This window comes from Histophilus somni, assembly GCF_014202395.1.
In the GTDB taxonomy this organism is placed as follows: Bacteria; Pseudomonadota; Gammaproteobacteria; order Enterobacterales; family Pasteurellaceae; genus Histophilus; species Histophilus somni.
This window is the reverse complement of the sequence record NZ_JACHGQ010000014.1, coordinates 1-57,444: the sequence shown is the minus strand read 5'-3', so window position 1 is coordinate 57,444 and position 57,444 is coordinate 1. Positions and strand designations below refer to the sequence as shown.

42 protein-coding genes and 2 pseudogenes are annotated in these 57,444 nt (G+C 37.9%); 27 read left to right on the top strand and 17 right to left on the bottom strand.

Annotated features, from left to right (window positions below; all coding sequences use genetic code 11):
* Positions 1-357 precede the first annotated feature (357 nt).
* Positions 358-1,146: an RsiV family protein gene (locus HNR69_RS08730; RefSeq protein ID WP_075294008.1), complete on the bottom strand. Its 789-nt coding sequence runs from the start codon at positions 1,144-1,146 to the stop codon at positions 358-360.
* Positions 1,147-1,303: 157 nt separating this feature from the next.
* Between HNR69_RS08730 and HNR69_RS08725 the strand changes: the two genes are divergently transcribed.
* Positions 1,304-2,020: a CPBP family intramembrane glutamic endopeptidase gene (locus tag HNR69_RS08725; RefSeq protein WP_075294009.1), complete on the top strand. Its 717-nt coding sequence runs from the start codon at positions 1,304-1,306 to the stop codon at positions 2,018-2,020.
* A gap of 42 nt (positions 2,021-2,062) precedes the next feature.
* Here HNR69_RS08725 and HNR69_RS08720 read toward each other — a convergent pair whose 3' ends face one another.
* Entirely contained in the window at positions 2,063-3,463 is a 1,401-nt protein-coding gene (locus tag HNR69_RS08720; protein WP_183405669.1) for a porin, read from the bottom strand.
* Positions 3,464-3,770: 307 nt separating this feature from the next.
* Between HNR69_RS08720 and modA the strand changes: the two genes are divergently transcribed.
* The 4 genes from modA to HNR69_RS08700 all read left to right on the top strand — a co-directional run bounded on the left by modA (position 3,771) and on the right by HNR69_RS08700 (position 9,170).
* Positions 3,771-4,535, top strand: coding sequence for a molybdate ABC transporter substrate-binding protein (modA, locus tag HNR69_RS08715; protein ID WP_075294011.1), 765 nt, complete (start codon positions 3,771-3,773; stop codon positions 4,533-4,535).
* Positions 4,536-4,540: 5 nt separating this feature from the next.
* Complete coding sequence (modB, locus tag HNR69_RS08710) at positions 4,541-5,251, top strand: molybdate ABC transporter permease subunit (protein ID WP_075294012.1); 711 nt, start codon at positions 4,541-4,543, stop codon at positions 5,249-5,251.
* Positions 5,252-5,351: 100 nt separating this feature from the next.
* Entirely contained in the window at positions 5,352-8,312 is a 2,961-nt protein-coding gene (gene glnE / locus HNR69_RS08705; protein WP_075294013.1) for a bifunctional [glutamate--ammonia ligase]-adenylyl-L-tyrosine phosphorylase/[glutamate--ammonia-ligase] adenylyltransferase, read from the top strand.
* Positions 8,313-8,426: 114 nt separating this feature from the next.
* Positions 8,427-9,170: a hypothetical protein gene (locus tag HNR69_RS08700; protein ID WP_075294014.1), complete on the top strand. Its 744-nt coding sequence runs from the start codon at positions 8,427-8,429 to the stop codon at positions 9,168-9,170.
* Positions 9,171-9,506: 336 nt separating this feature from the next.
* Here the strand turns inward: HNR69_RS08700 and HNR69_RS09700 are convergent, their stop codons facing one another.
* Positions 9,507-14,234: a YadA-like family protein gene (locus tag HNR69_RS09700; protein WP_087449179.1), complete on the bottom strand. Its 4,728-nt coding sequence runs from the start codon at positions 14,232-14,234 to the stop codon at positions 9,507-9,509.
* 619 nt (positions 14,235-14,853) lie between these two features.
* On the opposite strand from HNR69_RS09700, the gene xseA reads away from it, so the two are divergent.
* On the top strand, positions 14,854-16,188 hold the full coding sequence (xseA, locus tag HNR69_RS08690) for an exodeoxyribonuclease VII large subunit (RefSeq protein ID WP_075294153.1): 1,335 nt from the start codon (positions 14,854-14,856) through the stop codon (positions 16,186-16,188).
* A 52-nt stretch (positions 16,189-16,240) separates the two neighbouring features.
* Here the strand turns inward: xseA and HNR69_RS08685 are convergent, their stop codons facing one another.
* Positions 16,241-16,933, bottom strand: a complete 693-nt coding sequence (locus HNR69_RS08685; protein ID WP_075294155.1) for a YggS family pyridoxal phosphate-dependent enzyme — start codon at positions 16,931-16,933, stop codon at positions 16,241-16,243.
* 331 nt (positions 16,934-17,264) lie between these two features.
* On the opposite strand from HNR69_RS08685, the gene thrA reads away from it, so the two are divergent.
* Genes thrA through thrC form a run of 3 tightly spaced genes read left to right on the top strand, consistent with a single transcriptional unit; the run spans position 17,265 to position 21,962 of the window.
* A complete protein-coding gene (thrA, locus tag HNR69_RS08680; RefSeq protein WP_075294152.1) occupies positions 17,265-19,715 on the top strand; it encodes a bifunctional aspartate kinase/homoserine dehydrogenase I in 2,451 nt (816 codons plus the stop codon).
* A 12-nt stretch (positions 19,716-19,727) separates the two neighbouring features.
* Entirely contained in the window at positions 19,728-20,672 is a 945-nt protein-coding gene (gene thrB, locus HNR69_RS08675) for a homoserine kinase (RefSeq protein WP_075294151.1), read from the top strand.
* 12 nt (positions 20,673-20,684) lie between these two features.
* Positions 20,685-21,962 (top strand): threonine synthase, encoded by a 1,278-nt coding sequence (gene thrC, locus HNR69_RS08670; protein ID WP_075294150.1) that lies wholly within the window; start codon positions 20,685-20,687, stop codon positions 21,960-21,962.
* 171 nt (positions 21,963-22,133) lie between these two features.
* Here the strand turns inward: thrC and fur are convergent, their stop codons facing one another.
* The 4 genes and pseudogenes from fur to HNR69_RS08655 all read right to left on the bottom strand — a co-directional run bounded on the left by fur (position 22,134) and on the right by HNR69_RS08655 (position 24,323).
* A complete protein-coding gene (gene fur, locus HNR69_RS08665) occupies positions 22,134-22,580 on the bottom strand; it encodes a ferric iron uptake transcriptional regulator (RefSeq protein ID WP_011609366.1) in 447 nt (148 codons plus the stop codon).
* A gap of 16 nt (positions 22,581-22,596) precedes the next feature.
* Complete coding sequence (gene fldA / locus HNR69_RS08660; RefSeq protein WP_011609365.1) at positions 22,597-23,121, bottom strand: flavodoxin FldA; 525 nt, start codon at positions 23,119-23,121, stop codon at positions 22,597-22,599.
* A 56-nt stretch (positions 23,122-23,177) separates the two neighbouring features.
* Positions 23,178-23,412, bottom strand: a pseudogene (ybfE, locus tag HNR69_RS09630) (LexA regulated protein).
* Between the two features lie 131 nt (positions 23,413-23,543).
* The gene (locus HNR69_RS08655; RefSeq protein WP_075294149.1) at positions 23,544-24,323 is read right to left on the bottom strand and encodes an alpha/beta fold hydrolase; all 780 of its coding nucleotides are present in this window, start codon (positions 24,321-24,323) and stop codon (positions 23,544-23,546) included.
* 105 nt (positions 24,324-24,428) lie between these two features.
* Between HNR69_RS08655 and HNR69_RS09790 the strand changes: the two are divergent.
* From HNR69_RS09790 to pilW, 12 genes and pseudogenes are all read left to right on the top strand, one after another.
* Positions 24,429-24,485, top strand: a pseudogene (locus tag HNR69_RS09790) (hypothetical protein); the annotation flags it as partial.
* Between the two features lie 3 nt (positions 24,486-24,488).
* On the top strand, positions 24,489-25,043 hold the full coding sequence (gene seqA, locus HNR69_RS08650) for a replication initiation negative regulator SeqA (RefSeq protein WP_370505890.1): 555 nt from the start codon (positions 24,489-24,491) through the stop codon (positions 25,041-25,043).
* 2 nt (positions 25,044-25,045) lie between these two features.
* Positions 25,046-26,452, top strand: coding sequence for an o-succinylbenzoate--CoA ligase (gene menE, locus HNR69_RS08645; protein ID WP_075294148.1), 1,407 nt, complete (start codon positions 25,046-25,048; stop codon positions 26,450-26,452).
* A 2-nt stretch (positions 26,453-26,454) separates the two neighbouring features.
* Complete coding sequence (mscK, locus tag HNR69_RS08640; protein ID WP_075294147.1) at positions 26,455-29,751, top strand: mechanosensitive channel MscK; 3,297 nt, start codon at positions 26,455-26,457, stop codon at positions 29,749-29,751.
* Between the two features lie 15 nt (positions 29,752-29,766).
* Positions 29,767-30,849: a chorismate synthase gene (gene aroC, locus HNR69_RS08635; protein WP_011609360.1), complete on the top strand. Its 1,083-nt coding sequence runs from the start codon at positions 29,767-29,769 to the stop codon at positions 30,847-30,849.
* Positions 30,850-30,860: 11 nt separating this feature from the next.
* Positions 30,861-31,721, top strand: a complete 861-nt coding sequence (mepA, locus tag HNR69_RS08630; RefSeq protein ID WP_178384274.1) for a penicillin-insensitive murein endopeptidase — start codon at positions 30,861-30,863, stop codon at positions 31,719-31,721.
* 8 nt (positions 31,722-31,729) lie between these two features.
* Positions 31,730-32,503, top strand: a complete 774-nt coding sequence (locus tag HNR69_RS08625; protein WP_075294145.1) for a TSUP family transporter — start codon at positions 31,730-31,732, stop codon at positions 32,501-32,503.
* Positions 32,504-32,526: 23 nt separating this feature from the next.
* Entirely contained in the window at positions 32,527-33,480 is a 954-nt protein-coding gene (lpxM, locus tag HNR69_RS08620; RefSeq protein WP_075294144.1) for a lauroyl-Kdo(2)-lipid IV(A) myristoyltransferase, read from the top strand.
* Positions 33,481-33,550: 70 nt separating this feature from the next.
* Positions 33,551-34,090: an adenine phosphoribosyltransferase gene (gene apt / locus HNR69_RS08615; protein ID WP_012341218.1), complete on the top strand. Its 540-nt coding sequence runs from the start codon at positions 33,551-33,553 to the stop codon at positions 34,088-34,090.
* A gap of 30 nt (positions 34,091-34,120) precedes the next feature.
* Positions 34,121-36,124: a DNA polymerase III subunit gamma/tau gene (dnaX, locus tag HNR69_RS08610; protein ID WP_075294143.1), complete on the top strand. Its 2,004-nt coding sequence runs from the start codon at positions 34,121-34,123 to the stop codon at positions 36,122-36,124.
* A 252-nt stretch (positions 36,125-36,376) separates the two neighbouring features.
* Positions 36,377-37,495, top strand: coding sequence for a dual-specificity RNA methyltransferase RlmN (rlmN, locus tag HNR69_RS08605; protein ID WP_012341220.1), 1,119 nt, complete (start codon positions 36,377-36,379; stop codon positions 37,493-37,495).
* 30 nt (positions 37,496-37,525) lie between these two features.
* On the top strand, positions 37,526-38,065 hold the full coding sequence (pilW, locus tag HNR69_RS08600; RefSeq protein WP_075294142.1) for a type IV pilus biogenesis/stability protein PilW: 540 nt from the start codon (positions 37,526-37,528) through the stop codon (positions 38,063-38,065).
* Positions 38,066-38,147: 82 nt separating this feature from the next.
* Here the strand turns inward: pilW and nrdA are convergent, their stop codons facing one another.
* Positions 38,148-40,418 carry a class 1a ribonucleoside-diphosphate reductase subunit alpha gene (nrdA, locus tag HNR69_RS08595; RefSeq protein WP_075294141.1) on the bottom strand — a complete coding sequence of 757 codons (2,271 nt, stop codon included), beginning with the start codon at positions 40,416-40,418 and terminating at the stop codon, positions 38,148-38,150.
* Between the two features lie 488 nt (positions 40,419-40,906).
* Positions 40,907-41,164: a helix-turn-helix domain-containing protein gene (locus tag HNR69_RS08590; RefSeq protein ID WP_075294154.1), complete on the bottom strand. Its 258-nt coding sequence runs from the start codon at positions 41,162-41,164 to the stop codon at positions 40,907-40,909.
* A gap of 108 nt (positions 41,165-41,272) precedes the next feature.
* On the opposite strand from HNR69_RS08590, the gene HNR69_RS08585 reads away from it, so the two are divergent.
* Both HNR69_RS08585 and HNR69_RS08580 read left to right on the top strand, forming a co-directional pair.
* On the top strand, positions 41,273-41,488 hold the full coding sequence (locus tag HNR69_RS08585) for a transposase (protein WP_075294140.1): 216 nt from the start codon (positions 41,273-41,275) through the stop codon (positions 41,486-41,488).
* Entirely contained in the window at positions 41,488-41,634 is a 147-nt protein-coding gene (locus HNR69_RS08580) for a hypothetical protein (protein WP_157665520.1), read from the top strand. Before HNR69_RS08585 ends, HNR69_RS08580 begins: the two co-directional genes overlap by 1 nt.
* Positions 41,635-41,984: 350 nt before the next feature.
* Here the strand turns inward: HNR69_RS08580 and dnaJ are convergent, their stop codons facing one another.
* The 6 genes from dnaJ to HNR69_RS08550 form a co-directional block, all read right to left on the bottom strand.
* Entirely contained in the window at positions 41,985-43,106 is a 1,122-nt protein-coding gene (gene dnaJ / locus HNR69_RS08575) for a molecular chaperone DnaJ (RefSeq protein WP_075294139.1), read from the bottom strand.
* A gap of 97 nt (positions 43,107-43,203) precedes the next feature.
* Positions 43,204-45,111 (bottom strand): molecular chaperone DnaK, encoded by a 1,908-nt coding sequence (dnaK, locus tag HNR69_RS08570; protein WP_075294138.1) that lies wholly within the window; start codon positions 45,109-45,111, stop codon positions 43,204-43,206.
* Positions 45,112-45,289: 178 nt separating this feature from the next.
* Positions 45,290-46,540: a multifunctional CCA addition/repair protein gene (locus HNR69_RS08565; protein ID WP_178384275.1), complete on the bottom strand. Its 1,251-nt coding sequence runs from the start codon at positions 46,538-46,540 to the stop codon at positions 45,290-45,292.
* Positions 46,541-46,547: 7 nt separating this feature from the next.
* Positions 46,548-47,159 (bottom strand): TIGR04211 family SH3 domain-containing protein, encoded by a 612-nt coding sequence (locus HNR69_RS08560; RefSeq protein WP_012341227.1) that lies wholly within the window; start codon positions 47,157-47,159, stop codon positions 46,548-46,550.
* A gap of 104 nt (positions 47,160-47,263) precedes the next feature.
* Positions 47,264-48,526: an inorganic phosphate transporter gene (locus HNR69_RS08555; protein WP_011609346.1), complete on the bottom strand. Its 1,263-nt coding sequence runs from the start codon at positions 48,524-48,526 to the stop codon at positions 47,264-47,266.
* 26 nt (positions 48,527-48,552) lie between these two features.
* Entirely contained in the window at positions 48,553-49,233 is a 681-nt protein-coding gene (locus tag HNR69_RS08550; RefSeq protein ID WP_011609345.1) for a TIGR00153 family protein, read from the bottom strand.
* A gap of 142 nt (positions 49,234-49,375) precedes the next feature.
* Here HNR69_RS08550 and HNR69_RS08545 point away from each other — a divergent pair, with 142 nt between their 5' ends.
* The 4 genes from HNR69_RS08545 to HNR69_RS08530 all read left to right on the top strand — a co-directional run bounded on the left by HNR69_RS08545 (position 49,376) and on the right by HNR69_RS08530 (position 55,093).
* Positions 49,376-50,419 carry a CYTH domain-containing protein gene (locus HNR69_RS08545; protein ID WP_075294136.1) on the top strand — a complete coding sequence of 348 codons (1,044 nt, stop codon included), beginning with the start codon at positions 49,376-49,378 and terminating at the stop codon, positions 50,417-50,419.
* Positions 50,420-50,428: 9 nt separating this feature from the next.
* Positions 50,429-51,805, top strand: coding sequence for a DNA repair protein RadA (gene radA / locus HNR69_RS08540; protein ID WP_012341229.1), 1,377 nt, complete (start codon positions 50,429-50,431; stop codon positions 51,803-51,805).
* A 101-nt stretch (positions 51,806-51,906) separates the two neighbouring features.
* On the top strand, positions 51,907-52,383 hold the full coding sequence (lrp, locus tag HNR69_RS08535; protein ID WP_011609342.1) for a leucine-responsive transcriptional regulator Lrp: 477 nt from the start codon (positions 51,907-51,909) through the stop codon (positions 52,381-52,383).
* 1 nt (position 52,384) lies between these two features.
* A complete protein-coding gene (locus HNR69_RS08530) occupies positions 52,385-55,093 on the top strand; it encodes an FtsK/SpoIIIE family DNA translocase (RefSeq protein WP_075294135.1) in 2,709 nt (902 codons plus the stop codon).
* Between the two features lie 87 nt (positions 55,094-55,180).
* On the opposite strand, the gene HNR69_RS08525 is transcribed toward HNR69_RS08530, so the two are convergent.
* Positions 55,181-57,444, bottom strand: a 2,264-nt coding sequence (locus HNR69_RS08525; RefSeq protein ID WP_183405668.1) for a YadA C-terminal domain-containing protein, incomplete at its 5' end; no start/stop codon positions are given.

The following is a 57,444-nucleotide window of genomic DNA, read 5'->3' as shown; positions in this document are numbered from 1 at the left end:
CTGTAGGCTGTAGGCTGTAGGCTGTAGGCTGTAGGCTGTAGGCTGTAGGCTGTAGGCTGTAGGCTGTAGGCTGTAGGCTGTAGGCTGTCATTTTTCTATTCTATTTTTGTTTGTCAAGTAAAAATCCGGATTATTCTATCTCAAAATTTTTATGGAAAAAACAATTTTCTTACGTTTTTATTCTAATTCAGAGGGTGATTTTTAATTACGTTGTTTGATGTCAAAGCGAAATTTAATGAAAATGACCGCACTTTTTATGGTACAACAAAAATCCCTATTGGGTGAGACTTCAATAGGGATTGGCTGTTTTTAGAGAGTGGCTTCTGCAATTGTTGTATAAGCCAATTGGCAGGAATACTATTTTTTCCAATTATATTCAGGATTGATAATATCTTCTATTTCATGCCAATAAGCAGTTAATACGACATTGCCATAAGCATAAGCCCGAAGTGCATAGGGCGGATAAACAAAGTTTATTCCTTCATTATTGAAGTAAAATTGTTCTGAAATGTTGAAATCTTCTTTTGTGATCATACCAATATAGTCATCATTCGCTTCTTGCATTAGATTGGTATAAAAGCTCCAAAGTACTTCTTTCAGCTTGGTTTGTTGGTCTTGCTGAATGATGTCGTTTACTTCAAGTATTTTCTTTTTATGACTATCAATATTCTGATATAGGGTTACATTTATGCCGTGAGCACCACCGGTATAAGTATCAATATCGTTGCTGAACGTAATGATATTATTGCGTTGCCCTAGATAATTTGACGTTAGATGGAATGATGCACCTAATACACGGTCTTCTTTTGCACTTTGAACGAATTCATCATGAATTTGTTGAAATTTTTGTACAAGATCTTGTTTTGTCGGCGTATCTTTTTTCATGCTATCTTCACCGCCCACTAAGGTATAAGCATGTTTGAGCAATAACTGATCAAGCCATTTTATACCGGTTTCGGATAACTCACCACGAACTTCAATTTGTGCATTGTCAGTAGTATATTCATCGGAATGCGGGTAATTTACGGTTTTTACTTGATCAAAGATAACATTTTTCTTGACTTGTAAAGTTGGAACGTCTTGTTCCTGACAAGCTGCCAATAGAACAGTTGTCATAAGAGAGAAGAATAAAAAGATTTTTTTCATATGATTGCCAAAGTTTAGTGGAGTAAGAAAGTCTTTATTATAAGTTGGCAGAGTATGAATGTAAATTTTTCTTTTGGAGTAAGAATAAATCGATATATTAAGTCGCTATTCTTCCGTATAATATGGGTTTTATTTAGATAGAACGCAAGGATATTTTATGAAGCAAACTACTCAATCGATGAATATAGTCGATATGTTGATCGTTACAGTGATCTTTTTTGGCATGCCGATTTATACTTCTCTGTCGCAATTTTTCTTATTGCAAGAAGGTGCGGTCGCAATTACAGACACGTTGACATTTACGGATCAGGATAATATTTGGGCAATTTTGATAGAACTTATCTCATTAGCGATTGCTGCGGTGTATTTAAAGCTAAGACGCTTTGATTTTACGCAGCTTACCTTTTCTTTTAACGCTAAAGCGATTGTGCTGACCGCAGGGATAATTTTGATTGCCGGTAGTCTCAGCGAACTTTATTTCTATTTGGCAGCTCCCTTTCAAGATGCCGGTGCATATCTCACTTCGGCTGAGGTTGCACCTACAGATACAACATCGACCTTATCTTTTTACCTCGTCCTCTTTTCATTGCTCAACGGTTTTTTTGAAGAAGTCTTTTTTCTCGGCTTGATATTTGCAGTAAATAAAAAAGCCTTGCCTTATGCGATTGTGTTCAGCTTAGTCATCCGTTTTTTGTTTCATACCTATCAAGGTATGTTTTATGCAGTAAACGTATTGTTATTCGGTATCGTGTTGCTAATACTTCGCTCTAAAATCAAAAATTTATTACCGTTTACGTTAGCACATGCGTTCTTTGATGTGTTTGGATTGGGGTTGTTGCCCATTATTGATATTGTCGAAAAAATTATCAAATAAAAAGGCGTATTAAATACGCCTAAATAAACAATCGGATAACCGTTAGAAACGGTAGTTAAGATTTAAACCGTATAAATTGGCACGTGCCGTTGATTGATAATCCGCACTTATATTAACGAGTTTAATCTCTTTTCCAATATTTTGTGTTTCTCTAAATTGCTGTTTTTTACCTCGTAAATGAGCAAAACCTACGTCAACAGAAAGATTTGGCGTGAAGTTATAGGTTGCCCCCAAGCTATACCAAGTGCGGTCGGTATCGGGGATTGAAGCACTTGGGTGGTCGGCTGACTCATCATAAGCAATACCTGCACGCAGGGTTAATTTATCATTTACATCGTAAGTTGCCCCTAAGGCTATACGTGAACTGTCATGAAATTTTTCATCTTTATGGAAAGCGACCTTGCCGTTATCATAAGTGGCATGTAAACTTTGTAAACGGCTCCATTTAGTATATTTATAGCTGTAGTGCATGGCGAATTTTTCCGTTAATTGGTGGAAACCGGAAATTTCGAAATAATCCGGCAAATGTAGCGTTAACCCACCTTTCTCTTTAACAGGACTAATTTTTCCTGCTTCAAATTGATAACTCAACGCATCATCATCTTTAAAATTAATATCTACTTTAGAATGATAGGCAATACCGATACGGTTACCTTGATTAAATTCATAGACTGCCCCGATATTCCAACCAAATCCCCATGCATTATTATCTTGTAATTGTGTTAAGGTGGTGTCCGCATTGACTCCATTTTTTAAGCTGGAAAAAATGGGGACTAACAATTTTAATGAAGGAATGCTGATACCCCCAAACATTCCATTAGAATCAGCAATAGTATCAATTGCCTTATCTAAAACACCTGCTTGTCGTTCAATTTTCGCTTTGGCATAAACCGCATTCAACCCAGCACCGATGCTTAATCCTTTGCTGATACGGTATGAACCGCTTAAATTTAAGTTAATGGAATTCAGTGCGGTGGTTCCACCCAAAACACCGGCATCATAATCCTTTTTATATTTACTTTGTAACCCAAAGTTCACATTCATGCCCGCACCGACAGCAAATTTATCATTAATAGGTGCGACGAAGTACATATTGGGAATAACTGCACTTGGCACAATGTTTTTCTGATCCCCTTTTCCAGTTGCAATTCCGTGAAATAACCCCGCATTAACATTAACCTCACCATTTATATTAATTCTAGATTGAACGTATACCCCCCCCATTGAGAATTGTTTCGTTTTAAACAAACTCATTAACGCAGGGTTGGTTGCCACAACAGCGGCATTATCAGCAATCGCTGCCTCACCCGCATAAGCTCGCCCTAAACCGGAACTGGACACCTCAGCAATTTGGAACGCCGCTGCATTAACGTAACTTGCCGATAATGCCAATGCTGAAGCAATGAAAGATTTAGTAAAAAGTGATTGTTTATTGCTATTCATTTTTTATTTAATACCTCTATATGGTGAAGTTAAATTTTCCGAATTCTAATGTAAGAGTAGTATTGGGACAAATGAATTTACTGATTTGTTCAGTGGTCATACCAGGCGGAAATCTTTCATTTACTAAAGTTTATAAGAAGAATTTAGCTGTGGCAGACAATAAATCAGTGAGTTCTAGTTCCTCATTTTGTAGAATGTTAAAAACTTTTTATTGTGTTTTTTGGGGGAAGTTATAAAGGTTGAGTAAAAAATTGTATAATTCGTTATAAATAACGCAATATAATGATTTAATGTTAAGGAAATAGGAATGACATTGTACAAAATATTGGTGAATAGCATCGCTATGATTTGTTTTAGCGTTTCCCTTGTAGCACAAGCAAAAATAACGGTTTTTGCCGCTGCTTCTATGGCAAATGTGTTAGAAGAAATTAAATCTGAATACATCAAAGTAAATCCTCAGCAGGAAATTGATTTTTCCTTTGCTTCTTCTTCTGTCTTAGCACGGCAAATTAGTCAGGGAGCACCTGCACAGTTGTTTATTTCTGCGGATCAAAAATGGATGGATTTTTTAGCGGAAAAGGGGGCAATTGTGACAGAAAGTCGTCGTGATTTGGTTGGTAACAGATTGGTGATGATTGCACCTCAAAATAGTTTGATTACCTCTGTTGATTTGCCTAACGCTCAATGGCATTCTCATTTGAATAATACTTATCTTGCAGTAGGTGATCCTGATCATGTACCGGCGGGAAAATATGCAAAAGCGGCATTTATCTTTTTGGGGCAATGGAATGATTTAGAAACTAAATTAGCTCGTGCAAATAATGTGCGTGCAGCTTTAGCATTAGTTGAAAGAGGGGAAAGTCCGTTGGGTGTTGTTTATGCAACAGATGCGGCAGCAAGTAAAAAGGTTAAAACAGTGGCGATTTTTCCTGAAAATACGCACCCTGCGATTGAATATCCTATCGCTATTGTGAACGGGCAAGATAATGAAGAAAGCCGCAAGTTTTTGGCTTATTTGCGGTCAGAAAGTGCGGTCAAAATTTTTCAACAATTCGGTTTTTCAGTGAAATAATTTTTATGTTAGATGTGATAATCGATTATCTACGTTTATCTCAATCTGAAATCAATGCAATCTCTTTGAGTGTTAGAGTGGCATTGGTTTCAATTTCGGTGAGCTTACCTTTTGCTATTGCTGTCGCATGGTTGCTTGCACGCAAAGATTTTTGGGGTAAGTCGATTATTAACGGTCTTATTCATTTACCGCTTGTTTTACCTCCCGTTGTAATTGGGTATTTATTATTAATTGCTATGGGGCGTAACGGTATTATCGGTCGCTATTTACTACAGTGGTTTGATTTTAGTTTTGGCTTTAGTTGGTACGGTGCGGCGTTAGCTTCTGGAATCGTTGCATTTCCGTTGCAGGTTCGTGCTATTCGTTTGGCAATTGAAAATATTGATTTTCGGCTGGAACAGGCGGCACAAACGTTAGGTGCTTCTTCATTGCGGATATTTTTTACTATTACGTTACCGCTTTCATTACCGGGGATTTTATCAGGAATGATTTTGGGTTTTGCACGATCTTTAGGTGAATTCGGTGCAACCATTACTTTTGTCTCTAATATTCCTCAAGTGACCCAAACTATTCCGCTGGCGATGTTTTCTTTTATTGAAACACCGGGTGCGGAATATTCGGCATTTAGACTTTGTGTTATCGCCATTATTATTGCATTGATCTCTTTATCAATTTCTGAATGGCTGGCGAAACGAATGCAACAAAAATTGGGGTAAAGATACTTGTAATTACAAGCCTGTGCCGAGTGATGCTTTAGCGGTAATTTTTGATTATTTATTTTACAATCGTTCATTATTTCCTATATGAGGCTTTATCGTGTCGTTATTTCTATGTGCTGAAGAAAGATTAGTGCAATGTGCAACTTCTTTAATTGAACAGTTTCCTGAGCAATACAACACTACACTTTTTCAACAAATTCAAAAAGATAAACATAATCAAAAAACGCAACTCGGGCAATTAGGTTATGGATTATATTTATCAGATTTTGTGTTTGAAACTTTGCAAAAACAACCGCACTTTCTCAAACAATGTTGGCATCAACTCCCTACTTTAGCTGATTGCGATCGATATTTCGTTCGCTTACAGGAAATACTGATAAATACCGAAACGGAAGAACAACTGTACCGCAAGTTACGTCTATTTCGTCATCGTGAGATGGCAAAACTTAGCCTTTGTCAAAGTTTAAATTTAGCTACAGTAGACGAAATTTTTATTCGGCTTTCTCAATTAGCTGAAAGTTTGATCATTGCCGCAAGAGATTGGCTGTATGAAAAAATTTGCACAGAATTGGGGACGCCAACGGATACACAAGGCAATCCTCAACAATTATATATTTTGGGTATGGGTAAATTGGGTGGATGTGAGTTGAATTTTTCTTCAGATGTTGATTTGATTTTCACTTATCCGACAAATCAGGGGGAAACACGGGGAGGACGGCGTAGTATTGAAAATGGTGTATTTTTCACAAGATTGGGACAACGCTTAATTCGTGCTTTAGATGAATATACTGTTGACGGTTTTGTATATCGAACAGATATGCGTTTACGTCCTTTCGGTGAAAGCGGTGCATTGGCATTAAGTTTTAATGCGATGGAGCAATATTATCAAGATCAAGGTCGAGATTGGGAACGCTATGCTATGATAAAAGCTCGGATTTTGGGAGCAAATATGCAAGATCCGAATGTAAAAATATTACAGCAATTATTACGCTCTTTTGTTTATCGCCGCTATATTGATTTTAGTGTGATTCAATCTTTACGTGATATGAAAAATAAAATTGCCGGTGAGGTTCGCCGTCGAGGATTGTTGGACAATATAAAATTGGGTGCCGGCGGTATTCGAGAAATTGAATTTATTGTGCAGGTTTTTCAGCTTATTCGTGGCGGACGTGAAATTATTTTACAACAACCATCGCTGCTTCATCTTTTACCTGCACTGGAAAAATTGGGTTTAATTGATACCGAGCAAAGCACAAATTTATATCATGCCTATTTATTTTTACGCAGAGTGGAAAATATTTTACAAGCTATTGATGATAAACAAACGCAAACGTTGCCAAGTGCGGATATCGATCGTGAACGTTTACTTCTTGCTACAAAAAATTTTACCTATTTTCCGATATCGACGGAAAATGCGGGAAAAGAAACCGCACTTGCTCAATATCCTATTGCAAATTGGCAGCAATTTTTACAGGTATTACATGAACATCAGCAAAAAGTGCGGTCTGTTTTTCAAAATTTAATTGGCGAAGATGACGATGAGGAAGAAAAACAGAGTTATGATGATATATGGCACGATTTTCTCGATGCTGAGATCAATGAGCAAGAAATTAAAGTCATATTGCAGGAAAATCAAATAGATGAGCAATATTTTGATGAAATTATTGAAAAATTGACACAGTTTAAACTGGATTTATCTCGTCGATCAGTGGGAGAACGTGGTCGCAGAGTATTAACGCAATTAATGCCAATGTTGTTCTGTCAAGTATTTCGATACAAACATTCTCAGCAACTTTTACCTAGAGTCTTGAAAATTCTGGATAAAATTATCACGCGTACTACTTATCTTGAATTATTGGTAGAAAATCCACAAGCCTTAACTCAACTTCTTAAATTATGTGCACAATCAAAAATGATTGCTGAACAAGTTGCAAAATATCCCATTTTACTTGATGAATTATTAGATCCTAATGCACTGTTAAATCCCACGGATTTTCATCAATATTCATCTGAATTACGCCGCTATTTACTTCGTTTACCGGCAGACGATGAAGAACAAATTATTAATGGGTTACGCCAATTTAAACAAACCGCCTTATTACGTGTTGCGGCAGCGGATATTTTAGGGGCATTACCTGTTATGAACGTTAGTGATCACCTTACCTATTTAGCCGAAGCAATTATTGAAAATGTTGTCAACCTCGCTTGGCAACAAGTCAGTCTAAGATTTGGTACACCTGAATATTTGAAGGAAAATCAAAAAGGGTTTTTGGTTATTGGTTACGGTAAATTGGGCGGCATTGAGCTTGGTTATAAATCAGACTTGGATCTTGTTTTTCTCTATGACGGAAGTCAAACAGGACAAACTATCGGCGGTAAAAAATCCATTGATAGCAATCAGTTTTATCTGAAATTGGTACAAAAAATAATTAGTATTTTTAGTATGAATACCAGTGCAGGAATACTTTACGACATAGATATTCGTTTACGTCCTGCCGGTGATGCAGGGTTATTGGGGTGTTCCTTAAATGCCTTTGAAAATTACCAACTGAATGAAGCGTGGACTTGGGAAAAACAGGCTTTAGTTCGTTGTAGGGCGGTATACGGCGATATTGATTTATGTGAACGCTTTGAAAAAATTCGTTGTAATGTACTTTCAGCTCCAAGAAATGTGGAACAGCTGAAGCAAGATATACGAGAGATGCGTCAAAAAATGTATCATCATCTCTCTAAACATAAAACGGACGAATTTAATATTAAGACTGATTTGGGCGGTATCACAGATATTGAGTTTATTGCACAATACTTAGTTTTAGCTTATGCTCCCCAACATTCAGCATTAACACGTTGGTCTGATAATGTCAGGATATTTGACTGTATGGCTGAAAGTGCGGTGATTTCACAAGAAGTTTCCACAAAGCTAAAAAAATGCTATGTAAATTTACGAAACCAAATTCATCATTTAAATTTATTAGGTCAAGAACCGATTATTAATGCACAACTATTTAGCAAGGAAAGAACGTTTATTCTCAATACATGGAAAAGTTTATTGGAATGAATGAATTTATAATTGCCCTAAAATCAGCATATGATAAGAAATTATTTATCATTTGTATTTTCTTTGTTATGCTATGCAGACCTTTAACTTACATTAACAAATGAGAAATAAACGATGAAATTAAATAAATCACTTTTGGTCGGCACATTAGTCGCCTCAACTGTATTATTAGCAGCTTGTAATGAAAAAAATAAAGCGGAAACAACGCCAACTGAACCGGTTACAGTTGCAGAAACTCAAGCTCAACCTGACGTTCAAGGAAAAACTGAAACAACTTCATCTGAATCAACCGCAATTGAAAATACACAATCTGATGCTCAAGAAAAAACTGAGACAACTTCAGTTGAAACAACCTCGACTGAACTAACCGCAGCTGGAAACACACAACCTGAATCTCAAGAAAAAGTTGTTTCAGAAAAAAGTGAGACAGTTGAACAAGAAATTCTTAATCAGTTTAACAATACAGTTACGATCCAATTGGTGGGGTATCAGAGTGAAAAAATAGAGGGTGAAGATACTTTATCTTTCGTTTATAACGTTAAGAATAAAGGTGATAAAGCAATCAAAGAACTTCAGTGGTATAACCTTGTTTTCTTTAATTCGACTCTGGTAGAGCCTCTTTCAATAGCCTATTCTTTTGAGGATACGCTTGCTCCGGAAGGCGAGGGCGAAATAAAATTAACAAAATTAGCTAAAACTTATGCTGAAGAGATTCGTGCAGATATACTAAAACCGGAAGCTAATCTTCAATTTAGCCCAATAATTGCAGGTCGAATTATTTTTGAAGACGGTACGCAATTAGTTGTAACTACAGATGAAGAGCTTACTCAATCTTTACAGCAAATTTTAACGCAATAATTTTTAAAAATAATTATTCAATGTGCTAGTTATCTATCCGCTCTTACAAATCTATAATATTTATAAATAACTACAAAAAGTTATCAATAAGATTTTATAGATTGGTAAGATCGGTTATGTTTCCGCATCGAAATCTACTGCCCATTATTGGCGAAACCGAAAGAAATTCGTCGTAAAAAGCGTGCAGAGCAACAAGAAAAAGAAGTGTGAAGAAAAAAAGCTGAGAATTTGCTAAAAATCAGCTCAACAAACCGCACTTTAATAATAAAAATTTCTGCGAGAAATCATGTAAAAAAAAATAACACCCTCTTAACAAGAAGAGGGTGAATAATCAATTTACCATTGGTACCCTATAGAAACTGAACCTGCCATTTTGCCTTGAGAATTTCTATTTCCTTGAAATTTAAGCATAATCTTACCGTTATCACTCATACGAGAATAACCAATCGCCATTGCGTTTTCTCCGCCATAACCTGCTGCAGAAATGGCTAACATAGATTTACCCGGCATAGAGACTGATGTCAACCCTGCCGCCGCATTTGCCCCCGCAATTCCTGCACGTAAATTTCGGTCAGTATTATTCAATTGTGTACGCAATTCATTATTTTTACCATCCACATAGTTTTTATTTACCACCGCACTTCCAGTGGTTGTTGGTTTAATATCCGGCACGGTAATAATACCTTTTTCACCATCGATCTTAATTTCACCACCTACACCTTTAACAGTTAAGCCTTTTGCACCATAGGTAGCAGTAGCAGTACCAGTACCAGTCTTATCTGTTACAGTTAAGCTATCGCTATTTAACGTCGATTTCTTACCGCTCTCCTCTTTGGTTTTAAAGGCTTTCATATTTTTCAAGGTATCCGATAGTTTTATTTCTAAGCCACTTTTGTCTGAATTTGTTTCTACCTTAATGTTACCAGCGGCACTACTAAATGAACTTGTAGATTGACCGTTTTGAGTTTCCTCTTCCCCTTTAATAATTAAGGTATCGCTCAGTTTTCTATGAACAGTCTTATTCTTACCTCTCTCATTCCCTGCAAAACTTAACCCTGCTTGTGCAACCGCTTTTAAATCAGCGAGATTGGCGGCTTTGTGTAGTTCATCTTTTGTCATTTGTTGCCCTTGCTGACCGCTCATACCCCCAGCAACTAATTTTTTCACTAGCTCAAGCGTTAGCTCAAGCGTTTTATCTTGTCCCATTGGTTGACCTTGAGTGTTATTATCAAGCCCTAAACCGGATTTTAGATTGTTGATGGCAACAGGTGGGTGAGAAGTACTACCATTTGTGTCTTTTCCGCCTAAAGTGATAGTATTTTTCGCTTCACTATCATATTTCACTGCCACTTTATCCGCTTCTGCCTGTTTATCGGCGATGGTTTGGATTTTGTTTTTCACAAATTTTTTCACCGCACCGGCAGTCGTGAGTTTTTTGTCTTCAGCACTAGAATTTCCGTCAGAACCGTCCGCACTTCCATTTTCCTTAATTTCTTCAGTTGCCTCTATTTTGAAGGAAATTGTTCCGGTGTTGGCATCAATACTCGGTTTGATATAGTCATCACCTTTTAACTTAATTGTCGCACCAAGCTGACGTGTCATTTTGTTTGCTGTGGTACTGCCAGCCTGATCTGTAGACGTTGTAGTACTACCATCGTCCACTTCAAAGATTAAACCTTTATTGATGGTTTTAATACTTTCCTCAATCGCATCTTTAAAGGTTTCTTGGGCTTTTACTGTACTATCTTGACCTGTTTCATCTTTTAATTTGGTAAACGTGGTTTTTTTAAACGTTTTTGTCTGCTTATTAACCTCAGCCCCTAAAATATCCGTCCCTAAATTACCGAATACACGGATAACTTCTGCAAGCTGTCCGCCATTAATCGCATCAGTTGAACCGGGCATCACGCTACCTGCTGCAACGTGAGTAATAATGCGTTCTGCACCTGTATCGCCCATACTGACGACCGAATTAAATTTACCATTTTTAGATATGCCACTGTTCCAAGTAAATATTAAACTATTTTTACCTACATTAATGTCAGTAGTTTTAAATACATTTCTTGCCGTTTCCCATTTAGAATTTTTCCCCAAGGCGAAAGAATCATCATTATTCTCTGTGCTAAGTTGAATAATTCCCAATTTATCTGTTACTTTTTTTGCCAATTTAAGCGTAACGTTTTGTTTGCCCTGTTCAACTTTCGTTTCAATCTCATCTTTTGTGCCTAATACTTGCAAGGCTTGCGATCTGAGTTTAACCTCAGCTTGTGCTTTTCCGCTTGTAGATGGCGTACCTGTGGGCTGTGGTGGTTGCGGTTGAGGTTGTGCTTGTGCCGTGTTGGAATTATCCGCTTCAATTTTTAGCGTTAATGAATCCAATTGAGTTTTTAAGTAATTTTTAACCGCACTCACCGTTACTAATTTATTGCCGTCGGTTGTATCGCTCATGCCTTGACCATTCGTATCAATTGAATTAGCCACATTAAGTTTAAAGGTGATTTTGCCTCCATTGCTACCGCCACTGCCATTTTCAGTCGCCAACGTGAGGTATGAGTCGCCTTTAAACGTTAAGGTTTCGCCCAGTTTACGAATGAAAGGATTGTTTCCGTTCTGTGTTGATGGTTGAGTTGTACTTCCATCTTCCACCGCAAACTTCAAGCCTTTTTCTACAAGGGCTTTGGCGATGTCGGACAAGTCTTTCACATTGACAGCGTTGTTGGAAATGTTACTGCTACCGCTACCGCTAGTCGTGCCGTCAGGATTTCCTTCGAGGATTTTCTTAATAATTTCCTCCTTTCCATTTCCACCAGCTCCACTTCCGGCACCGTTTAAGTTTAAACCACTTCCAAGTTTAGTGATTTGTTTATTACCTAAATCTAAGCCGTCTTTGCCAAAGGTAAATGTGCCAGTGCCTGCGGTGATTTTGACGTTCGGCATTGAACCGTTGCCACCGCTTGCAGTGCTATTAAATTCAATTTTTGCAACCGCACTTCCGTTTCCGCCAGTGCCTTGTTGACCGCTAATCGTGCTAATACCTTTTAAGTCTTTGTTCAAGGCGATTTCCAAAGTGTCTTTGCTGGTTTTAGTAAAGATATTTTGATGAGTACCTGCACTATTTTGCCCCGCACTTGAGCTTGTCGCTAGGCTTGAAGCATCGCCTGTCGCTCCCTTAATCGTCAAGGTTGAGCCGAGATAGAGTTGTTGCTCGCTACTGCTACCATCGCCTTTAAACTTCAAGCCTTTGTTGATGGTTTTGATACTCTCATCAATCGCTTGTTTAAAGGTAGTTGCGGATCGTCCATTTTCTTGCCCATTTTCATCTTTCAATTTCGCAAAAGATGAATTTGTGAATTGTTTCGTACTGCTATTCACTTCCGCACCAAGAATATCTGTGCCGAGGTTGCCGAAAACTTTGATTACCTCGTGAAGCTGACCGCCGTTAATCGCATCGGTTGAATTTGTATCGACTTTCCCCGCGGCGACATTTTTAATTATTCGCTCAAATCCAATATCGCCTATACTTAATACTGTTTTATCCTTTCCCGTACCTGCATTTGTCCAGTTAAATTTTATGCTGGCACTGCCTACATTCGCATCCAGTCCGGTTAGTGCCTCCTCCTTTTTTTCCGCCTTAGAGTTTTTACCCAACGCAATGGAATCACCAGCGTCGGAGGATACAGTCGCACCTTCCCCAATCGCTACCGCACCTGTGGCGTTGGCTTGAACATTCGCATCTTTACCGATGGCGATAGCTCCTATGGCAGTTGTAGCAACCGTCGCTTTTTTCCCCAACGCAATGCCGTAATCGGCTTCGACTTTGGCAACGCTACCGATGACCACCGCGGCTTTCCCCGAGGCTTTGGTGACTTCTTGAGCGTTTGCACTCGAACTTCCTGAACTAGCCGTATCGTCTGCCGTGCCGATAACGATACTGTACATGCCTTTGCTCATTTCCGTTTTCGCTACGCCAATGGCTAAAGAATGATCAGCTTTAGCACCCATATTATCTTTGTTTTGCATAGCAGTTAATTTATTAACAGAGAAATACGAGACTCCGCCACCGCCGGCATTTTTCATCGCTTCTCGCAATTGCCCTAAATTGACGGCGTGTGTATCTTCCGTCCCCGGTGCGACATTCACGATTTGACGGTATTTTGTATTTTTTTTACCGATTGATAGTGCACCGCCGAGTTTGTCTTTGAATTGATTTGCAAACTTTTCACTTATCCATGTTTTTTCTTTAGCCTCAGTCTTATCATCTTTTGTAATCATAAAAGTGCCATTTCCTGACGGACTATCGGCTTCAGATTCAGCACCCAAAGCGATTGCATCGCTATGTTGACTATCCACTCTCGCATTGTAACCAATAGCAACGGCTTTTTGAGACTCCACAGAAGAATGTGCCCCTAAGGCGGTTGATTGTGAACCTTTTGCATAAGCACGATGCCCTAAAGCAACATCGTCAATTTGCTCCGCATAAGATTGCATACCTAGTGCTACTGTTTCGTTACCATAGGCTATGGCTTCCGAACCCAATGAAGTTGAATTTAAGGCAGCAAATGCTTGTTCACCTACTGCTACCGATTTATTGGCACTTGCTCTAGCACGATGACCGATAACAACACTTTCTTTAATAGCCATCCAATTCTTTGTATCAATAGCGATTGCTCCTCCAGCAGAACCCCAATTTCTCGTTTTTTTATTAATTAAACTCTTACTTCCGGGTGCCAAAAGAATTGACCTATCTCCAACTTTATTTATAAAAGGTGTAGTAGAACGCCCAGTTCCGCTACTATCGTCTAGAATTGTATCGGGTCCAATTTTTGATTCGTTAGCTGTTAAACCACTCAAAACTATATTAATATCCTGACCATACACAAAACTCCCAGTCAATAAAAACGCCAACGGCAATAATTTAAACAGCCCTAAAAAATTGCCCGAAATCCCACCGCACTTTGGTTTATTTTCAGAACGGCTCGCCACTTGGCAATTTTTCGCCAATTCAGACACCACTTTGGTTTGTCCAGTGGTTATATCGTATTTGGTTTTGAAAATCTTATTCATGGTTTACTCTCTTTAATCTTTTAAAATGGGTTATTTAATAATTTATTTTGTTGATTTTTTTTCACTTTTTTATGGTTGTGAATGGATTAAACTTTTTGTTTTTTAGGTAGATTAATGAGGTATAAATCGGCGATGCCTTGCTTTTTAAGGCAAAGCAGAAAAAGACGAATGATATTTTCGCAAAGGGGTTTAAAAGGGGAAATTTGGGTATGATGAAAAGTTAAAAACTTTTTAAAATTTATTTTGCAAGGTTTATAAAAAGGCGTTAGCCTAGGCTGTAGGCTGTAGGCTGTAGGCTGTAGGCTGTAGGCTGTAGGCTGTAGGCTGTAGGCTGTAGGCTGTAGGCTGTCATTTTTTCTTTTCTATTTTATTTGTCAAGTAATCATTAAGCAGTAGAATTTTGCGATTCTATCCTAAATTTTATTAAGAATGAAATAGTTTTTTCATTTTTTTTGTTTCGATCTCGATTATATAGTGAATCAAGATGTTTGAGGGGAAAGATAAAGGCGGAGTTTGGCTTTTTTTTGGTTCTAATTACAGGTTATGTTTTGGCGAGATTGCTATATAATGTCGAATTATCTTACCGATTTATCAATTTTCTTTTCTTTGGGAGTAAAAGATGACTCAAGCGAAGATTTATTCCGTTTCACAACTTAACCAATCCGTACGCCAAATGTTAGAAGGGCAGTTAGGGTCGGTTTGGTTGACGGGAGAAATTTCCAATTTTACTCAGCCTGTTTCGGGGCATTGGTATTTTAGTTTGAAAGACGAAAATGCACAGGTGCGTTGTGCAATGTTTCGCATGAAAAATATGCGTGTCGGATTTAAAGCACAAAACGGAATGCAGGTTTTGGTGAGAGCTTCCGTGAGTTTGTATGAGCCTCGTGGCGATTATCAATTGATTATTGAGTCAATGAATCTTGCGGGGGATGGCTTATTGCAACGGCAATTTGAGGCGTTAAAGTTAACATTGGCGGCTGAAGGGTTGTTTGCACAACATTACAAGAAAAACTTACCGCACTTTGCAAAATCTGTCGGTATTATTACGTCGCCTACCGGTGCGGCGTTGCAGGATATTTTGCATATTTTGCAACGTCGAGATCCGAGTTTGCATGTAGTGATTTATCCGACTGCAGTGCAAGGCAAAGAGGCAACGGCAGAAATTGTACAGATGATTGAATTAGCCAATAAACGTCGGGAAGTTGATGTTCTTATTGTTGGGCGGGGTGGCGGATCGTTAGAGGATTTATGGTGTTTTAATGAAGAGAGGGTGGCAAGGGCTATTTTTCATTCCGAGTTGCCGATTATCAGTGCGGTTGGACATGAAATTGATGTAACTATTGCGGATTTTGTGGCGGATTTGCGTGCTCCGACACCTTCTGCTGCCGCAGAGCTTGTCAGTCGTAATCAACAAGAATTATTGGATCAATTATTTTACCGCAAACAACGTTTGGATATGGCATTGGATCGTTTGTTCCAACAAAAAGTGAAGTTGTTGCAACGCTTGCAATTTCGCTTGCAACAGCAACATCCGCAAAGCCAATTAAAAATTCAACAAAAAACGGTGCAACAATTAACTTATCGTTTACATCTTGCGTTAGGTGCTTTTGTCGATAAAAAACAGCAGAAAATGACCGCACTTTGTCGTCGTTTAGACAATTCACCTTTGCCTTATTATGTGCAAAAACAGCACCAAATTTTGGTTCAATTGGAGCTTCGTTTGAATAGCGGATTACAAAAAAAATTCAAAAATGTCGATTATCAGCTTAGTCGATTATGTGGAAAATTAGACAGTTTGAGTCCGTTGAAAGTGTTGGCTCGTGGTTATTCGATTACGAAAAATCAGCAGGGACAAGCGTTGAAAAACAGTCATCAAATTGAAGTCGGACAACTGATCAGCACGCAATTAGAGCGAGGGATTATTGTTAGTCGTGTTGAAGCGATGGAAGAGTAAACTAAAGGTGCAAATAGGTTTGCTCCTTTAGTTTGTGTATGGGTTGGGGGAGTTAGTTGCGTTTACCGAAAATAGCGGTTCCAATTCTTACCATAGTTGAACCGCACTTTATTGCACTTGCCATGTCATCACTCATTCCCATTGATAATGTATCAATTTTTTCATCAGGAAACGCCAGTTGTAGTTGAGTGAATAAATATTTCATTTGATTAAATGCTTGTTCTTGTGCGGTGATATTATCAGTCGGTTCAGGAATTGCCATTAAACCTCGTAGGCGTAAGTGCGGTAGATTTTGGATATGTTTTGCCAAACTCAACATTTCTTGAGGTTGAATACCTGATTTGCTGTTTTCAGCACTGATATTAATTTGAATTAGGACATTTAGTGGTTGTTTATAGTGAGGTCGTTGTTCATTTAGACGAGTAGCAATTTTTTCACGATCAAGCGTTTGCATCCAATCAAAGTTTTCAGCAACTAATTTTGTTTTGTTGGATTGGAGCGGTCCAATAAAATGCCATTCAAGTTGAATATGTTGTTCTGTAAAATATTGAATTTTTTCAACACCTTCCTGCACATAATTCTCCCCAAATGCTGTTTGCCCTGCCTGATAAGCTATCAGAATATCCTCGACCGGTTTGGTTTTACTGACTGCTAATAAGGATACTGTGGAAGAATGTCTTTTTGCCTGTTCGCAATATTGAGATATTTGTCGGTTTATTTTCGCTAAATTGTTTTTTATTTGCATCATAATGAGCAAGACCTGTTGAAGTTGGTTTGATATGGGCATTATTTTACCTTAATTATTCGACAGGGGGAAATTTATGAAAAATTTTTCATTTTCTATTTGACAATAGCATAAAATTTCGGTATTTCTAACGCACTCTTTTTTGATTTTGAAATAACCGAATGTATAACCGCACTTTTTCTATTACCACGATGATTATTACCATTAAGATGATTAATGGCGTGGGCTAGTGCATAAAAAATAGGATTTACAAAGCCCGCCTCGTAAAAAAGTGCGGGTTTTTTTATTAACGTTTTTATTATTAAATCTTCACAACATATAAGGAAAAATTATGCGAGTACTCAAATTTGGCGGCACATCTTTAGCGAATCCGCAACGCTTTTTACAAGCAGCAGCACTTATTGAAAAAGCACATTTAGAGGAACAAGCCGCCGGCGTTCTCTCTGCACCAGCAAAGATTACCAATCATCTTGTAGCACTTTCTGAAAAAGCCGCTTTAAATCAACCTACTGATGGTCATTTTGATGAGGCTCTTGAGATTTTTTATAATATTATTAATGGCTTATATGCAGAAAATACTCATTTTGATCTTGTTGGCACCAAAGCATTAATTGAGTCGGAGTTTGCACAAATTAAGGGATTATTAGAAAACATTCGTCAGGCGGGAAAAGTAGAAGATGCGGTAAAAGCGACGATTGACTGTCGAGGTGAAAAATTATCTATTGCGATGATGAACGCTTGGTTTGAAGCCAAAGGATATACGGTTACTGTGATTAATCCGGTAGAGAAATTATTGGCTTATGGATCTTATTTGGAAAGCAGTGTGGATATTGCGGAATCAACTAAACGAGTTGATGCAAAATCTATTCCTGCTAAAAATATTGTTTTGATGGCAGGATTTACAGCTGGAAATGACAAAGGCGAATTAGTTTTATTGGGTCGTAACGGTTCTGATTATTCGGCAGCGTGTTTGGCTGCTTGTTTAGGTGCAAGTGTTTGTGAAATTTGGACGGATGTAGATGGTGTTTATACCTGTGATCCTCGTTTAGTCCCTGATGCTCGGTTACTTTCCAGTTTATCTTATCGTGAAGCAATGGAGCTTTCTTATTTTGGGGCTAAAGTTATTCACCCTCGCACTATTGGTCCTTTAGTTGAGCCGCAAATTCCTTGTTTGATAAAAAATACGGGTAACCCTGAAGGTGCAGGATCAATTATTGACAATCGTGAAAATATTTCTGAAGGGCTACAGGTTAAAGGCATTACTAATTTAGATAATGTTGCTATGTTCAATGTATCAGGACCGGGTATGCAGGGGATGGTTGGTATGGCAGCGCGTGTTTTTTCCGCCATGTCAAAAGCCAGCGTTTCCGTTATTTTAATCACGCAATCTTCTTCTGAATATAGTATTAGTTTTTGCGTACCGACTAAAGCTATTGAAAAGGCAAAAGCGGCACTAAATGCTGAGTTTGAACAGGAACTTGTCGCTAAAGATCTTGATCCTGTGGAAGTAATTCATGATTTGTCAATTATTTCCGTAGTAGGTGATGGTATGGAGCGGTCTAAAGGGATTGCCGCTAGTTTCTTTTCGGCGTTAGCTAGTGCTAATATCAGTATTGTTGCTATTGCACAAGGCTCTTCCGAGCGTTCGATTTCAGCGGTTGTTCCTTTGAATAAGGCGATTGAAGCGGTTAAAGCAACTCATCAGGCATTGTTCAATAATCGTAAAGTTGTTGATATGTTTTTAGTCGGTGTTGGTGGGGTCGGTGGTGAACTTATTGAACAAATTAAACGGCAAAGTGAATATTTGGCAAAAAAAGATATTGAGATTCGTGTTTGTGCGTTGGCTAATTCGAATAAAATGTTGTTAAATGAAAATGGGTTAAATCTTGATAATTGGCGTGAAGATTTGGCAAATGCAACGCAACCGTCAGATTTTGATGTATTGCTTTCTTTCATTAAATTACATCATGTGGTTAACCCTGTTTTTGTGGATTGCACAACCGCTGAAAGTGTAGCAGGATTATATGAAAGAGCTTTGAAAGAAGGCTTTCATGTGATTACACCGAACAAAAAAGCCAATACCCGTGAGCTGGATTACTATAACCAAGTGCGTGAAAATGCACGTAAAAATCATCGTAAATTCCTTTACGATACTAACGTTGGTGCAGGATTGCCTGTGATTGATAACTTACAAAATCTATTAGCCGCCGGCGATGATGTAGTGAGTTTTAACGGTATTTTGTCAGGATCTCTCTCTTTCATTTTCGGTAAGTTGGAGGAGGGGCTTTCTCTTTCAGAAGCTACCGCACTTGCTCGTGAAAAAGGCTTTACAGAACCGGATCCGAGGGATGATTTATCAGGGCAAGATGTGGCTCGTAAATTATTGATTTTGGCACGTGAAATCGGTTTAGAACTTGAGTTGTCGGATATTGAGGTAGAGGGCGTTTTACCACAAGGTTTCTCAGAGGGAAAATCAGCAGATGAATTTATGGCGATGTTGCCTTCATTGGACGAAGAATTTGCAGAACGTGTTGCAAAAGCAAAATCGGAAGGCAAAGTATTGCGTTATGTAGGACAAATTGAAGAAGGCAAATGTAAGGTTTCTATTGTTGCAGTTGATGGAGATGCACCGTTATATAAAGTGAAGAACGGTGAAAATGCGTTAGCTTTTTATACTCGCTATTATCAGCCGATTCCTTTGTTATTGCGTGGTTATGGTGCTGGTAATGCGGTAACGGCTGCCGGAATTTTTGCCGATATTTTAAGAACCTTAAAACATTAATTGGAGTGATAAATGTTAAGAATTTATGCACCTGCATCAAGTGCAAATATTAGTGTTGGATTTGATACATTAGGGGTTGCAGTATCTCCTATTGATGGTTCACTGTTAGGTGATGTCGTTCAGATTGAAGAAATTGAACAGGGATTTGAACTGGAAAGTGCGGGGTATTTTGTGCGTAAATTGCCAAAAGAACCGCAAAAAAACATTGTTTATCAAGCCTATGTGTTATTTAGTGAACGTTTAAAATTACGCAATCTGAAAATAAAGCCGTTGCGTTTAACGTTAGAGAAAAATATGCCTATTGGCTCGGGATTGGGATCAAGTGCTTGTTCTATCGTGGCTGCTTTAGTGGCGTTAAATCAATTTTATCAGCAGCCATTTTCTAAAATGGAATTGCTGGAAATGATGGGCGAACTAGAGGGGCGAATTTCGGGTTCTATACACTATGACAACGTTGCCCCCTGTTATCTGGGAGGCGTGCAATTGATGGTGCAATCTCTAGGTAATATTTGTCAGCAATTACCTTTTTTTGATCATTGGTATTGGGTATTGGCTTATCCGGGAATTGAAGTTTCAACGGCAGAAGCTAGAGCAATTTTACCGAAAAGCTATACTCGGCAAGATGTGATTTCTCATGGTCGCCATTTAGGGAGTTTTGTACACGCTTGTCATACTCGGCAGGAAGCATTGGCGGCCTATATGATGAGAGATGTTATTGCAGAACCTTATCGTGAAGCATTATTGCCGAATTTTGCTGAGGTTAAACAGGCAGTGAAGGATTTGGGCGTACTTGCTTCAGGCATATCCGGTTCGGGTCCAACTATGTTTGCGATTGCTCCGGATTTAGCTATTGCGACTAAATCGGCAACTTATTTAGAAAACAATTATTTACAAAATAATGAGGGCTTTGTGCATATCTGTAAAGTGGATAATGTGGGTGCAAGGGCTTTAGTTTAACGAGAACAAGTTATGAATTTATATAATATTAAACATCCGGAACAACAAGTAAGTTTTTCACAAGCTGTGCGTCAAGGTTTAGGAAAAGATCAGGGCTTATTTTTTCCTGAAAAATTACCGCACTTTGACGACATTGATAGCCTTTTATCTTTGCCTTTGGTTGAACGCAGTCAAAAGATTTTAACTGCTTTAATTGGTGCGGAATTGTCACAAGAAACTATTAGTGCAATGGTAAAAAATGCCTTTACATTTCCGGCACCGATGGTCAAAGTAGAAGATAATATCTATGCCTTAGAATTATTCCACGGCCCCACGTTAGCTTTTAAAGACTTTGGAGGACGTTTTATGGCACAAGCCTTAGCGGTTGTGCGTGGCGACAGTAAAATTACTATTTTAACTGCTACTTCTGGCGATACCGGTGCTGCGGTTGCACATGCTTTCTATGGCTTAGAAAATATTGAGGTAGTGATTTTATATCCAAAAGGTAAAATAAGTCCGTTACAAGAAAAATTATTTTGTACACTTGGCGGGAATATTCGAACTGTTGCGATAAACGGTGATTTTGATGCTTGTCAAGCATTGGTGAAACAAGCCTTTGATGATGAAGAACTTCGTCAAGCTGTTGGTTTAAACTCTGCGAATTCGATTAATATCAGTCGCTTGTTGGCACAAGTTTGTTATTATTTTGAGGCGGTTGCACAGTTACCGAAAGAAATCCGTCAAGACATTGTTATTTCTGTGCCGAGCGGTAATTTCGGTAACTTAACAGCGGGATTAATTGCCAAAACTTTAGGCTTACCAATCAAACGCTTTATTGCGGCAACCAATGCCAATGATACCGTTCCTCGCTATTTGAATAGCGGAAAATGGCAGCCTCATACAACAGTTGCGACTCTTTCCAATGCAATGGATGTGAGCCAACCGAATAACTGGTCTCGTGTAGAAGAATTATTTAAATGTAACGGCTGGTCTTTAAGTGAATTGGGTTCAGGTGCATTGAGTGATGAGGAAACAGAAAAAACCTTGCAGGCACAATATGCCAAAGGTTATTTATGCGAACCGCATGGGGCTATTGCGTATCAGGTGCTAAAAAATCAATTACAGGTTAATGAAACGGGTATTTTCCTTTGTACGGCACATCCGGCAAAATTCAAGGAAAACGTTGAGCGTATTTTAAGTCTCGAGCTTGTGCTTCCAGAAACATTGGATAGGTACAACAAATTGCCATTGCTTTCTGATGAAATGGAAAATGACTTCGCTCAATTACGTGCTTATTTATTAAAAAAATAAAGCATTTTAAATTAAAAGTGCGGTTGAAAGTCGGAAAGTTTCGATTTTATGTACATATAATAAAAGAGTGGGATTCCCACTCTTTTGTTTGCTGTACTGTTTTTTTAGACAAGAAAAACTTTTAATTCGGGAGCTTATGCCTCTTATTTTCTTGATAGACTTGCTTGAATTTTATTTTTTGCCACTTTCATCACAGTTTTGTACATTGCTACATTTTCCGTAAAGATACAGATTGTGTGTTTTTAATTTGATGCCATGTTCCGCACTGATTTCACGTTGGCGTTTTTCGATAACTTCATCATTAAATTCAAACACTTTGCCACAATCGACACAAATAATGTGATCATGATGTTCTTCCGGTGCTAATTCAAAAACAGATTTGTTACCTTCAAAGTTATGGCGAATAAGAATATTTGCCTCATCAAATTGGTTAAGTACACGATAAACAGTGGCTAAACCAATATCTTTACCTTGTTCCAGCAACATTTTATAGACATCTTCGGCGGAGAAATGTTGCATTGTGCCTCTACTTTCTTGCATTAGAGACAAAATTGTTAAGCGTGGTTCTGTAATTTTTAAACCTGCTTTTTTTAGTAGCTTGATATTTTCTTCAGACATGGTAGCTCCTCAAATTTTATGCCAGCTCAGCTAAACACATTTCGTCATACACTTGTTTAACCCATTTTTCTACACGTTCTGCGGTGAGTTCTGGTTGACGATCTTCATCAATACATAAACCTACGAATGTATTGTCATCAACTAAGGCTTGCGAGACCTCAAAAGTATAACCTTCGGTCGGCCAATGCCCAACGATAATTGCACCTTTGGGTTCGATAATATTGCGTACCGTACCCATCGCATCACAGAAATACTCTGCATAGTCTTCTTGATCCCCACAACCAAAAATAGCGACTAATTTATCGGTAAAATCAATTTCTTCTAAGGTTGGAAAGAAATCGTCCCAGTCACATTGGGCTTCTCCATAATACCAAGTTGGGATACCGATCATTAAAAAATCATAGCTTTCAATGTCTTCTTTACTACTTTTAGCAATATCACGAATATCAATGAGTTCCGAACCTAATTGTTTTTGTATCATTTTAGCGATATTTTCAGTATTACCCGTATCACTACCATAAAATAAACCGACAATAGCCATTTTTATCTATTTCCTTGAATTTTAAAATAATCTTTTAAGATCGTTATAATTAACTCTCAATGACTAATCGCTTGTTCAGACGCCTGACTTCTAACTGCTGAACTAAATCCGCATGTAACTTTTACTCAATACGTTTTAAAATGCTAAATTTATCGCATTGAAGTTGATTACATTTGTTTATTCGGAGCTGTTGTTCATGAAGCAGTGAATTTGTTCTAGGCGTCCTACTTTGGGAAGCGTCGCAAACAGATTTAGTGTAATACAATCTGCATCTTGTTTAGCCGTTTTCAAACCACTGAAAAATATATCAATTCTAGCCTGGTTCTAATTGAGAATGATAAGCTACAAGCAAAATTTGAAGCGAACTATAACACAATTTATAAGTGAATTAAACCCTATAGATCAAGTAAACATGAGAATTTTTATGACAAAAAACGCTGAATTGATCTAATCACAAAATCCGCTTTTTCAGCATGTACCCAATGCCCACTTCCATTGATTGTAAAAGAGGTCGCTTGTGGAAATTGAGCGAGAATTTGTTCACTGTATTCCGGCAAAATGTAATTCGATAATCCACCTCGGATAAACAGTGTTGGTTTGTCAAAAAATCCTTTTTCCCAATTCATAATATTGGCGTAATTTTGTTTAAGTGCGGTGAGATTAAAGCGAAATTTTTCTTTTGCTTGTGCATCGAAAGACTTGAGCATAAATTGCTGTACGCTTTCTTGTGGAATATAGTTAGCCAGTAATTGTTTTGCTTGTTGACGAGTTTCCGATTGTGCTTTACTTACGGCAAAAAGTCCCGCAAATACACTGTCATGCTCATTGTTACCGTAATTAACCGGTGCAATATCAATCACGATGAGTTTTTCTATTAAGTGCGGTCGTAGCATTGCACATTTCATCGCTGTTTTTCCACCCATAGAATGCCCAATTAAAATAACGTTGGTTAAATTCAAATGAGCAATGACTTGTAGAACATCTTCCGCCATCAGCTGATAGTTCATTTCTTCACTATGAAAACTTTGTCCATGATTACGTAAATCAAGACGTAAAATAGGGTATTTTTCGGAAAAAGCACGAGCAATGACACCAAGATTATTCATATCACCAAATAAACCGTGAATGAAAACAAGAGTGGGGGAGATTTGCGAGTTGTTTATGGCGTTAAATTGGTAATTGAGTAATTTAGTCGTGGGCATAATTTTTGCGTGTGTATTTGTAAAGAAATCGTTATAATGTGCGAAAAATTCAAATAGATCAAGTAGAAATCTCTTGTAGGCTTGTAATGTAAAAGGAGTTCGGTTATGAAAATTATTGAAGTTGACGAAGAGCTTTATCAGTATATTGCCGGTCAAACGAAGTCTATCGGTGAAAGTGCGTCTGATATTTTACGCCGTTTGTTAAATCTTCCTTATTCTAACGTAGCAAGTGCGGTACAAAATTCGGAAAATGTATCTACAGAAGCGATTTTACCAAACACTTGTATAGAAAGCGAACAGGAAGTTCAAACGAACGAATTAATAAATATTCCTGTCAAAAAGCAGTCTGATGAAGCTATTCAGAAAATTGTTGATAAAGTAAGAAATCTTTTATATTCAGAAGAATTCCAGCAAGAAACGAAAGCTGTTGTGCGTTTTTTGAGCTTGTTGCGTACACTTTACCGCACTAATCCGGAAAGTTTTGCATTGGCAACGGAAAGTTTGCAAGGTCGCACAAGAGTTTATTTCGCACGTGATGAGGCTACTTTACTGGTAGCGGGTAACCATACAAAACCGAAACAAATTCCCGACACTCCGTTTTGGGTGATCACTAATACTAATAGCGGTCGAAAAATGTTGATGTTGGAAAGTGCGATGCAATCTATGCATTTACCACAAGAACTTATTGAAGAAGTTAGATCTTTTTTTGTGACGAATTAGCGATGTTCTTTTGGCATAAATATGCACTCACTCCCTTATTTCAATCAAAAATAGCCTTGCGAAACTCGCAAGGTGAAGTCTTTACTTGGCAACAACTTTGTTCTTTAATCAATCGGCAATCTCTACTTTTTCAGCAACAAGGTGTTAAAGCAGGTTCGGGCGTGTTGTTATGTGGTAAAAATGATTTTTCATTATTGTTGGCTTATTTGGCAACAATTCAGTTGGGAGCAAGAGTTTTAGGTGTTAATCCGAGTTTTCCTGCCGATAAAATTCAGCATATCGCAGAATGTTATCAATGTGATTTTATTTTTAATAGGACTGCTTTCCTGTTTAAAAATATGCAAAATTTGACCGCACTTTCTGTGAGCGACTGTACGCAATATGTAGATGTTTTACCTGAAACTGAAGTTAAAATGGATTTGCAGGCTGTGGCAACTTTAACTTTAACTTCAGGATCAAGTGGTTTACCGAAGGCGGTTGTACATAGTTTGCAGGGGCATTTAGATAATGCGATTGGCGTTTGTGAGTTAACCCAATTCAGTGCAAAAAACAGTTGGCTTTTATCTTTGCCTTTATTTCATGTTTCCGGACAGGGGATTATTTGGCGTTGGTTGGTAAGCGGTGCAGAATTGCATTTACCGCAAGAGGATTTTTATTTTTCTGTTAGTCAGGCAAGTCATTGTTCGTTAGTACCGACGCAACTTCAACGTTTATTCGATTATTGGCAACAAAATCCTACTCTCCCACGTTACACACAGCATATTTTGTTAGGCGGTACGCAAATTCCTACGCAGTTGACTGAGAAGTTGGCACAATACAGTATAAAAAGTTACACCGGCTACGGTATGACAGAAATGGCTTCAACGGTTTGTGCAAAATTGAGTGATGGTAAACGTGGAGTAGGGCAGCCGTTAGCGGGGCGTGAAGTGCGGTTAGTTTGTGATGAGATTTGGGTACGAGGTGCCGGTCTTGCTTTGGGTTATTGGCAACAAGGTAAAATTTGTTCTTTACTGAATGAACAGGGTTGGTTTGCCACAAAAGATAAAGGTATTTGGCAAGATAATGAATTGCACATTTTAGGACGCTTAGATAATATGTTTATCTCCGGTGGGGAAAATATTCAACCGGAAGAAATTGAACAAATTATTGGACAGAATGAAACGGTTGCACAGGTTTTTGTATTGCCCATTGATGATGTTGAATTCGGACAAAGACCGGTGGCAATGATTAAATTTCACGATGTTTTTTCTGAACAGGCAGTACATGAATTACATATTTGGTTAGCGGATAAATTGGAAAAGTTTAAGCAACCTATTCAATATTTTCCATTGCTGTTGCAATCACAAGGAAATATCAAAATTTCTCGTCATCAGTTAAAGTCTGAGCTAACTCGTTTATTAGGAAAGTAAGTATGAAGAAGATAAAAAATAAATTCAAACAAGTTGTCATGATTGGCTTATTCTCTTTAGCTCAGTTTGCACTGGCAGGAGCAATTTTGACCGAAAATGATGTAAAGATGCGACTTGATGAGATTAAAAAAATCGAACACCCCCAGCAAGAAGATAAAAGTGCGGTGCAAAACTTGGAAGAAACATTGTTTCTCTTAGGAAAAATAGCAAAACAGAAAGAAGACAATCTAAAGTTACAAAAACTGATTCAAGATGCACCAAATGAGCAAAAAAACATCAGAGAGGAAATCACTACATTAAAAGAGGCGTTTGTTGTTCGTGATTTTGATAATTTGTCCATCGAGCAATTAGAGGATAACTTAGCAAAGATACAATCCGAATTACAACAAGTTCAAGCTGATTTAGTACAAGCTAATGCACAGTTAGTTAATCAACATTCTGCAACAGAGCGGGCACAAAGTGCGTTAAGTGCCAATATTGTTCGTACACAAGAAATTGATAAATTGTCTTTTAGTGTTGATATTGCACCTGAGGAGCAAAATAAATTAGCTACAGAAAGTGCGTTAATTGAATTACAAAATGACTACAATCAAACTGTATTACAAGGGAATAATGAACTCACCGCACTTTATACTTTGCAATTGGAATTGAAAAATCTTGTCCAACAGCATTTACAAGCTACGCAAACTGCGTTACAGACAGAAATTAATCGACGTAAATTAGTGCAAACTGAGCAACATGTGGAGCAACTAAAACAAACTCAAAAGGAAGCAGAGGGTAATCCGTTATTAGTTCAGCAACAACAAATTAATATTCAGATTGGACAAGATTTAGTGGAACAAACAACTAAGCTGAACGCTTTGTCGCAAGACAATTTGCGTATTAAATCTGTTTTGGATAATTTGCAACAAACTGAACGTAATATTAATGAACAAATTAGTGCTTTACAGGGAACTTTAGTTTTATCTCGAATTATTAATAAGCAAAAGCAATTATTACCGCACGATAGGATGATTACAGGATTATCAAATCAAATTGCCGATTTACGTGTGAAAATTTTCGATTTAACGGAGTTAAGAGATAGCCTTTATGATATTGACGGTTATATTTCCAATATAGAAAGAAAGCAAGGGGTTACTTTTGGAATAGCTGAACACGCACAGCTCAGCAAAATTTTACGGGAGCGTCAGAAGGGTATTTCTGATTTGGTGTCTATTTTAAATGATCAACTCAATCTTTCAATCAATATTGAATTAAATCAAAAACAAGTCAATTTAATTAGTGATACTTTACAAGAAAAACTCCAACAACAAAGTTTCTGGGTTAAGAGTAATACACCTATTGATTTGGATTGGGTTAAGCATTTTCCTTCACTACTAAAAATAGAATTGGAGGATATTCGTACGCAATTTAATTTCAACAATTGGCAAGATAATATTATTTCTGCCACTGCGTTAATTGTTTTCCTTTTATCCATCGCCTTTTTTATTTCTTGGCGTAAAGAAAAAATTAAGCAACGGTTGAATTATATTAATAGCAAAATTAATACGTTACAGGAAGATAGACAGCTTTACACTCCGGAAGCTGTTTTTTGGACGATTATTCTTTGTTTACCGATGACGTTAGTTGTCTTAGTCGGTTTAATTGTTATTACTTTTATTTGTTTTAATGATCCTGAAAAATTCTGGTTGTGGTCAGTAAGAATGTCGGGTTATTGGTGGCTTTTCGCTTTTATGTTAGCGATGTTACGCCCAAATGGCCTTGCTTATCGTCATTTTAGTATGCCTAAATATAATGTAGAGCTTTTTTCCAATGTGATGAAACGATCAGTATGGATTACTGTTCTTTGGCTTAATGCCTCTATGTTTACTTATTTAGATGGAGGAATTGCTAATGATGTGATTGGTCAATTGATGACAATTGCGGTCTTAGTTATTTCACTGTTTATTATTGGACCTCGTATGCGTTATGCAGTCCAAGCTTATGAAAAAAACTCAGAAAAAAAACCTTTCCTAAAAGTTTTCCGTATTGTGTTGCTACTCTCTCCTATTATTCTCATTGTGTTGGTAGTTTTAGGTTATTACTACACTACGTTAAATTTGATGGATCATTTGATGTCTTCTTATTTTGCTTTGATGATATGGATAGTAATTCGCAATATAGTGTATAGAGGATTTACTATTTCTGCTCGTCGTTTAGCTTATCGTCGTTTGCAAGAAAAACAAAAGAAAACACAGGTACAATCTCAAGATGTGGTGGATAAAGAAGAGTTTAACCTTAATACACAAGAGGAAGTTTTAGCAATTTCAGCCGTTAAGGATCAAGTTTTGCGAGTGATGGATTTAGTTTTACTCGTCGGCTTAATCGGTATGTTCTATTGGGTTTGGTCTGATTTAATTACGGTAGCTTATTATTTGGAAGGCGTAACGTTATGGAAACAAACTGCCATAACAGAAGTTGGTACAGTTATTGAAACTATTACCCTGTGGAATTTGTTATTAGCACTGATTATTTTAGGCATCACGTATGCTTTAGTGCGAAATATTGGTGGGGTATTGGAAGTATTAATTTTTTCAAGAGTTAATTTCTCACAAGGAACACCTTACACCATAACAACTTTACTGATTTATTTTATCATTGCAATCGGTAGTGCTATGGCATTCTCTACTTTGGGTATGTCATGGTCAAAATTACAATGGTTATTTGCCGCACTTTCTGTTGGTTTAGGTTTTGGTTTACAGGAGATCTTTGCTAACTTTGTATCAGGTATCATTATTTTATTTGAACGTCCTGTTCGGATTGGTGATTTTGTAACAATTGACAATTTTTCAGGAACTGTGTCAAAAATTAGAATTCGTTCCACAACAATTATCGATTCTGATAAGAAAGAAGTTATTGTACCCAATAAAGCCTTTGTAACAGAGCGAATTGTGAATTGGGCATTGACCAATTCTATGACTCGTGTTGTGATTGGTGTCGGTGTGGCTTACGGTTCAGATTTAGAATTGGTTCGTAAGTTGTTGTTGCAGGCAGCGTATGAAACACCTACGGTTTTAAAAGAACCGGAACCGTCTGCTTATTTTATAGCGTTTGGTGCAAGTACATTAGATCACGAATTGCGGGTTTATGTGGGTAAATTGTCAGATCGTATGACTACACAAGACTTTTTAAATCGTCGTATTAATGAACTATTTGCACAACATAATATTGAAATTGCATTTAATCAGTTGGATGTATTTATTAAAAATCAAACAACAAATGAAGAAGTAAAAGTACTTTCAGAGAATTTACAAAGATAAAAGGAATAAAAAAATATGGCGGGAAATAGTATTGGGCAACTTTTCAGGGTAACGACATTTGGAGAATCCCATGGTATTGCGTTGGGCTGCATTGTAGACGGTATGCCGCCCGGACTTGCTTTATCCGAAGATGATATTCAGCCGGATTTGGACCGTCGTAAACCGGGAACTTCAAAATATACTACGCCACGCCGTGAAGAGGATAAAGTACAAATTTTGTCCGGTGTGTTTGACGGAAAAACCACAGGAACAAGTATCGGTATGATAATTAAAAATACCGACCAACGTTCGCAAGACTATGGTGAAATAAAAGATCGTTTTCGTCCGGGGCATGCTGATTTTACTTACCAGCAAAAATATGGTTTACGTGATTACCGTGGCGGAGGGCGATCTTCTGCACGTGAAACAGTGATGCGTGTAGCTGCGGGGGCAATTGCTAAAAAATATTTGCGTGAGTATTTTGGTATTGAAGTACGAGGTTATTTATCACAAATCGGTGAGATAAAAATTGATCCGCAAGTGGTAGCCGATGTGAGTAAAATTGATTGGGCGAAAGTAAATAGCAATCCATTTTTTTGTCCCGATGAAAGTGCGGTGGAAAAATTTGATGAATTGATCCGAGAATTGAAAAAGGCAGGAAATTCTATTGGGGCGAAATTAACTATTGTTGCTGAACATGTGCCTGTCGGTTTAGGCGAGCCTGTTTTTGATCGTTTAGATGCGGATTTAGCTCATGCTCTCATGGGAATTAATGCGGTAAAGGCGGTCGAAATTGGTGACGGTTTTGCAGTTGTTGAACAAAAAGGAACGGAACATCGTGATGAAATGACACCGGAGGGGTTTTGTTCCAACCATGCCGGCGGTATTTTGGGCGGGATTAGCTCTGGGCAACCGATTATCGCTACCATTGCGTTAAAGCCTACTTCGAGTATTACCGTTGTAGGGCGTTCAGTGAATTTAAATAATGAGCCTGTTGACGTGATTACTAAGGGACGGCATGATCCTTGTGTGGGAATAAGAGCTGTTCCAATTGCTGAGGCGATGATGGCTATTGTTTTATTGGATCATTTATTACGCTTTAAAGCACAATGTAAATAGAACACATAACTATGTTAAGAAAGGTAAAGTTAATGCTGAAAACTGCGGTTTTTTTTACCGCACTTTTTTTCACTCAGATATTAAGTGCCAATCCACAATATTGGCAATCAGTGAAACGACCTATTCATGGTGAGGCAATGCCTATAGGAAGTTATAATAATGGCTGTCTTATTGGTGCGGAAGCATTGCCCTTTAATGGCGAGGGATATCAAGTTATTCGTACTAATAAAAATCGTTATTATGGACATCCCGATATGATTGCTTATTTGCAACGTCTCGGTAAAAAAGCAAAACAGGAAGGTCTTCCAACGATTTTAATCGGTGATATTGCTATGCCGGGAGGAGGACGATTTTTAACAGGACATGCCAGTCATCAAATGGGACTTGATGCAGATATTTGGTTGCGTTTAGGTAAACTTTCGGCTAAAGATGCACAAGATCCAAGTGGAATGGGACTGTTGGTTGTTGACCGAAAAAAACAGAGAGTCATTGATAAATTGTGGTCAAAAGATCATGAAAATCTGATTCGTTTAGCTGCTCAAGATCTACAGGTCAGCCGAATTTTTGTAAATCCTGCGATTAAGTTGAAATTATGCCAAACAGTAAAAGGTGATAGAAATTGGCTACAAAAAATTCGCCCTTGGTTTGGGCATGATAGTCATTTCCATGTGCGTTTAACTTGTCCAAAAGATGCTAAATACTGTGAAAATCAATTGCCAATTCCAGCGGGAGAGGGATGCGGTGAAGAACTTTATTCTTGGTTTAAACCTGCTAAACCAAGTGAATTTAAGCCCAAAAAAGTGGTGCCGGAAGCCCCTTTTCTTTGTCAACAGTTAATAAGTGCACCAAATCGTCATGAGTGGTTAGAATAGGAATAAATATGATAGTAGAAATTACTCTTCAACTAATGTTAATTTTGTTTTTGGTCGCTATGATAGCCGGCTTTATCGATGCCATGGCAGGTGGTGGCGGTTTGATTACTATTCCTGCACTATTGATGACTGGTATGGCGCCGGCATTGGCACTTGGTACGAATAAATTACAGGCTTGTGGCGGTTCTTTTTCTGCAAGTTTATATTTTTTACGCAAAAGAGCGGTAGATTTGCGTGCTTTTTTGTTGATTATTGTCATGACTTTTTTGGGGGCTGCATTAGGCACTTTATCTATCCAAAGTGTTGATGCAATCTTAATTAAGAAAGTTTTGCCTTTCTTGGTTTTGATTATTGGCTTATATTTTTTATTGACTCCATCACTTGGTAATAAGGATAGACAACCCCGTATTTCTTATAGTTTATTTGCATTCAGTATCGGTCTGACAGTTGGTTTTTATGATGGTTTTTTTGGTCCCGGAACAGGCTCTTTACTGACTCTTGCTTGTGTAAGTTTACTCGGTTTTAATTTAGCAAAAGCAACGGCACATGCAAAAGTGTTAAATTTTACTTCGAATATTGCATCATTGCTTTTTTTCTTACTTGGAGACCAAATTTTTTGGAAGTTGGGCTTGGTCATGATGCTTGGGCAATTTATTGGTGCTAATTTAGGCGCTAAAATGGTATTAACAAAAGGAAAAACCTTAATTCGTCCTATGGTTGTATTAATGTCTTTTATTATGACGGTTAAAATGGCTTATGAGCAAGCTTGGTTTAGCTGGTAAACCGATGAATTATTGGAGTAAACATGACAGAAAATAATGATTTACGTTTAACCGCACGGGTCGGATATCAACCTCATTACTCTTGGTTCTATTTATTGCCTAAATATTGGGGTATTTGGCTCGGTATTTTTGCTTTATTAATTTTAGCTTTTGTTCCTTTTCGCTGGCGAGATAAATTGGCGACAAAATTGGGTAGAATTATCGCTCGTAAAGCGAAGAAACAGAGACATCGTGCTGATGTCAATTTGCGTTATTGTTTTCCGCATTGGTCAGAAAAACAGCGTAATGAAGTGATTGAAAATATGTTTATTACTGTTACTCAAGTGATGCTTGGGATCGGTGAAATTGCATTACGTTCAAAAAAACACCTGAAAAAACGTAGTGAGTTTAAAGGGTTAGAGCATGTTCAGCAGGCAAGAGCGGTAGGAAAAAATATTATTTTAATGGTGCCACATGGTTGGGCAATTGATGCGTCGGGGATCATTTTACATGCACAAGGAATAGCGATGACTTCTATGTATAACCCACATCAAAACCCTCTTGTGGATTGGTTATGGACGATGACTCGTCAGCGGTTCGGTGGAAAAATGCATGCTCGTCAAAATGGAATTAAGCCTTTTCTTAATCATGTAAAGAAAGGTGAAATGGGCTACTATTTACCTGATGAAGATTATGGTGAGGAATTGAGTGTTTACGCTGATTTTTTTGCTACTTATAAAGCCACTTTGCCGGGATTAAATAAAATGGCAAGGTTGGCAAAAGCTGTTGTTATTCCGATGTTTCCACGTTATAACGCACAACGTGGGAAGTATGAAATAGAAATTTGTGCACCTTTAGAATTAACGGAAGATCCAGAACAATCGGCGAGAATGATGAATCAAGCAATCGAATACTTTGTTACTCCAACACCGGAGCAATATGTCTGGATTTTACGCTTATTAAAAACCCGCAAAGATAATGAAGATATTTATCGTTAGCTTGGGCAATTTGTGCTAAACTTTGTGCCGTTTTGTTGAATAAACTTTTCTCATAGAATCAGGGAATAAAATGAATAAATTAGAATTGATTAAATCCTCTATTAAATCTATTCCAAATCACCCCAAAGAAGGAATTATTTTCCGTGATATTACCAGCCTTACTGAAGTACCTGAGGCATTTCAAGCAACAATTGACTTAATTATTGAGCGATATAAAAGTAAAGGAATTACTAAAGTGATCGGTACTGAGAGCCGGGGATTTATTTTTGGGGCGCCTGTTGCTTTGGCGTTAAATGTTCCCTTTATTTTGGTACGCAAACCGGGCAAATTACCTCGTGAAACTATCGCACAATCTTACCAGTTGGAATATGGGCAAGATACTTTAGAAATGCATGTAAGTTCTATTCAAGCCGGTGATAATGTACTTGTGATTGATGATTTATTAGCAACTGGTGGAACTATTGAAGCGACTGTAAAACTGGTAGAGCGTTTACAAGGTCAAGTTAAGCATGCCGCCTTTGTTATTAGTTTGCCGGATCTCGGTGGTGAGGTTCGTTTACGTGAACTTGGTGTGGAGCCATTTACTTTAGTCGAATTTTCAGGTCATTAATTTCTTCAAATTAATAGAGATAGATAGGCAATGAGTTATCAAGTATTAGCAAGGAAATGGCGTCCTAAAACTTTTTCTGAGGTTGTGGGTCAAGAGCATATTTTGACCGCACTTTCTAATGGGTTATGCGAAAATCGCTTGCACCATGCCTATTTGTTTTCTGGCACTAGAGGCGTTGGAAAAACTTCTATTGCACGTTTATTTGCCAAAGGTCTGAATTGTATTAGGGGGGTTACGGCAGAACCTTGTGGTGAATGTGAGCATTGCAAGGCTATTGAGGAAGGTCGTTTTATTGATTTAATTGAAATTGATGCTGCTTCACGAACTAAAGTAGAAGACACCAGAGAGTTGCTTGATAACGTGCAATATAAGCCTACTCAAGGTCGCTATAAAGTTTATCTGATAGATGAAGTGCATATGCTTTCTCGTCATTCTTTTAATGCGTTGTTGAAGACGCTGGAAGAACCGCCTGAATACGTAAAATTTTTATTGGCAACAACAGATCCGCAAAAGTTACCGATTACGATCCTCTCACGTTGCATGCAATTTCATCTAAAAGCTTTATCAGAAAAACAAATTGCACAGCATTTAGAATTTATTTTACAACAAGAAAATATTCCTTTTGAATATCCTGCTTTGGAAAAATTGGCAACAGCTGCACAAGGTAGTATTCGAGACAGTTTAAGTTTAACTGACCAAGCTATTGCTATGGGCAACGCTAATGTAAGTTTGGATACAGTAAGTATCATGCTGGGCTTATTGGATGACAATCAGCCTATTGATATTTTATATGCGTTACAGCAAGGCAATGGTGAAATGTTAATGAAGGCAATTCAAGCTGTAGCGGAAAAAGGTGCTGATTGGGATAAGTTACTGGTAACTTTAGCGGAAAAATTGCATCAAATTGCCATGCTACAACTTCTGCCACAGCAAATAAATGAAGAAAACTCGCTTGGATTTTTAGCTAAACATATTACGCCGGAAGATGTACAGTTTTTTTATCAGGTTATTGTTAGCGGGCGTAAAGAATTAGCATCTGCCCCCAATCATCGTATTGGTGCCGAGATGATTTTGTTGCGATCCTTAGCGTTTCACCCTAAGTTCATTAGTCCTTCTTCAGCAGCACCAATAGAACAAAGTGCGGTGCAAAAATCACAAAATATTGTTCAACCGCCTTTAGTTGAGATGCCCGTTGTTTCTGTTGCCGAGCAATTACCTTCGCAAAATCTCATTCGTAAACCAACGATAGCAGATAAGGTCGATACTAAGTTAAGTACAACAGCTTTAAGTGCTTTAGAAGCGTTAGAACAGTTGTCACAACCTAGTGATCATTCAGATAGCGAAAAAAAAAACTCGCCGATAGATAATATTCATGATATTTCTTTAAGAGAAAACACTGAAAATATCTCCGCACTTCCTGTTCTAAATGTTGTGCCTAAAGATGTTGATAATGCACTTAAGACGGTTACTGTCATTGATAAGAGTGATCATAGAAGTGATGAAATTCAAGAGGATAGTGCTGAGAATTATCGTTGGGAATGGCGAAATCCGGAAATGGCGGTTGAGGAAAAGGCTATTCGTCCTTCTGAAATAAAGCAAGCTATTTTAGAACAAGCTTCTCCGGAGCTCATACAACGTATAATTGCTACGGCACAAGAAAGAGATGATTGGACTCGGATCATTGAGCAATTACCTTTGAGAGGTATGACAAAAGACATGGCGTTAAATACCGTTCTATTAAATCAATCGGGGGATCAGATCGTTTTATCCTTAATGTCTGATAAACAGCATTTGTTAGATCGTTGTCATAAAGAATTAAAGCAAGCATTATCGGATTTCTATCAACGTGATATTCAGTTATTAATCACACCTACTGACGATAAAAATTTAGCCACTCCTTTATATTATCAAAACTTAGTTTATCAAGAGTTTAATGAGCAAGCTAAAAAAGCGTTACAAGAAGATAACAGCCTAAAATTATTAGAAAAAGAATTTGCCGCTACGCTGGATTTGGATAGTGTTAGACCGATTTGACATTTTTACTACGATTTAGATATTGTCTTGAGCTTTGAGCAATGATTATATAATGATGAAAAAAGCTAAAAATCGACCGCACTTTTTCTTTATTTGCGATCCGGATCGCATAAATGTTTTTTGATGACAAATTCTCTTTTCCCAAATACAAGAAAATTGCTAGATTAATCCTATTGAACAAAGTACAATCTCCGCCTCTTTTTGATCATCAATGAATGCCATAAGGTGTAATAACGGGGCAATAAATAATAAATGTCGGACAAAATTAATTTAATGAATTTAACTCGTCAGCAAATGCGAGCATTTTTTCAGGAGTTAGGTGAAAAACCTTTTCGAGCAGATCAGTTAGTTAAATGGATTTACCATTTTGGTGAAGATAATTTCGATCATATGACTAACATTAATAAAAAATTACGTGAAAAATTAAAAACTGTTGCTGAAATTAAAGCTCCGGAAATTGCAGTTGAGCAACGTTCAGCTGACGGTACGATCAAATGGGCAATGCAAGTAGGAGATCAGCAGGTAGAAACCGTTTATATTCCCGAAACGGATCGTGCTACGTTATGTGTATCTTCACAAGTAGGGTGTGCATTAGCTTGTACTTTTTGTTCAACGGCTCAACAAGGTTTTAACCGCAATTTAACTGTATCTGAAATTATTGGACAGGTTTGGCGAGCTTCAAAAATTATCGGTAATTTCGGTGTTACCGGTGTTCGTCCTATTACAAATGTGGTCATGATGGGAATGGGAGAGCCATTATTGAATGTAGCTAACGTTGTACCGGCAATGGAAATTATGTTGGACGATTTTGCTTATGGTTTATCTAAGCGTCGAGTGACTTTATCCACTTCCGGTGTTGTTCCGGCACTAGACAAACTGAGTGAAATGATTGATGTGGCATTGGCTATTTCTTTGCATGCACCGAATGATGAATTGCGTAATGAAATCGTGCCTATTAATAAAAAATATAATATTAAAATGTTGATGGAGAGTGTTAATCGCTATTTAAATGTTTCCAATGCAAATCACGGTAAGGTAACCATTGAGTATGTTATGTTAGATCATATTAACGATGGGACTGAACATGCACATCAATTGGCAGAGGTTTTGAAAAATACACCGTGCAAAATTAATTTAATTCCTTGGAACCCGTTTCCGGATGCACCTTATGCTAAAAGCTCAAATACACGTATAGATCGTTTTCAAAAAACTTTGATGGAGTATGGTTTTACAGTTATTTTACGCAAAACAAGAGGTGATGATATTGATGCGGCATGTGGTCAACTTGCTGGTGATGTGATAGATAGAACAAAGCGTACGGCACAGAAAAAACGGTTTGGAAAAGAAATCGGCACTCATCAAATTTATTAACTATTTTTAATGTATAAGGAGAGAAAACTAATGCGATATCGGACTATATTTACTTTTATTATATTCTCTCTTTTTCTTTCTGCTTGCGTTTCTCAGCCTATAACTGTTCGCTTTAATAAGCAACAAGCTGCAAAAGCACGAATTGAGTTAGGTTTAGGTTATTTAAAATTACGCAATTTTTCTCAAGCAAAACTTAATTTTGATAAAGCTTTATTCTATCAACCTGACTATTATTTGGTACATTCGGCTTTTGCCTATTTATATCAATTGCAAGGTGATATTTCGCAAGCGAAATCCTCTTATGAAAAAGCTATCAGTTTGGATAAGTCGCAAGGTGATGTGAAAAATAATTATGGTGCATTTTTATGTAGTCAGGGCGAATTTGCTCGTGCTTATGAGTTATTCGAGCAGGCACTTACTACGCCTAATTATTATCAGCAAGCGGATACCTATGCAAATATCATAATTTGTGCAGAGGCGGAACATAATATTCCACGTTATCAGAAATTTTTACAGTTACTGAAGAATATTGATCCCAAAAGAGCGGAGGAAATAAAGAAAGTTTCTTAGCTTAGTTAGCGTGAGTTGAAAGATCAAAAATGGCAAGACTGTCTTCTTGCCATTTTTATTATATTATGATTTTTTGATGTAATTAGATTTTACAAGCTCCTCCTGCACAAGCGTCATCAAGATCTTCTTGCATATCTTCTGCACCATCTCTAGTGTTTTGATAATACAGGGTTTTTAATCCATATTTGTAAGCAGTTAGTAAATCTTTTAATAAAACCTTCATTGGTACTTTACCATCTTCAAAACGTTTTGGATCATAGTTAGTATTCGCTGAAATTGCTTGGTCAATGAATTTTTGCATGATACCAACTAAGTGTAGGTATCCATCATTACTTGGAATATCCCACAGTAACTCATAGTTTTCACCTAAATTCTCATAATCAGGAACAACTTGCTTTAAAATTCCATCTTTTGACGCTTTAATACTAACATGTCCACGGGGAGGCTCAATTCCATTGGTTGCATTAGAAATTTGAGAAGAGGTTTCTGATGGCATTAATGCAGTTAATGTTGAATTACGTAAACCAAATTCTTGAATTTCTTTACGCAAGGCTTCCCAATCGTAATGTAAAGGCTCTTTTGTTAAGTTATCAATATCTTTTTTGTAAGTGTCAATAGGTAAGATCCCTTGTGCATAAGTGGTTTCATGGAAGTATTCGCAAGCACCGATTTCTTTTGCCAAATTCATTGAAGCTTTTAATAAGTAATATTGAATAGCTTCGAAAGTGCGGTGTGTTAAATCATTCGCTGAACCATCGGAGTAACGAACATTATTTTTTGCTAAATAATAAGCATAGTTGATAACACCGATACCAAGAGAGCGACGAGCTAATGAACTGCGTTTTGCTGCAGCAACAGGGTAGTCTTGATAGTCTAATAGGGCATCTAATGCTCTGACTGCAAGATCGGCTAATTCTTCCAACTCGTCTAAATTTTCAAGAGCACCTAAGTTAAATGCAGATAATGTGCATAGTGCAATTTCACCGTTTTCATCATGGAAATGTTGCAACGGTTTGGTTGGCAAGGCAATTTCCAAGCATAAATTAGATTGGCGAATTGGTGCAACCGCAGGATCAAATGGCGAATGTGTGTTGCAATGATCCACATTTTGAATATAAATACGACCGGTTGACGCTCGTTCTTGCATTAATAAAGAAAATAGCTCAACGGCTTTGACACTGCGTTTACGAACAGCGGGATCTTGTTCATATTTGAGATAAAGCATTTCAAATTTATTTTGGTCAGCAAAAAATGCTTCGTATAACCCTGGAACATCTGATGGGCTAAATAGAGTAATTTCACCCCCTTTAATTAAGCGTTGATACATGAGCTTATTGAGTTGAACTCCATAGTCCATATGGCGAACACGATTGTCTTCAACCCCTCGGTTATTTTTTAATACCAATAAACTTTCAACTTCTAAGTGCCAAATTGGATAATAGACAGTTGCCGCTCCTCCACGAACACCGCCTTGTGAGCAAGATTTTACCGCAGTTTGGAAATGTTTATAGAATGGAATGCAACCGGTATGGAATGCTTCTCCATTACGAATCGGACTGCCTAAAGCACGAATAGCACCGGCATTAACTCCAATGCCTGCACGTTGAGAAACGTATTTCACGATGGCTGATGCTGTTGCATTGATTGAGTCAAGACTATCACCGCACTCAATTAGTACACAAGAACTGAACTGACGAGTCGGGGTACGCACACCTGCCATAATTGGCGTAGGCAAAGAGATTTTAAAGGTTGACGTAGCATCATAGAAGCGATGAATGTAGTCCAGACGAGTTTCTTTTGGATATCTTGAAAAGAGACTTGCAGCGACTAACAAATATAAGAATTGTGCAGACTCATAGATTTCACCTGTTACTCTATTTTGTACAAGATATTTTCCTTCCAGTTGTTTCACAGCAGCATAGGAGAATGTCATATCACGCCAGTGATCAAGGAAACCATCCATTTCATCCCATTCTTCACGTGTATAATCTGTTAATAACGCCTGATCATATTTTCCCATCCGCACAAGTTTTTTTACATGATCATAAAGTTTTGGCGGCTCGAAATGTCCATAGGCTTTTTTACGTAAATGGAACACTGCTAAACGAGCAGCTAAATATTGATAGTCAGGACTATCTTTACTGATAAGATCTGCGGCGGCTTTAATAATAGTTTCATGAATATCCGAAGTGCGAATTCCTTCATAAAATTGAATATGCGATTTTAATTCGACTAAGGAAACAGAAACATTTTCCAGTCCTTCCGCCGCCCAAGTAATGACTCTGTGGATTTTATCTAAATCAATAGGTTCTTTGTTTCCGTCACGTTTTGTGACCATCAATGCTTTATTCATAGGATTTCCGAGAGGTTCTGATATGGTTAAAACACAAGATATAGTTATAAATCAAAAATGGACTACAAGATAATGGGTTGGATGGAAAAATTCAAGTAATAAATTTCATCTATGATTCTTGACAGAAAATAACTTACTTATAAATAAGTAAAAAATGAAAAAGTAATAAAAACTATTATCAAAAATTGTGCTGTAGATCAAAATTTATATTTTTTGATATGAATAAAATGATCTTTATTCTTAGAGATAATAAAAAAGTTGCTCAAAGAATATCATAAGGATAATGACAAACCCATCTTTAAAAGATATTTGATAGAAGTGGATTCATTTGTGGTTTATCTCTTCATTTTACATAACCGATTGAGCATGAGTTTGGATAACCTTATTGTGGTTATATTGTATTGACAAATCCGTGAAATATGTATTTAACTTTTATGAACTACGCTAGTGTAGTCATGGCTTAATAAATGAAACACGTTAAGAAATACCTATTTTTTTCTAAGCTGATTCTCAATTTCCTGAACAATTTCTTTAGGATCTAGATCCAGTTCTAGACAATAAGATATAAATTCAAAAATATCTAAACGACGATCACCTGTTTCTACTTTTCCTACAAATGAAGAAACCACGCCCATTTTTTCACATAATGCTCGTTGAGATAGATTCAGCTCTTGACGGCGTTGAATTAAACATTCCCTTAACCAAGTATATTCGAGCGAATGTATTGATAATCTTAAACTTCCCATTGCATTCATTCTATGCTTAAAATTTATTGAACCTGTTTTAGGTTTGGTGTATAATTGTTCTGAACCTAAATTGGGTTTTTGTTTGGTTATTTTTTGAAGGAGTTAATTATGGGATTTTGGGATACTGTTGGTACCTTAGCAAAAGGTGCTGTGAATAGCATGAATGAATACAATGCTGAATTTGAAGCTCGCAAAAAGAGAATGGAAGCAAAATCTAGTGATGAATTATGGAGAATTGTGAAAAGTGATGGTGGTTTTTTTGGAACATCTCAAGATGATAGGAAAATGGCTTATTATGTATTGAAACAAAGAGGTGAGGTTTAATGTCTGGTTCTATTAAATTGCCACATGTTTGTCCTAAATGTGGAGAAAAAGCAAAAACGGCACTAGAATTGCAAGAAAAATTTGGGTATCGTACGATACCTTCCAATAAGGTTACTAATCAAAGTTACTGTAAGAAATGTCGTTGATGTACTCTTTATAAAAATAAAAGCTATTGAATTATTTAGTTTTTTGGATTGACGATACTCCACCTTTGTATAAAGTGGAGTTTTTGTGCCTTATCCCTTTCTTTTAATGTAATGGATAAAACGGTTGTTAGAAACACAAAGTATAAGAGCCATATTTTCGATATTTTGCACACAAAAACTTGGATTTTTAAAGAATTCTCTGTAATGGCTATAGTGATTTTGGGTGTTCTTTGGGATCGGCAAAGTTGTAGACTATAATTTTCCTTTTTTGACATGCCTATCAAACATCTAGTTGGTATATGGATACTTATCAGTGGACTGAAAGCTGTTCAACGAACAGCTTTCAAGGGTTATTTTCCTAAATTATCAAAGAATTTTTTTACTCCATCTAAAAAACCTGAGGATTTAGGGCGTTGGAGCGTTTTACCTTCTAAACTTTCTTCCAATTTTCTTAGTAACTCTTTTTGTTCTTCGTTTAGTTTAATTGGTGTTTCAATAACGATCTCGCAGATTAAATCGCCAGCATAGCCGCGAGAGGTAATGCCTTTTCCTCTTAGACGAAGCAGTTTACCGGTTTGTGTTTCAGCAGGAATTTTAACTTTAAGACGACCGTCTAAAGTTGGAATTTCTATTTCGCCACCTAATGCAGCCATAGTAAAGCTGATAGGGACTTCACAATAAAGATTGTTACCATCACGTTCAAAAATATGGTGTTTTTTTACATGGATAACCACATATAAATCACCGGCAGGTGCACCATTTTCACCCGCTGCACCTTTACCTGCTAAACGTAATTGATTACCTGTATCTACGCCCATTGGAATGGTAACGGTAAGATTTTGGGTTTTATGAACTCTACCTTCACCGTGACAGGTATGACAAGGTTTCTCTATTTTTTTGCCAGTACCGTGACAGTGTGGACAAGTTTGTTCTGTAACAAAGAAACTTTGTTGGCGACGAACACGACCTGCACCATGACAGGTTGGACAAGATTCAATTTTTGAACCCGCTTCCGCACCTGAGCCATGACAAGTTCCACAGTGAACAAGAGTGTTAATTTGAATATCTTTTTTACAGCCTTTTACCGCTTCTTCCAAACTTATTTCAATATCGTAGCGTAAATCCTCACCACGAACAACACGTTGACGAGAACGTCCGCCACCAAAAATATCGCCGAACATATCGCCGAAAATATCACCAAAGTCAGCTCCGCTAAAGCCGCCGAAACCGCCGGCACCACCACTTTGTTCAAAAGCGGCATGACCATATTGGTCATACATTGCCCTTTTCTCTTTATCAGCCAAAACTTCGTATGCTTCATTAATTTCTTTGAATTTTTCTTCGCTTTCTTTATCACCTTTAGTTCGATCCGGGTGATATTTCATCGCAAGGCGTTTGTAAGCACGTTTGATTTCTTTATCATCCGCTCCTTTTTGAACACCTAATATTTCATAATAATCTCGTTTTGCCATGTGTAATCCGGTTAGTTGTTGCGTTATAAACGCTGATAGTCATACGTTGAAAGGGCGTATTACTACGCCCTTGATTCTGATTAGTGAGATATACAGATTATTTATCTTTTACTTCTTCAAATTCAGCATCAACAACATCCTCTCCACCTTTCGTACTTTGAGATTGTTGTGCACCAGCATCAGCTTGTGCTTGTTGTTGACTTGCTTGAAGTAGTTTTTCGGAAACTTGAATTAATGCTTGTACTTTGGCATCAATTTCAGTTTTATCTTCACCTTTTGCCGCAGTTTCAAGTTCATTGACCGCACTTTCAATTGGTGCTTTGTCTTCAGCTGATAATTTCTCTCCAACTTCTGCTAATTGTTTGCGGGTACTATGTACTAAGTGATCCGCTTGGTTACGAGCTTGAACTAACTCTTCAAATTTACGATCCGCTTCCGCATTAGCTTCCGCATCACGAACCATTTGTTGAATTTCTTCATCACTTAAACCTGAAGATGCTTTAATCGTAATTTTTTGTTCTTTACCAGTACCTTTATCTTTTGCTGAAACATGGATAATACCATCTGCATCAATATCAAAGGTTACTTCAATTTGAGGCATACCACGTGGTGCAGGGTTAATACCTTCAAGATTAAATTGACCTAAAGACTTATTGGCAGAGGCTTGTTTACGTTCCCCTTGAAGTACGTGAATAGTCACCGCACTTTGATTATCTTCAGCGGTTGAAAATACTTGCGATTTTTTCGTCGGAATTGTTGTATTTTTCTCAATCAAAGTTGTCATCACGCCGCCCATTGTTTCAATACCGAGTGATAATGGTGTTACGTCTAACAATAAAACATCTTTAACATCACCGGCCAAAACACCGCCTTGTACAGCTGCACCAATAGCAACCGCTTCATCTGGGTTAACGTCTCTGCGAGGCTCTTTACCAAAGAATTCAGCTACTTTCTGTTGTACTAACGGCATACGGGTTTGTCCGCCCACTAAAATAACATCATTGATTTCGGAAACGCTTAGACCTGCATCGGAAAGTGCAACTTTCACAGGCTCCATTGAACGTGCAACTAAATCTTCCACTAACGCTTCTAATTTCGCACGAGTCAATTTAATGTTTAAATGTTTAGGTCCAGTAGCATCAGCAGTGATATAAGGTAAATTGACATCAGTTTGTTGAGCGGAAGAAAGCTCAATTTTTGCTTTTTCACCGGCTTCTTTTAAACGTTGCATTGCGAGCGGATCGTTGCGTAAATCTACGCCCTGTTCTTTTTTGAACTCATCAACTAGGTAGTTAATTACACGGTTGTCAAAGTCTTCCCCCCCTAGGTGAGTATCTCCGTTTGTTGCTAAAACTTCAAACGTTTTTTCGCCACCGACTTCATCGATTTCGATAATAGATAAGTCAAATGTACCACCACCCAAGTCATAAACGGCAATTATTTGGTTGCCTTTACCTTTATCTAAACCATAAGCAAGAGCCGCCGCTGTCGGTTCGTTAATAATACGTTTGACTTCAAGACCGGCAATACGTCCGGCATCTTTTGTTGCTTGGCGTTGTGCGTCATTAAAATAAGCCGGCACTGTGATTACAGCTTCTGTTACTGTTTCACCTAAAAAATCTTCCGCAGTTTTTTTCATTTTTTTCAACACTTCAGCTGAAATTTGCGGAGGTGCCATTTTTTCACCTTTTACCGATACCCAAGCGTCGCCGTTATCGGCTTTAGTGATTTCAAAAGGCATAATAGCAACGTCACGTTGTACTTCTTGATCTTCAAAGCGACGGCCAATTAAACGTTTGATCGCAAATAATGTATTTTTCGGGTTCGTCACAGCCTGACGTTTCGCTGGTTGTCCTACTAAGGTTTCATTATCATTTGTATAAGCAATAATGGATGGGGTTGTGCGTTCGCCTTCAGCGTTTTCAATGACACGTGGTTTGTCGCCGTCCATTACAGCCACACAAGAGTTCGTTGTTCCTAAGTCAATACCGATAATTTTTCCCATAATATGTTTTCTCCTAGTATCTAGTATAAATTCGTTGACAGTTTCAAGATTGGGATAATGATTGCAATTTCAAGTGCATGGAATGCAAAATTTTGAAAGTGCGGTCATTTTTTGCCTTGTTCCGTAAAATGTGATTGGAAATAAAAAATTCAAGAGGAAAAATGAAATTTTATGTAAATTAAGTTAAATTTTGTTCAATAAATTGCTGTTTTTTTATTTGAATCGCAATTTCTCTCCGACGATCCAGTTCTACTCGAATTGCTTTATGTTGAAAGCCTTCTGAAATAATCTGTTGCACATCAACAGCTAAAGCTGCTTGGTAGAGGCACAACAAAAATTTGTATTGTGGGCAATCGGTATAGCTCATTTCGGTTTGAGTCAGACTATCAGCAAGGCAAACTAACATTAATTCTTCGAAGCGTTTTTGTTTACGCCAGACATCTAACTTATTAAATAACGTTAAGATTGTTTTGGTGTGCAATGCCAAAGCATGATGAATATGAGAATGATATTGGCAAGTTAATTCTGCCAGTTCTTGAACATAGTTAGGGACTTTAAAACGCTGGCAGACATTTCTGAGATAAGCAATACTTGTTATTTTATTATCATGAGAATAGGGGGGAATATTGGCGGTTGAGAGAGCTTTTCCCACATCATGACAAAGTGCAGCAAAACGTACCGCACTTTTGTGATAATCCGTTTTTTCGGTTAACAATGTTGTTTGCTTAAGAATGGGCATAGCATGCACAAAATCAGTCATGTCGGAGCGATATTGTATAGAGTCGGAATCAAACACACTAATTTCCGGACATAAAACTTTTAGGGCATCTATTTTTTGTAAGATAGCAAAATAAACTTGTGGATCCTGTTCATGTAGTGCTTTTTCTGTTTCTTGCCATACTCTTTCCGGAGAAAGTTGTCTCAACTCTCCATTATTGGCTATTTTTTTCATTAAGGCTAGCGTATCTGGTGCAATTTTAAAGCCTAATTGATGATAACGGGCGGCAAAGCGAGCTACTCTGAGAACTCGTAAGGGATCTTCTGCAAAAGCCGGCGAAATATGACGTAAAATACCTTTTTTCAAATCGGCAATACCATTGTATGGATCATGATATTGCCCCGCCATATCCTGAGCAATGGCATTAATGGTTAAATCACGGCGCATCAGATCTTGTTCTAATGTAATATTAGGGTTGAAATCACAAATAAAACCGGTATAGCCGGTACCTGATTTCCGTTCTGTTCGTGCAAGTGCATATTCTTCTCTTGTTTTAGGATTTAAGAAAACAGGAAAGTCTTTACCAACTTGTTGATAACCCTGAGAGAGTAATTCTTCAGCTGTTGACCCAACCACAAGCCAATCACGATCTTTAATGGGTAAGCCAAGTAATTGATCTCGAACAGCACCGCCAACAAGATAAATTTGCATCATATCGTTAAGACCAACGATTTTGGCGACGGCGTTTCGGAATTAGTAGAGGTAAAATAAGACCAAGCAATAATCCTGCACCTAAAACAGAGCCACCGTAGATAAACCACTGAATAGCGATTTCTCGTTTACCCACATCTAACATCGCTTCTAAATCACGATTTTTATTTTTTGTAATTTCCAATTCCCTATTAAGGAGTGAGTTTTGTTCCAGTAATTTGCTACTTTGTTCTTCTGCTTGTTTGGTACGGCGTTGCATCTCGCTTGTTCGTTGTTTCCAGTCATTGTCAATATTATTGAGCTTTAGAGTTAACTCTTGGATTTGAGCTTTTAATTTTGGATTTTCTTCCCTACTACTTGGAGTACTGGTTAATTCACTTGTTAAAATCCATGCTTCACGATTACGTTTGTCACGAATTAAGGAATATTTATCTTTTTTATCCAGTACGGTAACCGACTCGCCTGCTTGAATAGTTCCCGAAATTTTAAATTGATCTCCTGCACCTCGTCGCATAAACGTTGTGAGATTTTCTTTCACGTATTTTGTTTCGGCATAAGCGTTGGATAAGGAAAATCCTAATAGAAGAGCGGATACTAAAAGAGAGGTAATTTTTTTCATAATAAATCCAGAAAATAAGGTCAACAAAAAAGTAATAAAAAGTGCGGTAGATTTTACCGCACTTTTTTTTGCTGACAAGTAATGATTTATTTTATCTTTGAGCGTTAATGAAAAATCGCATAAATAATGTAATAAATCACAATAGCAAAGAAAGTACCCGCAGGTAATGTAACAATCCAAGAAGCAACAATATTACGAATAACGGTTAAGTTAATTGCTGCAATACCACGTGCAAAACCAATACCTAAAATAGCACCAACAAGTGTTTGAGTCGTTGATATAGGTAATCCGGTTCCTGATGCTAAGACAACTGTTACAGCAGTGGCAAATTGGGCAGCGAAACCACGACTTGGCGTGAGGTCTGTAATGCCTGTCCCGATCGTCGACATTACTTTATAACCCATAACAATTAAACCTACTCCAATGCCGACAGAGCCAAGAGGCAGGATCCACCAAGCCAGGGTAGTTTTTCCTGCAATCTCACCACCATGTTCTATGATGGAAACAACGGCGGACAAAGGACCCACTGCGTTGGCAACGTCATTTGAACCATGAGCAAATGCCATTGCACAGGCAGTTAATAGCATTAAAATACTAAATACTTTTTCAACTGCTCCAAAGGTTCCTTTCGTAACATTTTGAATGAAACGTTGGCTACGAAAATAAAAAGAACCAAGAATACCCGCAATAATACTAATGATACCGGATATAATCAGTGTTTCTATGGTAGTTAAATGTAATCCAATATGTTTTAGCCCTTTCGTCATAGTTACAATAGCTAAAATAAGAACGGTCAGTCCCATATAAAAAGGTCCGTATTTTTGGGCATTAGCTAAAGGTTTTGGCGTGTCAAAGATTAACTTTTGTGTACTAAAGAAAATAGCGTAAGCAATAATTCCGGCGAGAATAGGGGTGATAAACCAACTTCCCACAATATTGCGTACAGTTCCCCAATCAACCGCATGTGCACCGACAGTAATACAAGCAAAACCGACAATTGCACCGATAATTGCATGAGTTGTAGAAACCGGCCAACCCATTTTTGAGGCAATTAATAACCAAATCCCCGATGAAAAAAGAGCTGCCATCATACCGAAAACCAAAATTTCCGGAGTATCAGTAAACTGCATTGGATCTATAACGCCGCTTTTAATCGTTTCTGTTACTTCTCCTCCTGCGAGGTAAGCTCCCGCACATTCAAAAAACATCGCAATAAAAATTGCTTGTTTTGCTGTAATAGTACCTGAACCTACTGATGTCCCCATGGCATTTGCTACATCATTAGCACCCACACCAAATGCCATCAAAAAACCGAAAACGGCGGTAATAATAACGAGTATAGTTCCGTATTCTTGTAAAATTTCCATAGTTGATCACTCCTATGCATTTATCGTTATGAACGAGCTAACATTAATTCAATTCGTGAACCCACACGTTGTGCTTGATCAGCTAAAACCCCAATCCATGCTAAAGTTTCATATAAAAACATCACATCAATAGGACTGTACTGATTTTCTATGTTTCGGAGCATCATACGAAGTTTGATTTGCATATGATCTGTATCATCTTCAATGGCATCCAACTCATGGATTAGGTTATTGACGAGAGTCAGTTCATGTCCTTTAAATCCGGTTTCCAATAACGCATCCATTTCTTCGATCACACGATTTGCTTGAACTGTCGCATCTAAACTACGATAAACATATTTCATAAAATCCTCTTGCATTTCTTGAGGAAAGGTAAATTGGCGACCGAGCATTCTCCCGGCTATATCTTTGGCACAATTCGCTAATTTATCTTGTTGAGTTGTCAACTCTAATAAATCTGTACGATCAATTGGCATAAAAAGACCTAAAGGGAGCTTCAAGCGAATTTCACGTTTCAGTGTATCGGCTTGACGTTCAAGTTCTGAGAGCTCAGCACGGATCTTTGTGGCATTATGCCAATCTCCGGCAAAGGTACTTTCAAAGAAAGGAATGAGTAGTTTACAACATTCAGTTACTTTATCAGAATGACGCTGTAATGGCGTTAGAGGTGAATGGGCAAATAATCCTAGAATATTATTCATTGCCATATGAATTAAACTCCTTAGTGGATTTGATAAAAAATTCAGGCGCATATTACCTTATGCGAACAGAAAAATATAGAAATTTCATCGAAAAAAATAGGTTTTTAGTAGATAATACAGGCACGCATTTCTTAGTAAGGAAAGGAAAATGACCAAGGAAATAGAGCTTAAATTGAGTGTATCAAATGCCTTTGCTCAATTTTTAAGTCAAGAAATGGCAAGTTTTCATGTGTTAAAACAAGAGAAGGTTTTTTTAGGCAATACCTATTATGATACAGCGGACAGTTATTTTGCTCGGCACAAAATGGGCTTGCGTGTTCGTCAATATAATAGTGATTTTACTTTAACCTTGAAAACAAACGGTGATGTGCTGGGTGGGTTACATTCTCGCCCTGAATACAATGTATCTCAAGAAAGTGCGGTGCCAAATTTGGCGAAATTAACAGAAATATATGACTTACCGAATTGGCATGAATTTGTCTTACAGCCTATTTTCCGCACTGATTTTGAGCGTTGTTTATGGTTGGTAGAATGCGGGTATGATGTGGAAATTGAAGTGGCTTTAGATCAAGGCTGGATTATTGCAGGAGAAAAATCCGTTCCTATTTGTGAAGTGGAATTTGAATTAAAGCAGGGAAAAACAGAGGATTTGTTAAATTTTGTGGCAAATTTATCTTTAGAAAGTGATGTTCGCTTAAGTTCAGCCAGCAAGGCACAGCGAGGTTACCAATTGGCATTTAATATACAACCTCAAATTCAGGATTGGATCGCAAAATGGCGTGAGTTTATTGTCTTAGCAACACATGAAAAGATCGCTTATTTAGTAAAATTTGAACAGCAATTAATCGAAGAAAGTGTGATGCTGGGAAAAGATTATTTTGCACAAGAATTTTTGCGTACAGTGGAGCGAATCGGTGCATTTTTTAATCTATATCACTTTTATAGTGAGAACGTAACGTTATTGGAAAATCAAGTAAATCTTCAATTGACGCAAGGCATTACTCATTTGGATCAGAATTTGCTTGCTGATCTTGTTGAACGTAATGCTTATTTATTGTTGCAAATTAAAGACATTATTCGGCGTCATAGTGAAAATAAAAATAATGCACTTGCGATTGAAAAATTATTTGCATTATTTCATAGCGGTCAGTATGTCAAACGTATGTTAGATTTAACGTTTTTAACACTCTAAGGATACAGCATGGCAAAATCACCCAAAACAGCCTACGTGTGTAATGACTGCGGTGCGGAGTTTGCCCGTTGGCAAGGACAGTGTTCTGCATGTAAAGCATGGAATACGATTAGCGAAGTGCGGTTAGTTTCTACAGCAAAAGTGAAAAATGATCGTTTTAGCGGATATGCAGGAGAAACGAAAGCCAAAATTCAAACTTTAGCTGAAATCAGTTTGCAAGAAACGCCTCGTTTTACCAGTGGTTTTAGAGAATTAGATCGTGTATTGGGGGGCGGAATTGTGCCGGGTAGTGCGATTTTAATCGGTGGGCATCCCGGTGCAGGAAAAAGTACCCTACTGTTACAAGTGATGTGTGGACTTGCTCAAAGTATGACCGCACTTTATATCACGGGCGAAGAAAGCCTTCAACAAGTTGCTATGCGAGCTAATCGTTTAGGATTGCCAACGGATCGTTTGCAACTCCTATCTGAAACCTCAATTGAACAAATTTGTCATCTTGCTGATCAACTAAAGCCGCAAATTATCGTTATTGACTCTATTCAGGTAATGCATTTATCTGATATTCAATCTTCCCCCGGAAGTGTAGCTCAAGTGCGTGAATGTGCGGCATTTTTGACCCGTTATGCTAAGACAAGGCAAGTTGCCATTATCATGGTCGGTCATGTAACGAAAGATGGAACGTTGGCAGGACCAAAGGTATTAGAACATGCAATTGATGCATCTTTATTGTTAGAAGGCGAATCCGATTCACGCTATCGCACTTTGCGTAGTCATAAGAATCGTTTTGGTGCTGTGAATGAATTGGGTGTTTTTGCGATGACAGAGCAAGGTTTGAGGGAGGTTAAAAATCCTTCTGCGATTTTTTTAAGTCGTGGTGATGAACAAACGTCAGGAAGTTCCGTGATGGTAGTATGGGAAGGAACTCGTCCTTTATTAGTTGAAATTCAAGCACTTGTTGATCATTCCATGTTAGCCAATCCAAGACGTGTTGCAGTAGGTTTAGAGCATAATCGATTAGCATTGCTTTTAGCGGTATTACATCGTCATGGCGGTTTACAAATGTCCGATCAAGATATTTTTGTTAATGTTGTTGGCGGGGTAAAAGTAACGGAAACCAGTGCCGATCTTGCCTTATTGCTGGCATTAATTTCCAGCTTTCGTAATCGACCTTTGCCACAAGATTTAGTCGTGTTCGGCGAGGTAGGTTTAGCGGGGGAAATTCGCCCTGTACCAAGTGGACAGGAACGTATTAGTGAAGCAGCAAAGCACGGTTTTAAGCGAGCTATTGTTCCCTTTGCAAATAAACCGAAAAGTGCGGTCGAAAATATGCAAGTTTTTACAGTCAAGAAATTAGCGGATGCGTTGGCGATATTAGATAATTTTTAACAAAATTGCCGGATAAAAACGAATAAATATCTAAAAAATAGTGTAAAATTAGACAAAAATAAATATTTTATGCGGAATTTCTATATAAAAAGGGATGAATAATGGAAAAGAAGATTAAATCACTTGATAGTATTGATATAAAAATTCTTAATGAATTACAACGCAACGGAAAAATTTCTAATATTGATTTATCCAAAAAAGTGGGATTATCGCCGACGCCTTGTTTGGAGCGGGTAAAACGTTTAGAACGCCAAGGCATTATTATGGGGTATCGTGCTTTATTAAACCCTGAATTATTGGATTCGCCTTTGTTGGTTATTGTGGAAATTACATTAGTTCGTGGTCGTCCCGACGTGTTTGAGGAATTTAATGTGGCAGTGCAACAATTAGATGAAATTCAGGAATGTCACTTGGTTTCCGGAGATTTTGATTATTTGTTGAAAACTCGTGTAGCGGATATGGCAGCGTATCGCAAATTGCTCGGCACAACTTTATTACGTTTACCGGGGGTAAATGACACACGGACTTATGTAGTGATGGAAGAAGTTAAACAAACTAATTTTTTACAATTGAAATAAGATGATTAAACGTATTAAACAATTTTTTTTACCGAAAAGGGATTTAGTCGAGTTTTTATTAATTCTCACCGCACTTTGGGGCTTTTATTTGATCGTTGCTTGGTTTAGCTATAGCCCGTTTGATAATTCGTGGGCGATATCTTCTTTTCAAACGGAAACTATTAATAAAGCAGGTGCATTGGGTGCTTGGATGATTGATCTGTTTTTCACGTTTTTTGGCGTGGTAGGTAATATCATACCTTTTGTACTATTTATCGCACCTATTTATTTTTTACATACTAAGCGAACTCAAGGGTTAACTTGGGGAAGATTTTTTCTTCGGATATTGGGTTTTGTGACATTGCTGGTTGGTTTAATGATCTTGGCTACTTTAATGTTGGCAAAAACTGAACATCATTTATCGGGCGGTGTATTAGGTGCTATTTTAATCGTTAAGTTATATCCGCTATTTTCTAACCAATTTCCCTTAATTATTATTGGTAGCATTGCTTCTATAATCGGTTTTATTTTCTGTTCGGGGGCATCTTTATTTTATTTAATGATGAATTGTTACGACTGGCTGACAATGAAAGATAAAGAATCTCTATTGGATACACAATCGAATGGTGCTGATTCAGTTGAACAGGAATTGGAAGAAATTATCATACAATCGCCACCTATAGAACAAAATATCGCCAATGAAGATACTGAAAAACAAGAACTTGAATTAGTGAATATTAGTAGTTTTATTAATATTCAAGGGTTACCTGATGAACAAGTGGAAGAACAGCAAAATTTAGCAGATCCGATGTTGATGAAGCAAAATGAAGTGGTTGATATTGCTCAAACACTAGGCGATTTAAAGCAACAAGAATTGCCTATTCCAAGCGTTTCATTGTCAACAGAAAAAAATGAAGCGTTAGCTTTGAAAACAGAAAATATTGCAGAACCGACCGCACTTTCTGTCGTTGAGGAAGCTGACAATCACAATATAAATGAACTTGCCAAACAATTTGCTGAATTTGAGCAACAACGTTTATTGAAAATGGAACAACAGGCAAAAGAAATCGGAGCAGAGGATGCGTTAAAAGTGATTTTAGCTGAAGAAGTTACTGAAGACGTGCCGGCGGTTATGGAAGAAGTTATTGAAGAAAAAGAACTCAGTCAAAGTGCGGTTAATTATAAGACTTATGGCGATAGTTTGATTCACCCCGCATTACAGCAGAAAGTGACTGTTCAGGAAAAACCGACAACACCATTGCCAAGTTTAGATTTACTTGAACGCCGAACGATCCAAACTTATAACATTACCCAAGAGGAAATTTTAGAAACATCTCAACGTATTATGCAACAGTTACGTAATTTTAATGTAAAAGCGGAAGTGCGTGATGTACTCGTTGGTCCTGTGGTAACACGTTATGAATTAGAATTACAGCCGGGAGTAAAAGCCTCAAAAGTGACAAGTATTGATACTGATTTGGCAAGGGCTTTAATGTTTCGTTCAATTCGTATTGCCGAAGTGATTCCTGGAAAACCTTATATTGGAATTGAAACACCGAATATACAGCGTCAAATTGTACCTTTGCGTGATGTATTGGATACGGATGAGTTTCGGCAATCAAATTATTTATTACCAATGGCGTTAGGCAAGGATATTAGCGGTAAGCCTGTGATTGTAGATTTAGCGAAAATGCCACATTTATTAGTTGCAGGATCTACCGGTTCGGGTAAGTCTGTCGGTGTGAATACCATGATTTTAAGTTTACTTTTCCGTGTTAAACCGGAAGATGTTAAATTTATTATGATTGATCCTAAAGTAGTGGAATTATCTGTCTATAACGGCATTCCTCATTTACTTACGGAGGTTGTTACGGATATGAAAAAAGCCGCTAATGCCTTGCGTTGGTGTGTTGACGAAATGGAACGTCGCTACCAATTGTTATCAGCCTTAAGAGTGCGTAATATTGAAGGATATAACGAAAAAATTACAGAATATGAAGCGTTAAATATGCCAATTCCAAATCCACTTTGGAGACCGGGCGATACTATGGACACTTTACCGCCTCCATTGGAAAAATTAAGTTATATCGTACTTATTGTTGATGAATTTGCAGATTTAATGATGGTTACAGGCAAGCAAATTGAAGAACTTATTGCTCGGTTAGCACAAAAAGCACGAGCTATCGGTATTCATCTGATTTTAGCTACACAACGTCCATCAGTAGATGTAATTACAGGCTTAATTAAAGCCAATATTCCAAGTCGTATTGCCTTTACGGTAGCAAGTAAAATTGACTCAAGAACAATTTTGGATCAAGGCGGTGCGGAGACATTATTAGGGCGTGGCGATATGCTTTATTCTGCACAAGGATCATCTGAGTTGTTACGTGTACATGGTGCTTTTATGAGCGATGATGAAGTTGTACGTGTTGCTGATGATTGGCGTGCTAGAGGCAAACCGAATTATATTGAAGGTATTTTGGACAGCGTAAATGACGAGAACGATAATGAAACTGACTATGACAGCAATGGTGATCTGGATGACTTATTTGATGAAGTTGTGGAATTTGTCATAAACACTGGCATCACATCGGCATCTTCAGTTCAACGTCGTTTCCGTGTTGGATTTAATCGAGCTGCTCGTATCATGGATCAACTGGAAGAACAAGGTATCGTTTCTCCGCTACAAAATGGTAAGCGGGAAGTATTAGCGAGGAAAGGGGATTACTAAATTAACATTGCGATATAATTTGTGAAAAAAACCACCGCACTTAATTAGTGCGGTGGTTTTTTCTTTGGGTGTAGCAAGTTGGCTAAATTACCATTGATACCCCACACCAACCGAACCGCCGACATCGCCCGTTGAACTGCGAGTACCTTGCAATCGTAGCGTTATTTTACCATTATCACTCACTCGTGAATAACCTAACGCCAGTGCATTTTGTCCTTTAAATGTTCCGGCAGATGCCGCAAACATGGATTTACCCGGCACAGAAGACATCGGCAACCCAGCCGCTGCCAACGCTCCTGCAATTCCTGCACGAGATTCTCGGCTGGCTGTGTTTATCTGTGTACGCAATTCATTATTTTTACCATCCACATAGTTTTTATTTACCACCGCACTTCCACTGGTTGTTGGTTTAATATCCGGTACGGTAATAATACCTTTTTCACCATCAATCTTAATTTCACCGTTTGCTCCGGTTACGGTTAAGCCGTTTTTATTAAGAACGGTTTTTGGCATTTTTGGATTTTGCTGATTTTGTGCTACGTTGTCAGCAAAGGTAAGGCTTTCAGCAGTTATTGTGGCTTTATTGTTTTTACCTTTATCTTCCAACACCATCGCTTCCGCACCGTATGTTGCTGATTTGACTTTGTTATCTGCACCTTTATTGACCACTATCAAACCATTGCTGTTTAGCGTAGATTTTCTACCGTCCACTTCACGTGTCTCAAAAGAGGTCATATTTTTCAACTGATCGGACAGTTTGACTTCCAGCCCTTTGCCATCTTGAGACATTTCCACTTTGATATTACCGGCAGCAGTGCGGTCGCTGTTAAATTTATTGCCATTCGCACCTTCTTCACCTTTAATCGCAAAAGTACCGCTTAATGCTGTGTGAATTTCCATGTCATCATTGCCCTTGAACTTCATGCCCGATTTCGCTACCGCTTGCAAATCACCGATTGTTGCTGCGTTGGTTAAATCTATTTTGCTATCTTGTTTCGGATTTACTAACTCTGCAACTTTTTCATAGCCTCCGTAATTTTTCTCATACCCTTTATTGGCTTCTGTTAAGCCTTCTTTGGCTTTTGTTAGCTCGCTTTTCGCTGTTTCAAGCTCTTTTTTAGCAGCTTCAAGTTTTTCTTTGCTTTCTTTTAGCTTTTCTTCCGCTTGTTTTCTCTCCTCGCCCTCAGACATTGCATTCATCGCCATTTCCAAACCGCTGACTGCTAAAGTTAAATCGGTTACTTTTTGAGCTGTAGTTGAAAGTGCGGTAGCTTTTTCGCCTATTGCTTTCACTTTTTCCTCAACAGCTTTGGTGAGTTCAGTCGCTTTCTTTTCAGCTTCTTTCTTCGCATCCTCTTTTGTTTCAGGGGCTGGTAGTCCTAGACCACTCGCCACATTGCTAATCCCAATAGGTGCGGTGCTTGGTTCGGCTTTGATCACGACCTGCTTCTTCTCTTCCTCAGTAAGATTTTTGCTAGGTTCTTTTTCTTTGTGGAAATTTCCATCTTTATCTTTCACGACTTTTTCCTTGTCTAAATAAAAATCAAATGGACGGTTATTGTTTAAGTCGGATACTTTGCCATCGACATAGTTTTTATTAGTTGCACTGGTGCCGTCAGACGTATCCGTTAAGTCCGCTAAGCCAGTGATTTTTCCTGAGCGGATTTTTTTACCGTCAGTACCTTTTGTGGAGAATGCAATAGATGGACCTTGATCTTTCTCAAACGATTCTAAGCTCTTTGGATCCACTGGTTTTGCACCTGCTTTAATAGTGATTGATGGTGAGTCAGATGGATCTGCTCCACTTGCTCCGTTTGCACCATTCACTTGTGGGGTAAGTGCAATACCGTCTTTGTCAATTTGTACTTTCGCTCCCGTTGTGCCAACTTGGAATGTGGCATTTTCTGAAGTTAAAGAAAGTTTGGTGACTTCTGTATCAGTACCATTTCCGCCCGCACTTCCATTTTTAGACGGTGAAGAAATTGATTTTATATTTTTCAAATCTTCAGCCGTTGCAATATTTAGCTCTACTGTTTTTGGTGCAGTAGTGGTTGGTGTACTCGTATCGCCTGTTGTGGTAGTGGTTGGGCTAGCTGTCTCTGACGAAGCCATACCATTTGAACCGCCGTCCTGTGTACTTACACTACTTGACGGAACTGCACTACCGCCACCATTTGAACCACCGCCATTTGAACTTACATCGCTTGACGAACCGCTTGCTATTGATGGAGCTGGTGATGGTGCAGCGGCTGGTGCTGCCGCACTTGCACTACTACCAGACGTTGCCCCATCTTGCTTCGCTAAAGTCAATTGAATATTTTGACCACTCGTAAACTTCAACGTATCGCCAC

Coding starts and splice junctions, on each gene's coding strand:
- HNR69_RS08585 (WP_075294140.1), top strand. CDS start 41,273: ATGGGATTTTGGGATACTGTTGGTACCTTAGCAAAAGGTGCTGTGAAT.
- fldA (WP_011609365.1), bottom strand. CDS start 23,121: ATGGCTATTGTCGGTTTATTTTATGGTAGTGATACGGGTAATACTGAA.
- thrC (WP_075294150.1), top strand. CDS start 20,685: ATGAATTTATATAATATTAAACATCCGGAACAACAAGTAAGTTTTTCA.
- HNR69_RS08655 (WP_075294149.1), bottom strand. CDS start 24,323: ATGCCCACGACTAAATTACTCAATTACCAATTTAACGCCATAAACAAC.
- HNR69_RS08530 (WP_075294135.1), top strand. CDS start 52,385: ATGATTAAACGTATTAAACAATTTTTTTTACCGAAAAGGGATTTAGTC.
- HNR69_RS09700 (WP_087449179.1), bottom strand. CDS start 14,234: ATGAATAAGATTTTCAAAACCAAATACGATATAACCACTGGACAAACC.
- aroC (WP_011609360.1), top strand. CDS start 29,767: ATGGCGGGAAATAGTATTGGGCAACTTTTCAGGGTAACGACATTTGGA.
- pilW (WP_075294142.1), top strand. CDS start 37,526: ATGCGATATCGGACTATATTTACTTTTATTATATTCTCTCTTTTTCTT.
- mepA (WP_178384274.1), top strand. CDS start 30,861: ATGTTAAGAAAGGTAAAGTTAATGCTGAAAACTGCGGTTTTTTTTACC.
- HNR69_RS08725 (WP_075294009.1), top strand. CDS start 1,304: ATGAAGCAAACTACTCAATCGATGAATATAGTCGATATGTTGATCGTT.
- HNR69_RS08550 (WP_011609345.1), bottom strand. CDS start 49,233: ATGGCAATGAATAATATTCTAGGATTATTTGCCCATTCACCTCTAACG.
- fur (WP_011609366.1), bottom strand. CDS start 22,580: ATGTCTGAAGAAAATATCAAGCTACTAAAAAAAGCAGGTTTAAAAATT.
- lrp (WP_011609342.1), top strand. CDS start 51,907: ATGGAAAAGAAGATTAAATCACTTGATAGTATTGATATAAAAATTCTT.
- apt (WP_012341218.1), top strand. CDS start 33,551: ATGAATAAATTAGAATTGATTAAATCCTCTATTAAATCTATTCCAAAT.
- dnaK (WP_075294138.1), bottom strand. CDS start 45,111: ATGGGAAAAATTATCGGTATTGACTTAGGAACAACGAACTCTTGTGTG.
- HNR69_RS08720 (WP_183405669.1), bottom strand. CDS start 3,463: ATGAATAGCAATAAACAATCACTTTTTACTAAATCTTTCATTGCTTCA.
- modB (WP_075294012.1), top strand. CDS start 4,541: ATGTTAGATGTGATAATCGATTATCTACGTTTATCTCAATCTGAAATC.
- dnaJ (WP_075294139.1), bottom strand. CDS start 43,106: ATGGCAAAACGAGATTATTATGAAATATTAGGTGTTCAAAAAGGAGCG.
- HNR69_RS08560 (WP_012341227.1), bottom strand. CDS start 47,159: ATGAAAAAAATTACCTCTCTTTTAGTATCCGCTCTTCTATTAGGATTT.
- modA (WP_075294011.1), top strand. CDS start 3,771: ATGACATTGTACAAAATATTGGTGAATAGCATCGCTATGATTTGTTTT.
- HNR69_RS08580 (WP_157665520.1), top strand. CDS start 41,488: ATGTCTGGTTCTATTAAATTGCCACATGTTTGTCCTAAATGTGGAGAA.
- HNR69_RS08700 (WP_075294014.1), top strand. CDS start 8,427: ATGAAATTAAATAAATCACTTTTGGTCGGCACATTAGTCGCCTCAACT.
- HNR69_RS08555 (WP_011609346.1), bottom strand. CDS start 48,526: ATGGAAATTTTACAAGAATACGGAACTATACTCGTTATTATTACCGCC.
- nrdA (WP_075294141.1), bottom strand. CDS start 40,418: ATGAATAAAGCATTGATGGTCACAAAACGTGACGGAAACAAAGAACCT.
- radA (WP_012341229.1), top strand. CDS start 50,429: ATGGCAAAATCACCCAAAACAGCCTACGTGTGTAATGACTGCGGTGCG.
- HNR69_RS08545 (WP_075294136.1), top strand. CDS start 49,376: ATGACCAAGGAAATAGAGCTTAAATTGAGTGTATCAAATGCCTTTGCT.
- HNR69_RS08565 (WP_178384275.1), bottom strand. CDS start 46,540: ATGCAAATTTATCTTGTTGGCGGTGCTGTTCGAGATCAATTACTTGGC.
- lpxM (WP_075294144.1), top strand. CDS start 32,527: ATGACAGAAAATAATGATTTACGTTTAACCGCACGGGTCGGATATCAA.
- mscK (WP_075294147.1), top strand. CDS start 26,455: ATGAAGAAGATAAAAAATAAATTCAAACAAGTTGTCATGATTGGCTTA.
- menE (WP_075294148.1), top strand. CDS start 25,046: ATGTTCTTTTGGCATAAATATGCACTCACTCCCTTATTTCAATCAAAA.
- HNR69_RS08730 (WP_075294008.1), bottom strand. CDS start 1,146: ATGAAAAAAATCTTTTTATTCTTCTCTCTTATGACAACTGTTCTATTG.
- thrA (WP_075294152.1), top strand. CDS start 17,265: ATGCGAGTACTCAAATTTGGCGGCACATCTTTAGCGAATCCGCAACGC.
- HNR69_RS08625 (WP_075294145.1), top strand. CDS start 31,730: ATGATAGTAGAAATTACTCTTCAACTAATGTTAATTTTGTTTTTGGTC.
- thrB (WP_075294151.1), top strand. CDS start 19,728: ATGTTAAGAATTTATGCACCTGCATCAAGTGCAAATATTAGTGTTGGA.
- xseA (WP_075294153.1), top strand. CDS start 14,854: ATGACTCAAGCGAAGATTTATTCCGTTTCACAACTTAACCAATCCGTA.
- rlmN (WP_012341220.1), top strand. CDS start 36,377: ATGTCGGACAAAATTAATTTAATGAATTTAACTCGTCAGCAAATGCGA.
- HNR69_RS08685 (WP_075294155.1), bottom strand. CDS start 16,933: ATGCAAATAAAAAACAATTTAGCGAAAATAAACCGACAAATATCTCAA.
- HNR69_RS08590 (WP_075294154.1), bottom strand. CDS start 41,164: ATGGGAAGTTTAAGATTATCAATACATTCGCTCGAATATACTTGGTTA.
- dnaX (WP_075294143.1), top strand. CDS start 34,121: ATGAGTTATCAAGTATTAGCAAGGAAATGGCGTCCTAAAACTTTTTCT.